Below are 55120 nucleotides of genomic sequence, written 5' to 3'. Positions count from 1 at the left end.
TGTAGAACGGACGCCCGTGCTCACCGAACAGGTTCGGCAGCTGCACATCGATGAACTCGGCCCCGACATCGGATGCCGCGCCGGCGAGGATCTCGGCGGCCCGGGCCTTCGCCTCACCGTAGACCGAGCCGTTCGTCGACTGCGTCGAGTTCGCGTACACGACGACCGGTGGTGGTGTCTTCGCCGCCCGCAGCGCCGACGCGAGCTGTTCGGCGAAGCCGATGTTGCCCGCGGTGACCTCCTCATCGGAGGCACGGTTGACCCCGGCGATGTGAATCGCGCGGTCGCTGCCGTCGACGGCGGCCGTGGCAACGCGCAGATCGAAGGCATCACCGACCGGAACCGCAGAGACGACAGTTCCGGATTCCTGCACCGCGGAGCGCAGGTGCCAGCCGAGGAAGCCACCGGCGCCGGTGACGGCGAATCGAGTCACGAGTTCGTCACCGAGGTCTCGGGGAGCCCGGCCTGGCGCAGTTCGGCACGCACCTCCGGCAGCGTGAGGAGGAGTTCTTCGACTTCTCCGACCGACATCTGCTGCACGGTGTGCGAGTCGTAGTCCTCGAAGCGGCTCTGGGTGACGTCGCCCTCCTCGAAGTACACGCTGTAGTTCAGGTCGCGGTTGTCGGCCTGCACTCGGAAGTAGTCGCCCATGTCGCGAGCGCGGGAGAGCTCCTCCCGGGTGGCGAGCGCCTCCGACAGCTTCTCCGCGTGACGGGTGCCGATGACCTCGAGCTTCGCATCCGAGCGGAACAGGTTGAGCACTGCCTGGGCGAGCGTGCCGATCGAGGTCGCCTTCGCCTTGCGCACGAAGAGGTCGCCCTGCTGCGCGTTGCGGAACGCGAACTCGACGAGGTCGACCGAGTGCGCAAGCGACATCATGAACCGCGTCATCTCGGGGTTGGTGATCGTGATGTCGTTGCCCGCCTTGATCTGACGGATGAACAGCGGGATGACGGAGCCACGGGAGTACATCACGTTGCCGTATCGCACGCACGACACCGTGGTGTCGGTGTTCGGGTTGTTGAGCCCGTGCGACTGCGCCACCTTCTCCATCAGGGCCTTCGACATGCCCATCGCGTTCACCGGATAGACGGCCTTGTCGGTGCTGAGCGCGACGACCGAGCGCACGCCGTTGCGGTCGGCCGCGCGGACGACGTTCTCGCTGCCGTGCACGTTCGTGCGGACCGCTTCCATCGGGAAGAACTCGCACGAGGGGACCTGCTTGAGGGCCGCCGCGTGGAAGATGAAATCGACGTCGCGCGTCGCGCGATCGACGCTGTCGTAGTCGCGGACGTCACCGACGTAGAACCGCAGACGCGAGTCCTTGATCTCGTGACGCATCAGATCCTGCTTCGCCTCGTCACGACTGAAGATGCGGATCTCGGCGACGTCGCGCTCCAGCAGCTTCTTGGCGACCGTGTGCCCGAACGACCCGGTGCCGCCGGTGACCAGCACGCGCGCTCCGCCGTATGACTCGCTCATCGTCCTCTACTCGTTCCCTTCGCGGCTGCAGACAGCAGCTCCTCGATACTGGAGATCCCCGACTCGCGGGAGAAGTGTGTGTCGTACATCGCCCTGCCCTTGCGGGCCATCGCCGCACGCTCGTCGGGGGCGAGCGTCGCGGCACGCCGGAATGCAGCCGTCAGCGAAGCGACGTCTTCGGCATCCGCCGTCAGCCCGACGCCGTCTGCCTCGACGAGGCCTCGCACATCGCCCTGGACCGTGGTGATCACCGGCACGCCGGCCGACAGCACCGCCTGGAACTTCGACGGGATCGTGCCGCGGAACACGGGCATGTCCTTCAGCGAGACGAGCGCGAAGTCCGTGCGTGCATAGATCTCGGGCATCCGCTCGCGCTGTACCGGCTCCTCGAAGCGCACGTTGGTCGCCCCGAGTTCGGCGACGAGGGCCTGCAGCTCCGTCCGCGCGACGCCGTCGCCGACGATCGTGAGCACAACGCCGTCGTCAGCGGCGGCATGCGCTGCCCGCACTGCAGTGCCGAGATCCTGCATGTCCCCGACGTTGCCGGCATAGACGATCTCGGCACGGGGCGCATCGACAGACGGCAGGGCGGAGGTGACAGGCTCGCCGGCATCCGCCCAGTTGTAGACGAGGTGCGCTCGTTCCTGAGCGACGCCGCGCGAGACGAGGGTGCGCACCATGGTCGGTGCGATTCCGATGACGGCGGATGCGCGACCGTATGCGCTGCGCAACCACGGCCCGAGCACGCCCGAGATGATCCGTTCCTTCACGCCGCCCGCCATCATGGACGAGCCGATGATCGAGTCTGGCCACAGATCCTGCACGTGCAGGACATAGGGACGTCCGCCGGTCACACGCCAGAGCCACGGGCCGAACCCGGCCGTCATCTGCGTGGCGTAGACGTAGACGACATCCGCACCACTGGACAGTCGGCGCGCGGTCGCCGAGCTGAGCGCGAATGAGAAGTAGTTGAGCATCCGCTTGAGGGCGTTCTGCGAGTGGTCCGCGAACAGCGGCACGCGGTGCAGTTCGACCGCTCCGTCCTTCTCGACGGAGCGCCAGCGCTGGCGGTAGCCGGGAAAGACCCGGCCGGTCGGATAGTTCGGGAAGCCGGTGAGCACCTTCACCTGGTGTCCGCGCGCCGCGAGACCGCGTGCCAGGTCAGCTGGGAGCGGCACAGCCTCCGGCGGGTAGTACTGCGAGACGATGAGCACCTTCACGACGATGCACCCGTGCCCAGGACGCGCGCCGGCACACCGACCACGACGGTCCCCGAGTCGACGTCCTTCGTCACACACGCAGCAGCACCGACCGTCGCACCTGCGCCGACCGAGAGCCCCTGCAGCACGACCGACCCGGCGCCGAGCAGCGTTCCGGTCTCGATCACGACGTTGCCGGAGACGATGGCGCCGGGGTTCACCGAGACGAAGTCGGCGAGCGTCGCATCATGCCCGATGATGCATGCCGGGTTCAGGTGCACGTGATCGCCGATCGACACGTTCGTCGACACCTGCACGCCCGAGGTGATCACGACGCCGTCGCCGATGCTCGGCTGCGAGCCGATCACAGCACTGGGGTGGATGAGGGTCTTCGCCCGCAGACCTGCGGCGGCGAACCGCTCGGCGACCTTCGAGCGGATGCCGGGAGACCCGATCGCCACGACGAAGCGCTCGTCGCCGGTCGCGGTGGGCAACCATTCCTCGTCCGTGCCGAGATACGCGATGCCGCGTGCGCCCAGGCGTCCGAGGTCGTCCTGACGCGGACCCGCATCGACGACGCCGACGAGGTGCAATGGCTCCCCAGCGGCGATGAGCGCCTCGACCACGTCGAGCGTCTCACGGCCGAAGCCGCCCGCGCCGATGACGACGATCCGTTCAGGCATCCGCTTCTCCGAACTTCCGCATCGTGACGTGTCCTTCTGCGCTGATCCCCTCGCGTGCCACGACCGATCGGACCGTGTCGACCAGGATCCGCGCGTCGAGCGCGAAGCTGCGCTGGTCGACGTACTGCACGTCGAGCGCGAACCGCTGCTCCCACTCAACCGTATTGCGACCATTGACCTGCGCGAGCCCGGTGATCCCCGGACGCACCTCGTGTCGACGCGACTGCTCCGGCGTGTAGCGCGGCAGGTATTCGACCAGCAGCGGGCGCGGACCGACGACGCTCATGTCGCCGTGCAGCACATTCCAGAGGGAGGGCAGCTCGTCGAGACTCGTCGAACGCAGGATGCGGCCGAAGCGCGTGAGTCGCTGCTCGTCGGTCACCAGGCCCCTGGACTCATCGACGTTGCGCATCGACCGGAACTTGTAGAGACGGAACACCCGCCCACCGCGCCCCGGGCGGGGCTGCGTGAACAGCACGGGGCTGCCGAGGTTGAGGCGGACGACGAGGGCGGTGATCAGGATGACGGGACTCAGGACGACGAGCCCGACGGCGGATGCCGCGGCATCGAGCGCGCGCTTGGCGACGTCGTACGGCCGGCGTGTGCGACGAGCCACCTCAGCGCCCATCGAGGAAGGCGGCGATCGCGGAGCGCACGCGCTCCCGCTGCTCGGCCGTCAGCGCCGAACCGCTCGGCAGGGTGAGGCCCCGTTCGAACAGCGCCTCGGAGGCCCCGGTGATCACTCCCCGCGAACCTGCGAACACGGGCTGCAGGTGCATCGGCTTCCACAGCGGACGGCTCTCGATGTCGTCGGCGCCGAGCACCGCGGCGAGTTCGTGCGGCTGCCAGCCGGTGACGTCCGAGTCCACGATGATCGAGGTCAACCAGACGTTGTCGTCCTGGTCGCCCGCAGTGCCGAACACCTCGACGCCGGCGACATCGGCGAACAGCTCCTTGTACAGCTCGCGCACCTCACGGCGCCGAGCGATCATCGCGTCGAGGCGCTGCAGCTGTGCGCGCCCGAGGGCAGCGAGCAGGTTGCTCATGCGGTAGTTGTAGCCGATGTCCGTGTGCTCGTAGTGGACGACCGGCTGCCGGGCCTGCGTCGCGAGGTACCGCACGTGCTGTGCGATCTCCGGCTCATCGGTCAGCAGCATCCCGCCGCCGGACGTGGTCATGATCTTGTTGCCGTTGAACGACACGATCGATGCGCGACCGAAGCTGCCTGCTGCGGTGCCGCGGTGGCTCGCGCCGAGCGACTCCGCCGCATCCGAGAGCACAGGCACGTCGTACTCGGCAGCAGCGGCGAGGATCGCGGTGTAGTCGACCGCTTTGCCGAGCAGGTCGACCGGCACGATCGCGGCGACCCGCTCGCCCGCGGCGTGCAGCTGCTGCAGCGCCTGGCGGAGCAGCGCCGGGTCCATGTTGCCGGTCTCGGGGTCGGCGTCGATGAAGTACGGCTCGGCGCCGGTGTAGACGATCGCGTTGGTCGTCGCGGCGAACGTCATCGTCGAGGTGAGCACGATGTCGCCCGGCTCGATGCCGAGGGTCAGCAGCCCGAGGTGCAGCGCGGCGGTGCCGGAGCTGAGCGCGACGCCGTGCGCCACGCCGACCCGCTCCGCGAGCTCGCGCTCGAAGGCGTCGACGTCGGGGCCGAGCGGCGCGATCCATCCGGAGCGCATCGCCGCGAGGACCGCATTCTCCTCGAGCTCGCCGACGTCGGGCGAGGACATGTAGATCCGTGCGGTCACTTCTTGAACTCCGTGCTGTCGAGTCTGATGGGCTCGATGATGGCGGTGTCGTTGTTGCGCGGCACTGCCAGCATCCGCGCCTCCCAGCCTGCCTTGTCGAGGCGGTCAGGCGAGATCGAATCGGCCTTGGTGTGCGACACCTTCGGGTGGAACGGACGCTCGAGGTCTTCGGTCGACCCGACGAGCACCTCGTGCAGCTTCTCGCCGTGACGGAGCCCCGTGAACACGATCTCGATCTTCTTGCCCGACATCGCGATCATGCGCTTGGCGACCTCGAGGATCGATACCGGCTCGCCCATGTCGAGGATCAGCACCTCGCCGGCGCGGCCGATGCCGCCGGCCTGGATCACGAGCTGGCACGCCTCGGGGATGGTCATGAAGTAGCGCGTGACATCGGGGTGCGTGACCGTGATCGGTCCGCCGGCTTCGATCAGCGTCTGGAACGTCGGCAGCATCGAACCGCGGCTGCCGATCACGTTGCCGAAGCGCACCGAGAGGTACCGCATGCCCGATTCCTCGCCAGCCCATGCGGTGAGCTTCTCGGCGACGCGCTTGGAGTGCCCGAGCACACTGGTCGGGTTGGCCGCCTTGTCGGTGGAGATGTTGACGAAGGTGTCGACGCCGACGGCCTGCGCGGCGGTGAGCACGTTCAGCGTGCCGAGCACGTTCGTCTTCCAAGCTTCGTCCGGGTACTGCTCGAGCATCGGCAGGTGCTTGAGCGCTGCCGCGTGGAACACGACCTCTGGGCGGCGGTCGGCGAAGATGCCGTTCAGCGTCTCGGTCTCACGGATGTCGGCGAGCACCACATCCCTCGAGTCGAGGAGGCCGTGCCCCGACGTCCCGAGCTGTGCGAGCTGCAGGCCGGTCTCGTCACGATCGAGCATGATGAGCTCGCTCGGCCCGTACTTCGACAGCTGCCGGCAGAGCTCCGACCCGATCGATCCGCCGGCGCCCGTGACGAGCACTCGACGCCCGGTCACGTAGCCGGCGATGAGCTCGACGTTGGTGTCGACCGGATGCCGGCCGATGAGGTCTTCGATGCTGATGTCGCGCAGATCGCTCGCCGACTGCTCGCCGGACATCATGTTGGCGAGCGTCGGCGTGATGGTGACGCGGAGTCCGGCCTGCTCGGCGTCGTCGGCGAGGCGGCGCAGCAGCATGCTGTCGGCTCCGCCGATCGCGATGACCAGGGTGGTGGCGCCGGTGTCCTCGGCGGCGGCGGCGATCTCGGTCGTGCGGCCGATCACCGGCACACCGCGCAGACGCAGGTTCTTCTTCGCCGGGTCGTCGTCGAGGATGCCGACGGCGCGCAACGGCGACGTGGGGTCGGTCATCATCTGGTGCAGCAGCATGTCGCCGACGTAGCCGCCGCCGACGATGAGTGCCGGCTCCGCCTCGGCTCCGGGCTTGCGATGGCGCTCGATCACGAGGCGCGCGCTGTAGCGGACCCCGAACATGAGCAGCAGCACGAAGGGGAAGGCGAGGATGACGGTGCCGCGAGGCAGCCCGACGAACGGTCCCACGATCATCACGACGGCAGACAGCACGGCGGCCTGCACGAGGACGGCGATGCCGAGCGCGCGCACCTCATCGAAGGAGCCGTAGGTGAAGCGGCCGCGGTAGAGGGCGAGGTAGTAACCGACGACGACCTGGCTCGCTGCGGCGATGACCGCGAGCACGGCCATGGAGACCCAGCCACGCGGCGTGGGCTCGAACTCGAATCGCAGCACGACGGCGATGACGATGCCGAAGATCCACGCGGCGCTGTCGACGACGGCAGCGGTGATCCTCCTCCGTCGCTGCCAGACCGACACTTGCTCGTTCCGCTCAGAACCCGATGGCACATTACCCCCTGCACGCGCAGCAGCGCGTGGTCCTCTCGTCAGGGCTGGGGACCCGCGAGAGGTTTCGATGTCTCAGTCGCACCACATGTACTGGTTCCATCGTGACACACCGATCATCCAGCGGAATGCTGGAATGCCGGTTTCGCGCAGACTGCGACGAAGAATGACGAACGCTGGATCAATTCACGAATACGAGCAAAACAGCGCGCGCAGGTCGGATGCTGCGTCAGCCGTCGTGCTCAGGGCACGGTATCGGGCTCGGTCTGCTCCGGCGGGTTCGTCGGATCGGTCGGCGGCGTCGTCTCCGTGCCGGGGTCTGACGGCGTCTGGGTCTGCGTCCGGTTGCCCGTGCTCCGGTTCGCGTTCGCCTCCCGCTGCCGCTCGGCTTCCTCGACCGCGAGGCTCTGATTCGCGCGGAGGGCGCGCACCGCATCGCGGTATGCGACCAGCGTCGCGACGCCGGCCTCGGTGGTGAGGTCCGCGGCTTCGACATTCGCTGCGGCGAGCGTCACGGCATCCCGCAGCGTTTGCCGCGCGCCCGATACATCGTCGAGTTCGCGCTGCGCACTCGCGCCGACCGCTGCACGGAGGGCATCGACACCCGCGGTGAATCCCGCGGTAGCGTTCTCGATGTTCTGCCTGATCGATCGCAGCTCGCTGTTCTGCCCGTCGACGAGACCTGCGCGTGCCTGCACCTCATCGATCGCGGTCGCGACACTCGAGAGCGACTGCTCGTCGACCGTCGGCTTGATCCACTCGGGGAGTTCCTCGGGCAGGGCGACCGTCTGGAGCGCGGCGATGTACTGGGCAGCGGTCGCATTCGCGGCGTCGACCGTCGCGGCGTCGAAGAACGGGTCCTCGTCGTCAGCGGGTGCGAGCGTCGCGAGCGCTCCCTGGAAGGCCTGAGCGTTCGACAGACCGGTCTGCAACTGGCCCTCCACACGGAGCCGGGATGCCGTGAGGCCCAGTTCGGCGGAGAGCAGGGATTCCGCGTCGGACTGCAGGAGCACCGCGGCATCACCCGCGGGGCTCGCATTCGCGATCTGCACAGCGGTGAACGTCGATGCGACAGCCACGGCGACGACGGCAGCAGCACCGGTGAGCACGCTCAGCCAGTCGACGCGCCGCGGCGGACGACGGGTGGACGACGGCGCCGGGACCAGCGGCATCGGCGCTCGATCAGCTGCAGCGGCCTCGACCATCGCGACGAGCCGCGGCAGGTCGTGTCCTGCCCCGTCGGCGATGCGCGTGGTCCGCCGACGCCCGACGAGGGCATCGAGTCCGCCGATGGATGCCGCGGCATCCGCTTCCTGGAGCCGAGCACGGTCGCGCGTCTTGTCGAGGTCGAAGATCTCGTCGTCCGACATGCGCTCCCCTGGTTCCATTGCGCCACGCGTGGCCTCCGGCAATATATCGGAGGCTCGACAGGTAGTGTCTTGAAAGGATACGGCGACCGCCGAAGGATCTGAAGTCATGGGGGGTCATGAACATCCAGCTGGCGCTGCGCGCGCTTCGGCACAACCTCGTGCTGATCGTGTCATTGACGCTGATCGGTCTCTCCGCCGGCGTCCTCATCGCCATCACGACTCCGACTCGGTACACGACGACGGCCGATGTCTTCGTGATCGGGCAGGCCCAGGGCGCCGCCGGCACACCGACCACCGCCGAGCTGAACCTCGCCCGCACGTACGCGTTGCAAGCAGTGACCAGCTACGTCACGATCATCCCGAGCGCGATCGTGCTGCAGCCCGTCATCGACGATCTCGGACTCAACGACACTCCCGCACAGCTCGCCGGTCGCGTCTCCGCCTCGGCGGCGGTGGCCGCGACGACCATCTCGATCACCGTCACCGATGCCATGCCCGGGCGGGCCGCACGGATCGCGAACGCCGTGGCCGACAGCTTCTCGACCGTGGTGGCCGAACAGCTCGAGCGACCCTCCGATGGCCGCGCCAGCATCGTCCGAGTCGATGTGATCCAGCCGGCCACGGTGCCGACGGCAGCGTCCGCGCCCAATCGCCCGCTGTCCATCGCGGGCGGCGGACTTCTCGGCCTCGCCGCCGGCATCCTCCTCACCGTGCTGCGGACCACCCTCGACGCACGCGTCCGCAGCATCGAGGATGCAGCCGAGGCGACCGGCGCACCAGTGCTCGGCACGACGATCTTCGACGCCTCCGTCGGTGCGCGCCCGCTCGTCGTCTCGGCCGGCGGCAGCGATCCGCGCGCCGAGGCGTACCGCTCGCTCAGGACCAGCGTGCAGTTCCTGCGTCCAGCAGGCGAGACGCCGTCGTACGTCGTGACGAGCGCGGGCCCGGGCGAGGGGAAGTCGACCACGATCGCCAACCTCGCGATCGCCTTCGCGGAGACCGGCGCGAAGGTCGCCCTGGTCGACGGAGATCTGCGACTCCCCCGCATCGCCGAGTACTTCAGCATCGAGGGTGGGGTCGGCCTCACCGAGGTGCTGGCCGGGCGCCTCTCCGCCGCCGACGCGATGCAGCGCTGGGGCCGAGGGACGCTGTTCGTCCTCCCCTCGGGGACTGTCCCCCCGAATCCCGCGGAGCTCCTGGGGTCGACCGAGATGGGACGCCTGCTCGACGACCTCCGCGAGGCGTTCGACATCGTCCTGATCGATGCCCCGCCGGTGGTGCTCGTCACGGACGCCGCCGTGATCGCCCGGCGCACCTCGGGCGCGATCCTCGTCACGGCCGCAGGCAAGTCGGTCATCCCGCGCGTGCGCGACGCCGTCACCAACATCGAGAACGTCGGCGCACGGGTCCTCGGCACCGTCGTGACGATGCTGCCGACCCGCGGACCCGACCGTGCGCTCGCAGGTTCCTACGGGTACGGCGCCGACGCGGGATAGACCAGGGCGCCACCGAGCGCCCGACATACACTGATCCGAATCGCGTCCGATCGCGACGACAACCAGAGGGAAAGACCACGTGGAGCTCCGCGACTACATCCGCATCCTGCAGAAGAACTGGATCGTCATCCTGGTTCTCCTCATCGTCGGCCTCGCCGGCGGCGGCGCGTACGCCTACCTGCAGGCGCCGAAGTACGTCACGTCGACACAGCTGTACGTCTCCGTGCGCACAGAAGGAGCCGCCACCGGTGACCTGGTGCAGGGCACGACCTTCGCGAGGCAGATGGTCACGAGCTACGTCGACACCATCGGAACCGCACTCGTGCTCGACCCCGTGATCGAAGAACTCGGCCTCGACCTCACCGCGCGTCAGCTCGCGGGCAAGGTGTCGGCGAGCACGCCCCTGAACACCGTCATGATCAACATCACCGTCACCGACACCGATCCGGAACGCGCGGCGAAGATCGCCAACCAGACCGCGGTGAGCTTCACCGACGCGGTGCAGAACACGCTCGAGCGTCCGGCCGTCGAGGGAGGGGTGAGCCCGGTGCACGTCACGGTGACGAACCCCGCCGCGGTTCCGACCGGCCCGTCCAGCCCGAACGTCCCGCTCCTGGTGATCATCGGAGGGCTGCTCGGCCTCGCCGTCGGCATCGCCTTCGCGGTCCTGCGCACGGTGCTCGACACCCGCATCCACACGCTGCACGACCTCGAGATGATCACCGATCGTCCGCTCCTCGGCGGAATCGCGTTCGACCCCGATGCGCCCAAGCGACCGTTGATCGTGCACGCCGACCCGCGCAGCCCGCGCGCCGAGTCGTTCCGCGCGCTGCGCACGAACCTGCAGTTCCTCGACGTCGATGCCGAGTCGCGCACCTTCGTCATCTCGAGCTCGGGCCCCGGCGAGGGCAAATCGACCACCACCGCGAACCTCGCGATCGCGCTCGCCGAGACTGGCGCGCGCGTCGCGCTGATCGACGGCGATCTGCGCCTCCCCCGAATCGCCGACTATATGGCGATGGAGGGCGGCGTCGGCCTCACCAACGTGCTGATCGGACAGGTGCCCCTGTCGGAGGCGCTGCGCAAGTGGGGCACGAACGAGCTCTACGTGCTGCCCAGCGGTGCGGTACCACCGAACCCGAGCGAGCTGCTCGGGTCGAGCGCCATGGACACGGTGCTGTCGACGCTGTCCGAGTACTTCGACTACATCCTGATCGACGCGCCGCCGCTGCTGCTGGTGACGGATGCCGCCGTGATCGGCAAGAAGACGCGGGGGCTCATCCTCGCCGCCGCCTCCGGCAAGACCCGCAAGCCGGAGTTGCAGGGTGCGATCCGCACGCTCACGACCGCCGGGGTCGACCTGCTCGGTCTCGTCGTCACGATGCTGCCGACGAAGGGGCCGGACAGCTACGGCTACGGCGCCTACACGTATGGTGCGACGCACGAGTTGGGCGGCGATACGAGTCCGCGGACTGCGCGCAGAGTGGCCAGGCGTCGCGCTGCAGCTCGACGCGATGGCTGACGAGACCACCTGATGCGGCGTCAGCGCTTCGCAGGCGAGCGGAACACGATGAAGTGGTAGAGCACGAACCGCAGAGCGACGACGATCACGATGCTCACGAGGTTGACGGCGTTGACGGCGATCGCGCCCGGTGCCTTCCCGAGGATGCTCGCCGCCATCTCGACGCCGAGCCAGACGAGGCCGGCGCCGATCGCCGTGCAGGCGGCGTTCGTCAGCACGAACAGGACGAGTTCCGAGGTCCGGCTGCGGCGATCACGATGACGGAAGGTCCATTCGCGGTTGCCGAGGTACGCGTTCACCAGCGCGACGAGCGAGGCCACGATCTTGGCCGTGACGACGTCCCATCCCCACACGAACACGAGCAGGTTGAAGACGCCGATCTCGATCAGGGTGCTGAGCCCCCCGACGATCAGGAAACGGCCGCCGAGGCCTGCGATGCGCCGCAATCGAGAGGTCTGATTCATGTCTCGACTAGGCTACTTGCTGCGCGTACCCATTCCGCACGCGCTGCTTTCTGAGGAAAACGTGACGATCTCCCATCTCGCCATCGTGATGCCCGCCTTCAACGAAGTCGAGGGCATCAGCGGTTTCGTCGACGAGATCCGCGACGCGGTCGACCCGCTGGCCGATCGTGTGACCTTCCACATCGCCGATGATCGCTCGACCGATGCGACGGCATCCGCCTTCGACGGCATCGTCGACGCGACCGTCGAGGTGCAGCCGCACAACCGCGGACACGGCCCGACCGCTCTCGCCGCGTATCGCGCCGGTCTCGCGGCCGATCCCACCGTGCTCGTCCACGTCGACGGAGACGGCCAGTTCCTGGGGTCGGACTTCCCGCGGCTGATCTCGGCGCTCGTGTCTGAGGAAGCGGACGTCGTGCACGGTGTGCGCGACGGCCGCACCGACCCCTGGTACCGCAAGGTCCTCACGGGTGCAGTCGGCCTGCTCGTCGCCGTGCCGGCCGGACGCCGCATCCCCGACGTCAACACCCCGCTGCGGGCATACCGCCCTGCGGCACTCCGCGCATTGATCGAGGCGATCCCCGCCGACGCGAGCGTGCCGCATGTGCACTTCTCGCTCGCGGAAGCGCGTGGCGGCTTCGTCGTCCGTTATGTCCGCGTGGCCAGCATCCCGCGTCGCGGCGCGTCTGCCACCGGAACCATGTGGGGCCGTGGCACTCGCGTCGCCCTCCCGCCGAAGCGCCTGCGCCGGTTCGCGCTCTCGGCGCTCGGCGAGGCATGGCGGCTCTCGCTGCGCCCGTCAGCGCCGCTCCGCAGTGTCCGCCGACCGGAGCCGGTCTCGCGATGACCCGCGCGCGCGCCATCCTGTTCTGGGTGCTCGCAGCCGCCCTCGTGATCGGTCACGCGATCGTCGCCTGGCACAGTCTCGTCGTCTGGCGCGTCTGGGAGGACGAGGCGTTCAACCTCACCGTCCCGCGCAATCTGCTGGCGGGCCTCGGCTATGCGAGCGACGGCGCGCTCTCCGGTTCGACGATCACACTCTTCGATGCCCGGATCTCGACCGGCCCTGTCGTGCTGCTGCCGATCGCAGCCGTGCTCGCCACCGGCGCCGATCTCGTCGTCGGCGCCCGTCTCGTCCCGCTCGCGTACTGGGTGCTGCTCCTCGCGGGCCTCGCAGTCCTCGGGCGACGCATCGGCGGCCGCTGGGCTGCGCTGCTCGCCGTCGCCCTGCCGCTCGCGTTCACCGCTGCCGCCAACCAGTCGCCGATCCAAGGGCCGGCCGACATCCTCGGCGAGATCCCGGCGGCAGCGCTGCTGGTGTGGGCACTCATCGTCCTCCCCCGCCGCGCCTGGCTCGCGGGACTCCTGGTCGGGCTGGCCGTGCAGGCGAAACTCATCGCGTTGCTCGCACTCCCCGCCTTCGCCATCGCCCTGTGGCTGCTTTCCGACGGGCAGGGCTGGGCGCGTGTGCGAAACGCCCTCCGTCGCTCGTGGCTGCCACTGGCATTCGTGGCGCTGCCGACGTTCCTGTTCGAGCTCGCCGCCCTGTTCACGTTCGGCGTGACCGGATTCATCGAGCACCTTCGCGAGCTGGTCCGCTTCGTCCGCAGCGGTGGCCAAGTGGCCGCGACGACCGTGCCGGAGAAGCTCGCGACACTCGCGGGCTCGTGGTCCCTGCCAGGACTCTTCGCCGTACTGGCACTCGTCCTGCTCGCCGCACTCGTGATCACGGGCATCGTGATCGCGCGCCGCGACCCTCGTCCGGCCGACCGCCTGGTGTTCGTGTACGCGACCACGGCCGCTGTCGGCGCGCTCACCTTCATCGTCTGGTGGTCGACGGCCTCACACCTCCCGCTCTGGATCCGGCACCCGGCTGCCGGCATCCTCGCCTTCGTGCCTGTCCTCGCGGCCGTCGCGTTCTGGGCTGTGCGACGACTGCCGAAGGGGACCATGGCCCGGATCGCTGCAGGCGCCGGCGCCGTGCTGCTCGCGATCGTCGCCGTCGGCGGTGCCATGCACGTCACCACGACGTTGCAGGCCGACGGTGAGACCCTTGACGACCAGCGAGCTGCGGCGGCCCCGCTGGCCGAATGGGCGAGCGCGAACGACGAGCATTGGCTCGCAGCCGACCCCTGGGGGTCCGCGGTGTCGATCATCGTGCTCACCGGCGCGCACGCCGGTCTGTTCGATGCGCCCTCGATGCAGGACACACCGCGGCTCACTGCCGGCGAGTGCGGCACCGAGACTCTGGCAGAGGGCGTCAGCCCCGCATTGGCACAGAGCCACAACGGGTACCGCATCTGCGCCGCACCCTGATCGGGTCCGAGACATGACACCGGCCGGCCGCTGAATCAGCGACCGGCCGGTGTCATGTGTACGACGGGGTTCAGAGCGCGAGTCGCTCCGACACGACGTCCGCGAGGCGTTCGGCGTAGGTCTGCACCGACTCGGCGTCGGCGGCTTCGACCATGACGCGGACGAGCGGCTCGGTGCCGGACTTGCGCAGCAGCACGCGTCCGGTGTCGCCGAGCTCGGCCTCGATCGAACGCACGGCGTCCTGCACGACCTCATCGTCCGCGACGCGGTCCTTGTCGACACCGCGAACGTTGATCAGCACCTGCGGGTAGACGGTCATGACTGCTGCGAGCTCAGCTGCCGTCTTGTTCTGACGTGCCATCTCGGCGACCAGGTGCAGACCGGTGAGCAGACCGTCGCCAGTGGTCGCGTACTCGCTCATGATGACGTGACCGGACTGCTCGCCGCCGAGCGCGTAGCCACCCGCGTTCATGTCCTCGAGCACATAGCGGTCGCCGACTGCGGTCTGCCGCACGGTGATGCCATGCTCGCGCATCGCGACGTGCAGACCGAGGTTGCTCATCACGGTCGCGACGAGGGTGTCGTCGGTCAGGCGACCGCGCTCCTTCATCGAGACGGCGATGATCGCCATGATCTGGTCACCGTCGATGATCTTGCCCTGCGCATCGACGGCGAGGCAGCGGTCGGCATCGCCATCGTGCGCGATACCGATGTCGGCTCCCAGACGCACGACCGCCTCGGCGAGGTTGTCGAGGTGCGTCGAGCCGACGCCGTCGTTGATGTTCCAGCCATCCGGCTCGGCCCCGATGACGGTGACCTCGGCTCCGGCGTCGCGGAACGTCTCGGGAGACACACCGGATGCCGCACCGTGGGCGCAGTCGAGCACCACGTGGATGCCCGCGAGGCGATTCGGCAGTGAGCCGAGCAGATGAACGACGTAACGGTCCTCGGCATCGGAGAACCGGTCGATACGACCGACGCCGGCACCCGTCGGGCGCAGCATCTCGCCGGACATGGCCTCTTCGATGCGCTGCTCGACGACGTCGGGGAGCTTGCGTCCCCCACGAGCGAAGATCTTGATGCCGTTGTCGGAGGCGGCGTTGTGCGATGCCGAGATCATGACGCCGAAGTCGGCATCCCGATCCGCGACGAGGAACGCCAGCGCCGGCGTGGGGATGACCCCGGCCTCGAGGACGTCGACCCCGGACGAGGCGAGACCTGCAGCCACGGCTGCGGTCAGGAAGTGCCCCGAGACGCGAGGGTCACGGGCGACGACTGCGGTGAGACGCTTGCCTTCGGCTTTGCGAGACTCCGCAGTACGGCCCTGGCCCAGGACGACAGCAGTCGCCTGGGCCAGGGTGAGCGCGAGGTCGGCGGTGAGGATGCCATTGGCAAGTCCTCGCACGCCGTCCGTGCCAAAGATCGGCATCGGAGCAGTTGACCTTAACGCTTCGAGTACTGAGGCGCCTTACGGGCCTTCTTGAGTCCAGCCTTCTTGCGCTCCTTGACGCGAGCGTCACGGGAGAGGAAGCCGGCCTTCTTCAGGGTCGCGCGGTTGTTCTCCTCGTCGATGCCGTTCAGCGAACGAGCGATGCCGAGACGGAGCGCACCGGCCTGGCCCGAGGGGCCACCACCGGAGATGCGCGCGATGACGTCGTAGCCGCCGGCGAGGTTGAGAACCGTGAACGGGTCGTTGATCAGCTGCTGGTGCAGCTTGTTCGGGAAGTAGTCCTCGATCGTACGGCCGTTGACCGTGATCGTGCCCGAGCCGGGGATCAGACGCACGCGGGCGATCGCCTGCTTGCGACGACCGACTGCGGCGCCCGGGACGCTCAGCACGGGGCGGGGAGCCGCCTCGACTGCTTCGGTCTCGGGAGTCGAGGTCGAGAAGCTCTGGGGGGTTTCGGTGGTGTCCTGGATGTCAGCCACGAGTATGTCCTTAAGTCTTTACGGCGCTTACTGGGCGACCTGGTCGAGGGTGTACGTCTGCGGCTGCTGCGCGGCGTGCGGGTGCTCGGCACCGACGTACACCTTGAGCTTCGACAGCTGTGCGCGGCCGATGCTGTTCTTGGGGAGCATGCCACGGATGGCCTTCTCCACAGCGCGGACCGGGTTCTTCTCGAGCAGCTCGGCGTAGGTGACCGACTTCAGTCCACCCGGGTAACCGGAGTGGCGGTAGGCCAGCTTCTTCTGGAGCTTCTGACCGGTGAGCGCGACCTTCTCTGCGTTCACGATGATGACGAAGTCACCCGAGTCGATGTGGTTGGCGAAGGTCGGCTTGTGCTTGCCACGCAGGAGCGTCGCCGCGTGCGATGCCAGACGGCCGAGAACGACGTCGGTGGCGTCGATGACGACCCAATCGCGCTGGACTTCGCCAGCCTTGGGGGTGTAAGTGCGCGTCACGATAGTGCTGCTTTCTTGTGTCGAACGGAGAAGTTCGTGAATCCCACTCCGGGGTGGTTCTTCGCCTCCTGCTCATCGAGCTGGTGGAGACGGGAACACGCCAGTGGAGGGCTCACGTTCGGACGGAGACCGATTCCCACAAAAGGGAACGGCACCAAAGAGACAGCATACGCCACCGGGACCCGATCCTCAAAAACGGCGGGTGCGCGGCATCCTCCCGCTCGCCCTCCCGGGCGAAGGTGTCGCAGATGGGCGCCTCCGAGAGCGCGATGCGGCCGTTCCAGCCACCCGCGTTCGCGCAGGTGGCTGGAAGGGCCGCGTGAACAGAGAGGAAGCGGCCAAATGAGCCCCCTCCCACTCGTCCTGCACAAGACGCCCGGGAACGCAGACGTCACGAGGGCACCGGACACACGGCCGAGGGAGCGGCCCACGGCTCGCGACCGTTCACGAGGGTGGACGGATGCCGATAGCTCCGCGACCACTCCCCGCAGCACTCGGACCTCACTTCTCGGTGGCGCAGGCCGCTCGCGTCGACGTCTCACGCCGCCGACTTCGGGCGAAGGACCTCGAGGCTCCGTTCCACGGTGCCAGGCGGGCGATTCCCGACCACGCCGGAGCCGAGGATGCCGAAGGGGAACCACTCGCGATCGACCGCGCCCTCCGCGCACGCGTCGTCGAGGATGCACGCTCGTACTCGACGGTCATGCCGGCGGGCAGCTTCTTCTGCGGACGCACCGCGGCGGTCCTCTTCGGAGCTCCCATCGACCATGAGCGCGAACTGGAGGTCGCCGTGATCGCACCCCGGCGAGCGCCGCGCGGACGTGGGATCCGGGGGAGCAAGGTCGCGGCGAACCTGGTGTCGGTGCGCGTGCATGATGGGCTGCCGGTCGCCAGCCCCGCATCGACCTGGGCGATGCTCTGTCGCGAGCTCACGACGCGGCAGCTCGTCGTGCTCGGTGACGCCCTCGTGCGCATCCCGCGTGATCGCTTCGGGCGGCAGCATCCCGAGTCGGTCATCGCCATCAAAGCCGAGCTGCGCGCCGCGCTGGAAGCCGGGCCGCGTCCGCCCGGAACGACACGGCTGTCGGCCGCCCTCGACCGAGTCCGCATCGGAAGTTCATCGCCGCTGGAGACGGAGTTCCGGCTGGACGCCGAAGACCAAGGCCTCCCGACCCCGCGTCTGGACTCGGAGATCCGCGCGCGGCACGGACAGCTCCTCGGCATCTCGGAGTTCGCGTACCCGCGGTTCCGCACAGTCGTCGAGGTCGAGGGAGATCACCACCGCACATCGAGGAAGCAGTGGGATCGCGACCTCGCGAAGTACCGCGACTACGCGGATGCCGGGTGGGAGGTCGTGCGCCTCGCCTCGCGGAACATCCGGGGTGTCGCGCCGGATGCCGTCTCCATCGTGCGGCGGGTGCTCCTGCGTCGGGGCTGGGACGGTGCGTGACTGATCCCGCCTGTCGGAGGTGTCACGAACGGCCGCGTCGATCGCCAGGAGGCGGCCGTTCGCGACACCTCCCGCCCTGCGCGAGCCAGGGCGACGCGAGCAGGGGACGATGCTCAATCCGGGTGCGCCGTCACCAGGATCGGACGGTGGTCGCTCGACGCCTGCGGCAGCGTCGTGATCCCGTCGATCTGGAACCCGACCGAGGTCGCGAAGTCGTAGTGGCCGCGGAACACGCGGTAGCGCGTGTAGGTGTGGTCGTCGCTGAGCGTGAGGGCGTAGCCGTGGTCACGGACCGCCTGCCCGAGGTTCTCCTTGAACACCGGATAGTTGTAGTCGCCGACCATGAGCTGCGGCAGGTCTCCGCCGAGCTCGGCCAGCGCGGTCAGCGCCGCACGGATCTGGTGTCGTCGCAGGGAGTTGAGAGCCGTGAGCGGAGCGGCATGGAACGACGCGACGACGATCTCGCGGCCGTCGTCGATGTCGCGCAGACGCGCTCCGAGCACCCGTTCGTGCGCCGGCTTCAGCATCCGATCATGCAGGGACTTCTTCAGCTCGATCGCCCGGATGTGCTGCAGCTGGAACGTGTTCGTCCGGTAATACAGGGCGAGGCCGAGCCGATTTCCCTGCGTCGCGTCCGCGAGCACGAGCTCGCCGATGCGCTCGGGGAGACTCTGCACGTCGCACTCCTGCAGACACAGGATGTCGGGGTCGTGCTGTCCCACCAGTGCCACGAGTTCGGTGGCTGCCCGGTGCTTGCGCAGGTTGTACGAGATGACCTTCATGACCAGTCATACGCTACCCGGTACAGCTGTGGACCGGCTCAGCATCACCGTGCGTCTCCCCAACGGATGCCGAGGATGCCGGGGCCGAAGCCGTGCCTGAACGCATGCACCGACCCTGCTCTCACCGTGCGCGGGACGACGGTCTCACCAGCCTCGCTCTCGACGTACTCCTCGCACCATCGCGGCGCATGGTCGAGAGCGAACCGCACCCAGATCACGACCTCTCGAGCCGCGCGCGACGTGGCATGCCACACCGACTGACGAGGAGGACACCCCGGCGGGAACGTCTCCGCGTACTCGATCATCGCGGTCTCGCCCGTCGAGATCGGCTCGTCGAGCACGATCACAGCGCCCGAGAGCAGTCCGCCGGGATGCAGATATTCGCGATCGATCCTCCCGCCGATGACATCGGAGATGATCGGCACGACGTCGGCCTCCACCGGGGACATGTCGATCAGCGGCAGTTCCGAGATCGTCCCCTTGGTCGACTGGATGAGCGATCGTGTCACCACCCGCTCGACCGCACCGCCCTCCCCGACGCTGACCATCATCTGGGTGCAGAGATCACGCAGCGAATCCTGCGGCGCCGACTGAAGCGCCTCGATCGTCTCGTGCAGCTCTCGCTGCTCGCGTTCCCCCTCGAACGGCAGCCTCGGGGGCGCGACCGGTCCGAGCCTTGTCGATGGACCGAGCTGGCTCGCAAGGTGCCCACGGGCGAGGCCGAGACGATCTTCGAGTCCTTCGACGACCCCGAGCGAGAGTGCTCCTTCGGGTTGCCTGTCGCCCGAGCGCCAGTAGCTCAGCGTCGCGACCGAGACCGGGTTTCCGTCTGCCACGAGCTGCGACTGCAGACGGGCCAACGTGATCCCCCGCGCGGCGATCGCCGCTCGCAGTGCAGCAGCGAATGCGCTGCCCTTCCCCTCCAGCGGTTCCATCGCACAGCCCCCCGGTTCCTCAGTGAAGACGGTCGCCGTGGGTCCAGCATACGGTCTCGTCAGTCGCGGGGGTCGTCTCGGCGAGCGCGCGTCTGCTCGGCTCGTGCCGCGAGCAGCTCGTCAGCGGGGTAGCCGACCTCGGTGAGGATGAGTCCGCGCGCGGCCAGCACCTTGAACTCGCTCGTGCGGGTCAGGGCGTCGCGGAGCACGGCGAGGTCGCCGATGTCGAGGCGTCCCTCCCCCACTGCGACGCACGCGCCGACGAGTGCGCGCACCATGCTGTGGCAGAACGCGTCGGCCTTGACCTCGGCGACGAGCACGTCGTCTGCGTCACGCGTCCACCGGTAGTCGAGCAGGGTGCGGATTGTCGTCGCCCCCTCGCGGGGCTTGCAGTACGCCGCGAAGTCGTGGAGGCCGATCAGCGTGCGGGCTGCGGCGTCCATCGCGTCGACGTCGAGTGTGCCGCGCACCGTGGTCGTGTCGGCGCGGCGAAGCGGGTCATACCCGGAGCGCTGGTCGGCGAGTCGATACCGATACCGCCGCCAGACCGCTGAGAACCGAGCGTCGAAGCCATCCGGCGCGATCGATGTGCGCGTGACCGTGACGTCGGAGTAGGCGCCGAGCACGCCTCGGATGCGAGCCGCGAGCGTCGCAGCCGGATCCTGTGCGACACGCCCGTTTCGCGCCTCGACGCGCGCCCGCTGCGCCTCGTCGAGGTCGACGTGGGCGACCTGCCCGCTGGCGTGCACCCCGGCGTCGGTCCGCCCGGCCACCACCAGTTGCACCGATGAACCGACGATGCGGGCGAGTGCATCCTCGATCGACCCCTGCACGGTTCGGAGCGCCGGCTGTCTGGCCCACCCGCGGAAGTGGGTGCCGTCGTAGGCGATGTCGAGCCGGATGCGCACGAAGCAAGCTTAGGACGCGAGTGCAACGCTCAGATTCCTCCGTCGATCGAGCGGATCGTGACGCTCGGCTCGTCCGGCACCATGACCTCGGTGTCGCGGTTGAGGCTCTCACCCCGGAAGAAGCGCTTGCTGCGCGGGAACGCGTACCAGGCGAACATCAGCACGAGCCCGAACGCCAGCGAGCCGATGCCGATCACGAAGGTGCCGCCGATGCCGAACAGCACGGTGTAGCCGTAGTCCACGTCCCACATGTCGATCGCGGACTGCACGAAGGCGTAGCTGAGCATGAGCGCTCCCAGCACCGGGAACAGCCCCTTGAAGAAGAAGTCCCGTGCGGAGCGGAAGATGTCGGCGCGGAAGTACCAGACGCAGGCGAAGCCGGTGATCGCGTAGTAGAACGCGATCGCGAGCCCGAGCGACAGGATCGAATCCTGCAGGATGTTGTCGCTGATCAGGGTCATGCCCACGTAGTAGACGGAGGCGACCACCCCCATCACGATCGTCGAGAACGACGGCGTCTTGTACGTCGGGTGCACATCCTTGAACTTCGCCGGCAGAGCGCGGTAGACCCCCATCGCGAGCGTGCCGCGAGCGGTCGGCAGGATCGTCGTCTGCGTCGACGAGATCGCCGAGATGATGACGGCCACCACGAGCACCCACCCGAACGGTCCGAGCAGACCGTCCTTGATGGCGAGGAAGAAGTCGTCGGCGTTGGCCTCGTTGCCGAGCCCGGTGCCGGTCTCACCGAGGCCCGCGTACATCATGGCCGCGATCGTGACGGTGACGTATGTGAAGAGCAGGATGACCGTGGTCAGCAGCGCTGCGCGACCCGGGATGCGCTTCGGGTCCTTCGTCTCCTCGTTGAGGGCGAGGCAGGTGTCCCACCCCCAGTAGATGAAGAGGGCGAGCAGGATCGCTTCGATGAACCCGGAGTAATCGGTGAAGGCGAAGGGGTTCAGCCACTCCCAGTCGAAGGGCGTGGGGTTCGGGGCGTCGCCGGTGGCGAACTGCCAGATCGCCGCGACGACGAAGATCGCCAGAGCGAGGTACTGGATGCCGAGGAGGATGTTCTGGATGCGCTCGCCGATCTCGACGCCGCGCCAGCTGACCCAGGTCATCGAGGCGATGAAGAGCACCGCGACGACGATGATGCGCCAGTCGTTGTTCTCCAGGTCGAAGCCGATCAGCGACCAGAAGTACACGGAGGCGATCTGCGCGAGGTTCGCGAGCACCACCATGCCGGCGACCGCGACGCCCCAGCCGCCCATCCAACCGACCCAGGGTCCGAACGCCTTCGTGCCCCACGTGAACGTCGTGCCGCAGTCGGGCACTGCGTTGTTGAGCTCGCGGTAGGCGAAGGCGATGAGAAGCATCGGGACGAAGGCGATGATGAAGGCGATCGGCGCCTGCGCACCGACCGCGAGCACGACGAATCCGAGCGTCGCGACCAGTGAGTACACGGGTGCGGTGGAGGCGAGTCCGATGACGGTCGATCCCCAGAGGCCCAGTGTGCCGGCCGCCAGCCCCTTGCCGTCGGGTCGTTCCAAGTGGATTGGCGTCGTTGCTGACATGTTCAGAACAGTAGGGCCACTGCGGTTTCGAGTCAATCGTTTTCTCCAAACGACTGATTCCGTTTTCCACATCAATCAGAACAACGGAATTCGCAAGTCAGTCGCGTCCGAGCATCCCATCGGCATGGTCCGCGACCCAGGCCATCAGCGGCAGCATCCGCTCCATCAGGTCGCGACCGAGCGGCGTCAGGCTGTACTCGACGTGCGGCGGCACCGCCGGGAAGGACTCCCGGTGCACGAGGCCGTCCTCGGCGAGCGTGCGCAGGGTCGACGCGAGCATCTTCTCGCTGATGCCGTCGACCTCACGGCGCAGCTCGCCCCAGCGCCGCGTGCCGTCGGAGAGCGCAGAGAGCACCAGGACGCCCCATTTGCTCATGATGTGGTCGAGGACGACCCGGGTGCCGCAGCCCTGTTCGAAGACCAGGGGCGTCGACGCCTTTATCTGCGCATAACTCACCGTCATGTAGGTACCTTACTTCAAAGTGGGTACCGGTGGATCGGAAGGTTTTGCAGAACGGGGCGGTTGTCGGAGGTGTCACTTACGAAAGGACCCTCATGACCATCCTCGTCACCGGCGCCACCGGACACCTCGGCCGCCTCGTCATCGAACGCCTGCTCGAGCGCGGCGCATCCCCGGAGTCGATCGTCGCCGGCGTGCGCGACATCGCGAAGGCCACGGACCTGAGTGCCCTCGGCGTGACGGTCGCCGTCGTCGACTACGACCGCCCCGAGACCATCCCCGCCGCCCTGGAGGGCGTGGACTCGGTCCTCCTCGTCTCCGGCTCCGAGGTCGGACGCCGGGTCGCCCAGCACCAGGCCGTGATCGATGCGGCCGCGGCCGCCGGCGTCACCAAGTTCGTCTACACGAGCGCCTCGAAGGCGCCGACCAGCGACCTGGTGCTCGCACCGGAGCACAAGGCGACCGAAGAGCTCATCGCGGCATCCGGACTGCCCTCCGTGATCCTGCGCAACAACTGGTACACCGAGAACTACGCGGCCGACCTCGCCCGCGCCGCAGAGACCGGCGTGCTGGCTGCCGGTGCAGGCGACGGCCGTGTCGCATCGGCCAGCCGGAAGGACTTCGCGGATGCCGCGGCAGTCGTGCTGCTCGAGGACGGCCACATCGGCGAGGCCTACGAGCTCGGAGGCGACGTCGCATGGACCTACACCGATCTGGCCGCAGCGATCGCGGAGATCACCGGTCGTCCGGTCGAGTACCAGCCGCTCTCCGCCGAGGAGCAGACCGCTGCACTCGAGGCCGCGGGACTCGACGCCGGCACCGTCGGCTTCGTCGTCGCTCTCGATGGGGGCATCCGCAACGGCGCCCTGGCCGAGACCGACGGCACCCTGGCACGCCTGATCGGTCGTCCGACCACGCCGCTCATCGACGGGCTGCGCCAGGCTTCCTGAGTCACGCCGCACGCCGCACGATCGCAGACAGAAGGTGCCGTCTCCTCCCGCGGAGACGGCACCTTCTGCGTTCAGTGGCCGCGCGGCTCAGGAAGCCTCTCGAGACTGGACGTACACGACGGTGAGCCTGATGCGCTCACGCGGCGTGGCCTGGGCGGCGAGCAGTGCATCGATCGCCTGGTGCACCGCCCGCAGGGTGTCGGCGGCGGCGGCGGTGAAGTCGATCCCGATCGATGCCTCCACCGAGACGCCCAGGTCACCCTGGGCGACAGCGACGAGCGGCTCGTCACTGCGGCTCACGCCGAGCGCGACCGCGCCGGTGCCGATCACGTTCGACACCAACGACCCGGACCGGTACACGGTGCGCACCCCCACGGTCGCCCGCACGATCGCCTCGATCTCGGCGGCGAGCGCCGCATTCGACTCGGCCGACCTCAGCGCTGTTCCGTCCATGACGACACCTCCCGGATGTCCGTGATCCTGATGTCGATCGCGTCGATGTGCAGGTTCGAATGTGCCCGCAAGCGGGCATCGACCTCGGTGCGAAGCCGGTCGGCGACGCGCAGGATGGGCTCGCCGTAGAGCGCGCTCGCATCGATCTCGATTCGGATGGGCGCGCCGGGCTCCGTCACGTCGCCGTCGAGACGGCAGCGACCGACCAGCAGACCCGGCACCGCGTTCTCGGCCGAGCGGATCAGGCCTCGCACCGCACCCTCGGTGATCCCGAGGTCGATTCCCGCATCCGGGGATTCGAAGGGGATCCGGCGACCGGCGCGTGCATCGAGCGCGATCCCGTCGAGGATCCGGTCGACCCAGCTCGCGTCGACCTCCGGCTCTGCTGCGGCATCCGCTTCGATCAGCTGGTCGCCGAGACCACGCAGGCGTTCGAGGGCGTCCAGTGCCAGCTGACAGCCCGGCGACTCCTCGATCGAGGGATCGACCGGTTCGCGGCCGGATTCGAGGTAGTCCATGAGCTCTTCGAGCGTGTGCCCGTCGAGGTCGGTGGGGTCGAGACTCAGTCGGTGCGGCTCGGGGATATCGTGCTCATCGGTCATCGCCACTCCTCCATCCGTACGATCATGTATCTCCGGGCTCGAGCCAGCAGGCCACGAGCGGTGGTGGCGGGAATGCCGAGTTCCTCGGCGATCTCCTCATACGAGTAGCCGCCGATCTCGCGCAGCACCCAGCATTCGCGCTGCGCGTCGGGAAGCTCTTTCAAGGCGGCGCCGAGCGCCGCGACTCCCGCACGCGTCTCGACCACCTGCGAGGGCGACGAGTGCAGCGGGGCCGGGCGATCGATGTCGTCCACATCGAGCAGCGGGCGGATGCTCCGGATCCGGTCGACGGCCTTGCGGCTCACGATCCGCATCAGCCAGCTCTTGACCTTCGACGGGTCGTCGAGCTCCCCGAACCGCTGCCACGCGGTCACGAAGGATTCCTGCACGATGTCGTCGACATCGGATGACGCGTTCAGCATCCGCTGCGTGTACGCGCGCATCATCGGCGTGTACCTGCGCACGAGCACCGCGAATGCGTCGACGTCGCCGTCCATCGCGCGGCCGGCGACGATCCGATCGTCCGCCTGCTCGAGTGCGCTGCGAAAGCGTTCGCTCACGTTCCGACTCCTTCGCTTGATTCCCTCTCAGGTTCGGAGCGGACACGCCGCCGGATTGGGCCGGGGCGCATCTGCTCCAGCTTGTTCCGACGGCGCGCATCCACGACCGACTCTGTTCGTTTCCTCACGCTTTGGAGCGGCGACCGGTGATCAATCCGTAGATGAGCAACACCAGGATCGAGCCGCCGATCGCGAGCAGCCAGGAGGAGAGCGAGAAGAACTCGTCGACGCGGGCATTGAACAGGAGCCCGCCGAGCCAGCCGCCGAGCATGGCTCCGACCACACCCAGCAGCAGGGTAATGAACCAGCCACCGCCCTGCTTGCCGGGGAGGATGGCCTTGGCGATCGCTCCGGCGATCAGTCCGAGGAGGAGGAAGGCGAAGAAGCCCATTGCAGTGTCCTTGCGATGCGGGGTGGAGCGGGGAGGGGCTCAGCCCCTCCCCCGGCATCCGTTACTTCTTGAAGGCGTCTTTGACGTTCTCGGCAGCGTCACGGACGTTGCCCTTCGCCTGCTCGGCCTTGCCCTCGGCGACGAGCTTGTCGTCGTTCGTGACCTTGCCGACGGTCTCCTTGACCTTGCCGACAGCCTTCTCAGCAGCAGCCTTGATCTTGTCTTCAGCACTCATGAGTTCTCTTCCTCTCTCAGCTCGTCCTCGGATCTCGAGGGCGAATCCTCTCGCGGAGGGGCCTCCGCGAGTTCGTTCCGTCAAGCGACCGCGGCCTCAGAGGACGCGGGCCTCCATGGTGTCGTCGGCGCTGTCGTCCGTCGGGACGTGTACGTCGTCGATCGTTACGTTGACCTCGGTGACCTCCATGCCGACGAGTTCGACCATCGCGCGGTGCACGGCGCTGCGAACGCCGTCTGCGACCTGCTGCAGCGAGACGGGGTAGTCGGCGACGATCGTCACGTCGACCGCGATCTGCGTCTCGCCGACCTCGACGCGCACGCCCTGCGAGAGATCCGTCGTGTTGAGCGCATCGCGGATCGCTCCGACCATGCGGGCGGCCCCGCCGCCGAGCGCGTAGACCCCGTTGACCTCGCGGGCGGCGATGCCGGCGATCTTCGCGACCACGCCGTCCTCGATCGTCGTCTTGCCTGTGGCGCTCCCCTGCTGCGGGGTGAGAACCTGAGCCTCGGGCTGGGTGCCACCGGTCACATTCGCCATCGTGAGCTCCTTCATCCGTGTGTCCGCCTCCGGTTCGGAGTGCGGGTCGCAGAGCAGCGACACCACTAAGACGGATGAACGCGGCAGAACGTCACGAATTCGTCGGAACTTTTTTCTCCGATGCGCTCATCGGCGCCCGTTCAGGGGAACGGCAGGCTGATCGGCGAGGCCATCCGATGCGCGATGAGATGGATCAGCACGACTGTGCCGCCGGCGCGCGATTCGACATCGGCGAGCAGCTCTCGGCCGATCACGGTGCCTGGCGGCAACGCCTCCGTCCCCACCATCACATCGCCGCGGAGCACGACCGCGACGTCGACGCCCTCCTCGGTGATCGCCCCGTCGACTCTGCGGACGCGCCACCGCATGCGTCCGCTCTCCCGGCGGGTCATGAACGTCACGACGGAGCCGCTGCCGCGACCGGTGTCGGCGAAGACGAGGTCCTCCCCGCGGAACACCGCCCCTGCGTGCTGCGGAACGAACCGCTCCTCCTCACCGATCGCGAGGGTCACCCCCTCGACACCGAGTGGGATCAGCACCCGATCGGCTCCGGGGAACGGCGAGAAGGGCATACGCCCCTCGATCTCGGCGATGCTGATGCGCCACGCGGGTCGGGCCGCCAGCACCCGGGTGACGCCGACACCGTTGGCCCACGGTGTGGGAGCGACGTCCGATGGGCGGACGATCCCGAGGTCGGCGCGGGCGCGATGCGTCATTTCGGTCCTTCAGATCGGGGTGTTGCGTCATCAGAGAATACGTTCAGACAACCCCAGTTCAAAGGCGATTTCCAAGCTGGATTCATTGCGTTTCGCTCGCAATCCGCGCGTAACAGCGCGGTAACACGAAGCACGTATCGTGCCCTCATGGAGCTTCGTCAACTGCGTTATTTCATGGCCGTCGCCGATGAGCTCCACTTCGGTCGCGCGGCGCGGCGACTGCACATGTCACAGCCTCCGCTCAGCGTGCAGATCGGACGACTCGAGCAGGAGATCGGCATGTCGCTGTTCACCCGCAGCACGCGTCGAGTGGAGCTCACACCGGCCGGTCGGCACCTGCAGGAGCGCGCGCGGCAGATCCTCGACGAGGTCGACTCGGTGCGCGCCGAGATGCGCCACTACGTCGATCAGATACCCGCCTGATCCCGCGAGGCTGCAGTCGCCGCGCAGGCGCCTCTCCCGCGCTCGTCATGCTCGTCGGTCCGCACCCGCTCGGTGGGATGATGGATCCAGCTCTGGAGCACGACGACAGCGAGGCCGCATGATGGGACACCCCGAAGAGTTCTCCCGCTCCGGATACTGGTACCCGGATTCGGAGGCGGCGAGCACGGTCGACGTGCTCAACATGCTGCGTCGCTATCGCGGAGCCGAGACCGCCATGCGCGCACGGACGCGTGCGTCCATGCGGATGAACGAGACCGACCTGATGGCATTGCGGTTCCTGCTCAGGGAGCAGCGTGCCCAGCGGATCGTGCGGCCGATCGACATCGCGCGCATGCTCGACATCTCCACGGCATCCACCACGACCCTGATCGACCGTCTCGAGAGGGGCGGTCATGCGCGGCGGGAACCGCATCCGACCGATCGCCGAGCCGGCATGGTGGTGCCGACGGTCAGCAGTGACGAAGAGGTGAAGGACACGCTGGGAGCGATGCACCGGCGGATGCTGGCGCTCGTCGACGAGTTCTCGGATCAGGAGCGCGCGGTGGTCACGCGCTTCCTCGCCGGGATGACCTCGGCGATCGAGGAGGCGTCAGACCACGACGAGGAGCCGAGCGACGGGGTCAGCGCAGACGGCGAGACCTTCGGTTCCGCAGGCGACTGAGCCGCACGCACTCAGCTCGTCTCTGTGCGCTCGGGGAACAGCTCGTCGAGGTCGAGATCGGGATTGTCGTCCTGCCCCTCGACGAGTTCGACGGCCTCCTCCTCGGTCTGCACACTGGGCATCGCGCCGGGAAGCGGGCGCCGAGCCGACTCCTTGAGCACGACCACGGCGATGAACCCGGCAATCGAGGTGCCGATCACGTAGAACGCCGGCGCGAGCGACGAGCCGGTCAGCTGCACGAGCGCCTCCATCACGACCGGCGCGGTGCCGGCGAACAGCGCCACGGCAAGGTTGTACGAGATGCCCATGCCGCCGTACCGCGACGAGGTCGGGAAGAGTGCCGGCAGCGACGAGGCGAGGTTGGCGACGTAGAACGTGACGGGGAAAGCGAGCAGCACGAGCCCCAGCACGGTCGACCAGATCTCCCCGTGCATCATGAACAGGAATGCCGGCACCGCCAGCACGATCGCCGAGATCGAGCCGATGAACAGCACCTTCCGGCGACCGATTCGGTCGGAGAGCCGGCCGGTGAGCGGGATGCAGAGCGCCATCGCGACGAGCACCGGCAGCGTGAGCAGCGTGCCGTGCACCTCGTCGTAGCCGAGCGTGCCCGTCAGGTACGTCGGCATGTACGAGGTGAGGGCATAGCCGACGGTGTTGGCTGCGGCGACGAGCACGAACGCCGTGAGCAGCTCACGCCAGTAGGCGCGGATCAGGGCGAGCACGCCCTTCGGAGCATCCGCCTGCGCCTCGTCGGACGCCCGAGCCGCGGCGTCCTGTGCCTCCTGGAATGCTGGGGTGTCCTCGATCTTCAGACGGAAGTAGATCGCGATCAGGCCGAGCGGCAGTGCGACCAGGAACGGGATGCGCCAGGCGAAGCCCTGCATGACCTCGGCGGACAGCGTGAGCTGCAGGATGGAGACGAACGCGGCGCCGATCGCGAAGCCCATGTACGAGCCGAGGTCGAGAAGCGAGGCGTAGAAGCCGCGGCGGCGGTCCGGAGCGTACTCGGTGATGAACGTGGTGGCTCCGGCGTACTCGCCGCCGGTCGAGAACCCCTGTGCGAGCTTGAGCACGATGAGCAGGATCGGGGCCCAGATGCCGATCACCGAGAAGTCGGGCAGCACGCCGATCAGGAAGGTCGCGGCAGCCATCATGATGAGCGTGAAGGCCAGCACGCGCTGACGGCCCATCCGGTCGCCGAGCTGGCCGAGCACGATGCCGCCGAGCGGGCGGGCGACGAAGGTCACGGCGAAGACACCGAGCGAGAAGAGCGACTGCGCGCCGGCCGAAGCATCCGGCAGGAATGCCCGCCCGATGATGACCGCGAGGTAGCCGTAGACACCGATGTCGTACCACTCCATCAGGTTGCCGACCACGGTGCCGGCGACCGCGCGACGCAGCATCGGCCGGTCGACCACCGTGACGTCTTCGACGGTGAGGCGCCTCGGCTCGTCCGGTGCAGGACGGAAGCGCCTGACCAGCCGTCGCCACAGGGATTCGGTGGTCCTGGATTCCGACATGCTCTTCTCCTCTGACTGATACTGCGCCAAGACGGACTTCGGGGAGGCGGTGATGTTCCGCCTCCCCGAAATGCTCCGACCGGATATTACTTGAGTGCGTCCTTGACGTTCTCGCCGGCCTTCTTGACGTCGGACTTGGCCTGCTCGGCCTTGCCCTCGGCCTCGAGCTTCTCGTTGCCGGTCAGCTTGCCCGCAGCTTCCTTCGCCTTCCCGGCGATGTCTTCTGCAGCGTTCTTGATCTTGTCATCGAGTCCCATGGGGCTCCTTTCATCTTGCGGTGGTCGAAGATCGGCGGAGGATGCCGATGGTGCGCAGGGTCGACACTCGCGGCGTCCCGCTCGTGAGGCCGTCGGCTGCGCGGAGGGCGGGGATGATGGGGCGGCTCACGGAACCGGTCTCTGCCATCATCGTCATGTCGTCGCCCTCCCTCGCGAGAGATTTTACTAGCCGGTCTAGCTAAATGACAAACGGTGCGCAGACGTGCGCGACGTTCATGACCTCGCCGGCCGATCGACCTGGACTCAGTCAGGCATCCACGACGAGCGTCGGCGAGATCGACCGCGACACGCACGGATAGATCGTCGTCGAGGCGTCATCGCCGGTGAGCGAGTCACGATGCTCCGGGGTGCCGTCGAGCACGTGCAGGGCGCACGACCCGCAGATGCCTCGGAGACACGACCCCTCGACGGGCACGCCTGCTCCCTGCAGCGCCTCGAGCATCGACCGTTGCGCCGGGATCTCGACCGTGACAGCGGAGCGCGTGCACACCACTGTGAACACCTCGTCGGGCAGGTGCTCGCGCAGCTTCGGCTCGAAGCGCTCGACGTGGATGCTGCTGCCGGCCGGGAGCGCACTGCCGAGCTCTGTCAGCGCGTCGATGAAGCCCTGTGGTCCGCAGGCGTAGACCGCGGTGCCAGGGGCGATATCGACGAGGAGCGCTGCGAGGTCGAGGCGCCCTGCCTGCGTGCTGATGTGCGTCGTCGCTCGATCGCCGAGTGCCGCGAGCTCATCCGAGAATGCGAGGTCCTCGCCTCGACGGGCGAGATACATCATCCGCCAGTCCGCGCCCTCGGCGGCGAGATGGCGCGCCATCGACAGGATCGGCGTGATGCCGATGCCGGCGGCGAGCAGCAGGTACGAGGGCGCAGCGGCGAGCTGGAACAGGTTCCGCGGTGGACGCACCCAGACGCGGCTGCCGACACGGAGGAACCCATGGATGTAGTGCGAGCCGCCTCGCGAGAACGGTTCGCGGAGCACGGCGATCCGGTACCCGGTGATGTCGGCGGGGTCACCGCACAGCGAGTACTGACGCTCGTGTCGGGTGACGAGCTGCACGTCGATGTGGGCGCCGGGTTGCCACGGCGGCAGCGCCGAGCCGTCTGCGGCTTCGAGCCGGATGCTGACGATCGACGGTGTCTCGGTGATGATCTCGCGCACGACGAGCGGGAGCATCCCTGTCCGGGAGCGCATTCAGTAGAGCGCCCGGTAGGAGCCGGCCATGGCGTCGTCGATCACGTCGCCGACGCTCGGGTCGTAGCCGGACATGCTCGCCCAGATCGCGCCGGAGGTGGGCACCTCGTCGGCGAGGTCCTGCATATCGGCATCCCACAGCCCTGCCCGCAGCAACGCGCGTCCGCAGTGCAGATAGACCTGCTCGGTGCGGACCACGATCGCGAGGTCCGGCACGGAGTGGTCCTGTTCGAGCATCGCCAGCAATGACGGGTCGTTCGTCACCGTCGCCGTGCCGTTGATCCGCAGCGTCTCGGTCATGCCAGGCACGAAGCACAGCAGCCCGACATGACCGTTGTCGAGGATGTTGGTCATCGAATCGGCGATCTTGTTACCGAGGCGATCGGGGATCACGACGGTACGGGAATCGATCGCGCGGACGAACCCCGGGTAGTCGCCGCGCGGCGAGCAGTCGCAGTTGCCGGCGGCATCCGAGGTCGAGAGGCAGCAGAACGGCGAGTGCGCGAGGAACGTCAGGCAGTTGTCGTCGAGGAAGTCGGTGATCTTCTGCGTCGTCGGCCCCTCGGGTTCGCCGAGGATCGACCGGAGGTACGCCAGATCGACGGCGGGGAACGCGGCGGTGTCCATGCTTCGACGGTATCCCGAGGTCGGGACCGAGTCAGCGTCGCCGCGGCACAGCATCCACCGTGCACAGTGTGCTGCCGCCACATCCGGCCGCGCGTGCTGCGCTGCGTCAGCGGAGACGCGATGTAGATTCGGCGGCATGCTCCCGGAGACGACTCGCCCCTCGAGGCCGGATGACGTCGACACACGTCCCCCTGGCCTGGCGATCGGCCTCTGGGTGCTCATCCCGGTGATGCTGTTCTTCATCTTCTGGGTGCAGCTCTTCGAGTCGTTCTCCGCGGTCGGGTGCGAGGGCGACTGCGATCTGGATCTCAGTCTCGGCGCCAGAGCGGTGTATCCGTGGGCGGTCGGTGGCTCCATCGCTGTCGCGATCATCACTGCCGTGGTGCTTCGGATGAGACGGAGGCCCACACACTGGGGTCCGCTCGTCGGCATCATCCTCATCCTGGTGTCGAGGATCGCGACGAGCGTCGCGTTCGAGGTCGGGCTGGCCGGGATGTACGAGCGCAACAACCGGATCGCGAACGGCGAGGAGCCGGCTGAGACACCGCAACCGCTCCCCGACCCGGTCGGCGAATGGGAGGCGAGCGTCGACGGCACCCCGTTCCTGCAGTTCTCAGCGGACGGGACGGTCGCGGGCAGTGACGGATGCAATGACCTGAGCGGCCGTTGGACGCAGGATTCCGCGGGCCGGATCGATCTCGGGACGCTGGCCCCGCTGACGACGAACGTGTGCGAGGGCATCGATTCGTGGTTGAGCAGAGGGCGCTCGGCCGACATCATCGAGGGCTACATGTACGTCAACGGAGAGGCCGGTTCGGCGATCGGCGGCCTCCAGCCGGCACGCTGAACTCGATACCACCCGTGGATTGCGGTGTCCATGAGGGTTGACTCCGTGGCGATGCGTCCTACTCTTCTCGTATCGGACCGAAGCCTCGGTCTCCAGAGAGGGTTGGACACATGGGTATCGGAAGCGGCATCGCGCTCTTCGTCATCGGAGCGATCCTGGCCTTCGCAGTGAACATCGACACCGGCGGGTACGTGAACCTCGACCTGATCGGCTACATCCTCATGGGTGCCGGCGTGGTCGTGTTCCTGATCAGCCTCATCCTGGTGATGCGGAGCCGTCGGACCGACAGCGTCGCGCGGACTTCGGTCGACCCGGCGACCGGCGAGCGTGTGACGCGGCGGAGCGTCCGCAACGACGACACCATCGCCTGAAATGCAGAAAAGCCCCGGCTCGGCCGGGGCTTTCTCTGTAGCAGGAGCGGGGCTTGAACCCGCGACCTCACGATTATGAGTCGTGCGCTCTAACCAGCTGAGCTACCCTGCCGCGAGGCATCCGTCCGCGTGTGAGAAGAATGCTTGCGAGCCCCGAGTCAGGATTGAACTGACGACCCCTTCCTTACCATGGAAGTGCTCTGCCACTGAGCTATCGGGGCGTGCTGCCCCTCGCGGGGCAACCGTACGAGAATACCATTACTGTGGCGTCCTCATGAAATCGAGCCGATCAGTACGAGTACCGACCCGCGTTCTCGCGGAGCCACGGCAGCGGGTCGATGGTCGATCCGTTGACGATGAGCTCGAAGTGCATGTGGGCTCCGTAGGAGCGTCCGGTGTTGCCGGTCTTGCCGACGACGGTTCCGACCGTCACGGTGTCGCCTGCGGCGACCTGCAGCGAGCCGTACTGCATGTGCGAGTAGTGGCTCGTGATGACCTGCCCGTCGATCACGTGATCGATGTACACAGTGACGCCGTAGGCCCCGCCCTGCTCGGTCGCGATGCGGACCGTGCCGTCGGCGATCGCCTGCACCGGAGCGCCGTTGCCGGGCACGAAGTCGATGCCCTCGTGGAGGCGACCGCTGCGCATGCCGTAGCCGTAGCTCATGCCGACACCGACCATGAACGGCCACTGGATCGCGGCCTCGGGGTCGTTCGTGAAGATCTCGTTGGAGTAGTTGATGCCCTGCTCCGACGCGACGTCGACGAGCGAGACCGTGCTGAAGTCGTCGCCGCGCGTGAGTGACTCGGTCTGGACGCCCGACGGTGCGACGAATGCCTGGATCTCGTCGTCGCCTGCGGCGGTCTTCTCGGAGCCGGATGCCGTGACCAGCGAGGTCGCGGCGACCGAGGTACCCTGCGACGCCGCAACGGCCTCAGCCGGCAAGGTCATCGAGACGGCCAGGAGGCCCGCGAGGCTCATCACGCCGATGGTGGCGCCGATGGTGAGGAACTTGCGCGATCCGCGGCGACGCGGGACCACGTGGGCGACGACCGCTTCGGCAGCGATGTCTTCGGCGGGAACGAATGCACTGCCGGTGCGGAGCGGTCCGGTCACCGTGCGGAACGCGCGGGATGCCTGCTCGAACGCGTCGGCGTCGTCCTCGGTCGCGGTCGACTCGAATGCGGCTGCGTCTGCCTCGAGCGGAGGCGCGGGCGTCTCGGCGTTCGCAGTCAGCAGCTCTGCGGGAGTGGCGATGCGGGGGGCTGCCGGAGCGGACTCGTCGGCGGCCGGAACGGTCGGCAGGTCGAGGGTCATCCGCTCTCGGACTGCCCGACGTGAAAGCGGGGCGGACGCTGCGGTTGGAGCCGCAGCAGCGTCGGCGGAGTCGGATGCCGTCGTTCCCGCCGCGGGGGCCGTGAAGGCCGCAGTGCGGTTCCGGCCGGAGCGTCGCGTGAACGCAGCATCGGCCTGCGGGTTTTCGAAGGGCAAAAGTGATTCTCTCGGGTCGCGCGTCAAACTCGGGGGACTTCTGGAGTTCTCCGCCTTCGGGGGACGGAGATAACGATCGGATAAACCCTACCCGGTTGAGGCTGGGAAAGCCATGTACCGATCACCTGGGACCGTTGATCACTGCGAGCAGACGGTCGTGCACCGCTGGTCCGGCGGCGATCAGCATGGGGCGCGGCGAGTCGACGTCGAGCCGTGTGACGACTCCCCCTGCTTCCTGGACGAGCAGCGCACCGGCTGCGTGATCCCACGGCTTGAGCCCCCGCTCGAAGTAGCCGTCGAAGCGGCCGGCCGCGACATAGGCGAGGTCGAGTGCGGCCGCTCCCATCCGTCGCACGTCGCGTGCGATCGGCATCACGCGGCGGACGGTCTCGATGTCTCCGTCGTGCGTCGACGGGTCGTAGCCGAATCCGGTGGCGAGCAGCGCGCCGGCCGGCGACTCACTCGTCACGGAGAGACGGATGCCGTCGAACCACGCACCGTGTCCGCGCACGGCGGTGAACAGTTCGTCGAGGGCCGGCGCGTAGACCGCGCCGGCCAGAGCCTCCCACGATTCCGGCTCCGGCGTTCCGCGGACGGCGGCGATGCTGACGTTGTACGCCGGGATGCCGTAGGCGTAGTTGACCGTGCCGTCGATCGGATCGACGACCCAGGTGATCCCACTCGCACCGGGTTCCGCACCTGATTCCTCACCGAGGAATCCGTCTTCGGGGCGTGCTTCACGTAGCGCGGCCCTGATGACGTCTTCGACCTCGCGATCGGCTTCGGTGACGATGTCGGCGAGAGTGGTCTTGGTCGCCGCGAGCTGCACGCCCTCACGGCGCCTCCGCAACGCGAGCGCACCGGCCTCGCGGGCGATCGCCGCCGCAAGCTCGCCGAGCTCGATCTCGATCTCGGCGGTCACTGCGGCGGCTGCGGGGCCGCGGGCGGAGCGGGCGGGAACGTCGGCGCACCGCCCTGCGTCGGCGCGGGAGGCTGGGTCGGGGCAGGAGGCTGCGGCAGGTCAGGAGCGGGCGGGACCGGGGGCGCTGTCTGTGCGGGCGCGCCGGTGTGGCCACCGCCGAAGGAACCCGGCGCCGGCGGCACCGGAGGGCTCGCGACCGGGAACGACGAGGGCGGGGCGCTCGGCAGCGCCTGCTGCGGCACCGTGGGGTATCCCGTGTAATACGCGTTCCAATCGGGCGACGCATCAGGGAGCGCCGGCAGCGGCGTGACCCCGTCAGCGAAGGTGGGCCATGCCGGAGCCGCAGTGGCCCGTGCAGCAGCGGCGCGGGCCGACGACGACTCCCTCTTCGGTGCGAACAGTGCGTTCAGCAGCGGGATCAGCGTGGTGCCGACCGCCGCGAGGATCGTCAGGGCGACCACGATCCGCCAGTACAGCTCGCTGTAGTCGAAGGTGTGCGGGAACGTGAGGAAGAAGACGAGCAGCGCGACGAGGCCGCCCAGGAACACGATCGTCGCGATGTAGATGATGCGCGTGAACGTGGTGACGTGCCGCTGCGCGGCCGGTGTGAACAAGCGGACGTGCAGGAGCGCGAGCTGCAGGATTCCGACGACGACGAGGAGCTGGAAGAACCGTTCGGCTCCCCCGAAGTAGTCGCCGTCCTCGGGCAGCCAGATCTTCACCGCGCCGACCAGCAGCGCGAGGATCCAGGTGACCATGCTGGCGAGTGCGAGCCAATCAGGGCGATTCGGCGCGAGCCCGGCCTCGAGGATGGCGATCCCCGCGAACGCGGCGAGCAGCAGGATCGTGAGGAATGCACGGCCGATCAACCCGTCCTGGTCGCCGATGAGCACCCACACCACGCACACGAGCGCTGCCGCGATGAGCGCGCCGATCGCGATCCAGATGGCCCCTCGGATCAGCAGGGATGTGTTGGTCTTGCCGGTGTTCGCGATCTGCGGCTGAGACATAGCGGTCCTCTCGTCGAGCTGCGGTGTCTTCATCCTGCCACGCGGGCCTCCGGAAGCCACGGACGCTGACGCACTCTGTGCAGAGCGCACACGGATCGCGTGCCTGTGCAGACCGAGTCAGGCGGCGCCCTTCTTCGCGGACGCTGCGGCGAAGGCCGCGATGCGCGCCTGCGCCTCGGGAGTCGCCATGGCCGCGCCGATCGAGCGCGCCTCCTCGCTCAGCTGCTCGGCGAAGGTGCGTTCAGGCTGCGATCGGACGAGGCGCTTGGCCTGACCATAGGCGTCTGCTGCTCCGGCGAGCCAGAACCGGGCGATCTCCTCGCCCCTGGCACGCACGAGCGCTGCCTCGTCTGCGGCATCCGCCCCCTCCACCGACTCCGCGACCAGACCCCAATCCTGCGCCTCCTGGGCGCTCAGCAAGCGGTCCTGCAGCACGAGCTGCAGGGCACGGCGCTGACCGACGGCTCGCGCGAGCTGCGCCGAGACCGACAGGTCGGGCGTGAGACCGATGTTCGCGTACAGGCTCCCCAGACGTGAGCGAGATCCGACGACGGCGTAGTCGCTGGAGAGCAGGATGCCGAGTCCCCCGCCTGCCGTCGTGCCGTGTGCGGCAGCGACGACGGGAACCGACGACTCCGTGAGCGAGCGGATCCCCGCGTTGATCACCTCGGCGAGCGCAGTGATGTCTTCGGGCCCGCCGAATGAGGTCGCCATGTCGATCACATCGCCGCCTGCGCAGAACGCCGGGCCTGTTGCATCGATGAGGATCGCCCGCACATCATCCCGAGACGTGGCCTCCGCTGTCGCATCCCGCCAGGCGTGAGCGAGATCGGCGTTGAACGCGTTGAGCCGTGTCGGACGATTCAGCGTGAGCCGAGCCAGCCCCTCATCGACGGCGAACAGGATGGCATCGTTCATGGCGTCTCCTTCGAGCACAGGACGGTTGCGTCCAGCGTAACCGCGATCGCATCACTCCCAGACGCGCGCGATGAAGCGCTCCATACGACGACGAGTACCGTCGAGACGGAAGTCGACCTGTCCAGCGGTCCGCACCTCGTTCGGCGCCAACGGGTGCGCGAGCCGCACGTTCTCGTGGCACGACAGATCGGCGCACACGTACGTGCCGACCGAGTCGCCTCGTCTGCCGGCGTCCCCGGCGCGACGTGCCGAGAACAGCGTCACCTGATTGCCGGGCTGCATCGTGTGGCAGATGTTGCACATGCCCGAACGGCCGCGCCCCGGACCCGAGGCCCGGACGACCACACCGACCACAGCTCCCTCGTGCTGGACGAGGATGTAACCGCGGCCGCCGACACTGGGATCCCGCCAGGCGAAGAAGTCCAGATAGTCCCAGTCGGTCAGGATGAAGTCATGGGGCATCTCCATCACGCGCAGCTCGTCGGGGGCCGCGTTCACGAACGAAGCCCGCACATCTGTCTCGGTGAGCGCTCGCATCCGTCCAGTCTATGAAGCCAGCATCGTCACACGCATCAGCGCCGCCTGCCAGAGCCTCCGAAAGGCAGACCCGCCGCAGTAACGTCAGGGCTCAGGCGCTGACACCGGCGCCACGAACGCCAGCGGAGATCCCCACGTTCTTACTGGAGGTGATGCCCTCGGCGAGGAGTCATTCGGATCTGCGCAAGAGCAGTCAGTCGCGCGATGGCCTAGAGAAGGTTTCTCACGGAGCTCTGACGATGGGGCCGAGGGTGGAGCGTCATCCCCCCGGTGACATCCAGCGTTGCGCCAGTCGTCCGCGATGCTCTTTCCGAGACAAGGAACGTCACCGCATCCGCGACTGCAGACGGGTCCGCCACACCACCCAGCATCGACAAACTCCCCATGTAGGCGACCGCGGACTCGTTCCGGAACGCGGCGTGCCCGTTGTTGGTGAAGCCCGGGATCACCGCATTGACCCGTATCCCCCGCGGGGCGAGCGCCTCGGCCATGTTGCGCGTCACCGATTCCAGGGCGGCCTTGGTCATGGCATAGACAATGTCGCCGGCGCTCGCGATGTGGGCGCTCGCGGACGAGATGTTCACGACGCTCGCACCACTTCTCATGTCCTGCGACAGCGTCTGGGTCAGAAAGAATGGCGCCTTCACGTTGATGTCGACATACTCGTCAAAGGCCTCAGGGGTCGCCTCGGAGAACGACGGTCCGAGCATCTTCGCCGCGTTGTTGACGAGTGCCGACACCTGAAGACCAGACCGCGACGCCCGCTGGCGAACAGCATCGACCAGCACCGACCTTCCGTAGGCGGTAGCCAAATCAGCCTTCACCAGCTCGCAGGCCGAGACTTCGCTCGCCAGCACTGCCGCCTTTGCTTCGTTACTCCGATACTGCGCAACGACGTAGTGCCCATCCGCCGCCAAGGCACTGACGATCTCTGCGCCTATACCGCCGGACGCGCCAGTGACAACCGCCAACTTACCGCGCATCGACCGGCCTCCTCATAACTAGAGCGCCGGCGAGTTTGGCGCGACGCACGCCATGCTGCACGATCTCCGCGGCTAGGCGCCCCGATCCCGAGACCTTGAGCCGTAGCGTGGGCGTCGGATTCGCCTCGGCATACCGCTGGAAGGTCAACTTCAGTGCTCTGAGATTCGACCCGGGCGCAGCTATCTGCGCGACTCTCTCGACGTCCGCGATGGCTTGGACCGCTGTCAGGTGGTCGGATGGGTGATCTGAGAGCAATGGGTCCTGCTCATCAACCTGGAGGAGCTCCTCATAGGTGAAACCAGATCTCTTCGATCCAGGGGCCGATATGTTGGATTGCGTGGGCTGTTTACGAACCCGCTGGTACACAGCGGCAGGGATCAAAGAAGACTTTGCGCGCCCGACGACTATGAGCCCGTCCGACGTCTCCAGCGCAAAGTGCTGGACGAGTGAGCGCGCCCTGCCTCTCAACCCCGTTGCCACAATCTGTGAGCGAACGCGGCCTTTCCGATGAGAGTCAGCCCACTCGTGTGTGGCAGTCACTCTCTTCAACGACATCTGGTCCAGGACGAAGACTTCGTTATGGGGTACACCGAACTGGCGGTGAGCCTGAAAGATGCCGGCTTGTCTCTGGATCTCGATGAGATCGACGAGTCGGAGCGCCTCGCCCTCGGCAGGAACCTCGAAGCGCGCAGACAGGGAATGAGGCGACTCCTCACTCGGCGCTTGAATCCACACATTCTCGGATTTCGCCTTGTGTACGTCCTCGGGGCGAAGCTGCACGTCCGAGGTGAGAGCCGAGGCGGCCGCGCCGTCCACGTCGAGTGGCGGTAGTCGTTTCGAGTTCATGCTGGTGATGCAGTCGCGACCAGCACATCACAAAGAACACCTGCACCAGTTGCTCGCTGTCGTCGATTCAGATCACGCACAGTCATCCCGCCCCCTCCGACCGTCGAGTACGCGCTCGACCGCCTTCATTCTAATCCGGGCGCGCGCAACGATTCTCGATTCTGTGACACGGTTGCCAGTCGCGTTGAGCGCACACTAGATCGATTCGCGCCTGATTCAGATTTTCAAGGTGCACACATTGTTTTTGGATTGTGTGCAAATACTCAAGAAGATTCCACTCCGATCTATATCCTGAACATTGATCTACTTACCCCAAAGCACAGATTCCCACATCGGAGGAGGATCGACATGTCGAAGCGAGTAGTTGTTGAGCTCATCGACGACCTGGACGGAAAGCCCATTGAGCACGGCGACGGCGGCACCGTCCAGTTCGCTATCGAGGGCCGTCAGTATGAGCTGGATCTCAGTGCGGCGAACCTTGTCAAGCTGAAGGAGGCAGTCGCTCCGTTCGTTGAAGTGGCTCGCACCGCGAAGACGACGAGCCCTACGGCAACCAGTCCGCGCCGCCGGAAGTCGACCACTGAGCTCGCCGAGATCCGTGAGTGGGCACGCTCGCAAGGGATCGAGGTTAGCGGCTACGGTCGCGTGCCTGCTGAAGTTCGCAGTGCCTTCATCGCAGCGAAGGCGTAGATCACGTCGCGGCTAGTAGCGCTTCCATCGTGGGCATGAGGCGCTGCATACGCCGGGGCAATGACGCCCAGCCGTCCTCCAGTCCGGACAGCACCTGAGAACCGACGAACACGGTGTTGAAGAGTTCGGCGAAGAGATCGATGTCCAAACCTGCTCGGACGGATCCATCCTGGACGCCCCGTTCGAGGAATGTCCGCGTGACGCGAACCCACTTCAGGTACGGCTCGCTCGCCTCGGTCGTCACCTCCGAAGACGGTTGACCCGCGAGCTTGATCCCGGCTTGGACGATCTCGTCCCCCGCGATGAGATCTCCGAGGTCTCTCATCAGCCGGAGAAGCTGCTCGCGTCCGGTCCCAGGCCATTCTTCAACGCGCACAAGCACGGACGTCATGCGCTCCTGTTGCTCATCGAGGACAGCACGTGCAAGGTCCGCTTTGCTGCGGAAGTGGAAGTAAAGCGCACCTTCACTCACTCCGGACTCCACGGCGACGTCGCGGTAGCGCGCTTCCGCGTACGTCACACGGGCGAACACACGCGCGGCACCGGTGAGGAGAGCGTCCCGAGTGTCAATTGAGCGCTGCTGCTTGAGTTGCGGCATTTTGCGTTCAGTCATGGGAATCTTCCTCTGGCCGACCTACGTGGCTGAGCCCCACGCTCGTATCGGGGTATTCAACTTATGTTGCCTCACTCAGCGGCCCTTACCAAGTTCGACAGGCGACACCATCGCCATCTGAACAGACAGCGGGAGGGCTGATGCAACCCACGTCGCGCCCAAGGCGAGAACAGCAATCGCACCCGCAGCGGGCGCTGAAGTGAATGCACTAAGCGCGAGAATCGTGGCCCCTCCACTCGTCACGGCGATGCCGCCGATGAACGCGACTTCCAGCATGACAAGAGTGGCGGCGGCGCGTGGCGATGCGCCCCCGAAAAGATAGGCGGCGAGTTCGCCGCGGCGTGAGCGAACCGCCAGCGACGTCGCTAAACCTCCCAGCAGTCCCAACAGGATCGGCAGCCACCGTTCAGTCCGCTCGAGAAACGCATCTATCACCGACGACGACTCGCGGTACGCCGGGACGGCGGTGATGTTGCCACCCTCAACATGCAACGAGGCGGCCGCAGCGGACACATCCTGTGCTGTTGCGCGCCAGTCCATCTCGACGATGCACTGGGTCCCGCTGTCAGTCGTCACGGGCAACGGCACGGTGAGGGCAGAGTTGGTGTCGATGCCGGCCGGCTGCATCGCGCCAGTACTGGCGGGGAGCACACCATCGGCAGTGTCGACAAACCCCACGAAATCTCTCGGGCTGATCGCACTCCCCACAAGCGCATGACCGTCCTCGAGTTCAGAGATGAGGGTGGCACTCGCTCCCAGAACCGGGATGCTCCCTCCCAGGGGAGCCACCGGGCCGCGTCCGAGGCTCACGATGATGCCGGCACGTTCAACGGTCCCGAGCTCGCCCAGACGCTCACAGGATGACCGCTCGATGGATACCGGGCGCTCGTCCGAGGACGCTTCGATGAGGTAGACGCTTCGCCCTTTCAGCTGAAACTGCGAAACGGAGTCCTCGAAGCTCGCCCATTGTGCAGTGAAAGCAATCGCTGTCAGCACCCCTGCGAGTAGAGCAGAGATCGTGTACGGAAGCATGCGCGAGCGCGTCCCCGTGACGTTCTTCACCGCCTCCCGCACGAGGAACCGAAGCCGCCATCCACGCGCCCTGGTCATCGCGATCCCAGATCGAGAATGATGTCGCACTGCGCCATCAGAAGCGGGTCATGGGTAGCGACGATCACGAGACGCTCCGCTTGCAGCCGTCCGAGCACCTCAGCGACATTCTGTGCCGCATCGCGATCCAAGCTCGCCGTGGGCTCGTCCGCGATGATGATGGGCCGCGACATGCAGATCGCTCTCGCTAATGCGACCCGCTGGGTTTCCCCTCCCGACAGCACCGACGCGGTCGCGGTGCCCCTGTCACGGAGCCCCACCTGGTCCAGCGCTACCTCCGCGCGCGCCATGGCCGTTAATAGGTTCGCCCCCTCAGCGAGGGCTCCAATCGCGACGTTGTCAACCACGCTGCGCTCTGGCAGAAGGTATGCACCTTGTGGCACCCAGGCGACATCATCCCGGGAAGTTTGCCGTGCTTCGTTGCCGTGATGGAACACGACTGTACCGGTGTCCGGCTCTCGGAGTCCTGCGATAACTGATAGGAGCGACGACTTTCCGCTTCCCGACGGACCCACGATGCCACAGATGCCTCCATCGATGAACGTCGCACTCGCGACGTTGAGCACCTCACGTCCTGAGAACGTGACGCTGACGTCGGCGACCACTATTCGCACGCGTCGAGACTTCCTGACGGCGCCTGAGCAACGTCGGACAGCACGCGCATGCCGACAAGGTCAGCCTGAACGAGCATGATTCCCGGTTGCCCTGTCGACTCTCGGGAGTCGACGAGCGGGATGGCTGTCCCGTTCTCGTCCACGGCGCAGCGCACCCCGGTATCTGAGATGTACACCGCGCTGGACGGGACCGTTCCCCATGCTCCCGGTTCGGACAGCTCGATACGAGCGTTGGCGTACCGAACCACCGCCCCGTCCTCCACAGTTGTTCCGCCGGCGCCAGACGTGGCCAGTGCGGTTGCCACCTCCATCGCGGCCGCACCATCGAGAGATGTCCCGTCTACGGAGACGGAGCTGTCGGCTAGTTGGAGCATGAGAGGTGCGCCAGAGAATGGTGGCAGCGGGTTCAGGTCAGGATCCTTGATTTCGACTTTGGTAGCCGGCGCCGTCCCAGACATGATCTGATCATCGACCGCGACTTTGTCCCCCGGCACCACGTCGATGGCGGCGACGGTGAACGCAGTGCCGACATAGGCCACGTAGCTGGGATCGAAGACTCCGTCGACCGTGTAGCCATTGTCTTTCTGAAACGCTCTCACCGCCCTGTCGACCTGTACGCCGTACACATCGTCAATGGTCGCGACGTCGAGGAAGCCGCCATCGCGCAGGAACATCTCGAGAGCTTCCACATCGGGACCTCGATCTCCCCGCACGAGTGGCCGATACAGCGGGAAGTCCTGGGCAAACGCGCGGATCACCGCGTCTCCGATGGCGATAACGGGCACTCCGTTTGTCAGCGCCGACCCTGGTGACGTGAGCACTTGCGTAACGGTTCCCGTCGATTCGCTAGACACAAGGTGCGCGTCACCGAGGTAGACGTCGACGACGGCATCTCTGGCCTCCGCATCGACCCGCTCCCCCACTTGAATGATTTCCGCATCATCGGCGGTCACCGCAGCCCGTTCGACGAGGGCAGATGCCGACCACAAGCCGACAGCGATGCCCGTCGGAACGAGCCATACGGCGACGCACACGACGATGAAGATGGCGACAGATCGTCGACCCGAACGCGATGAAGTCACGAGTAGTCAGAGCAGACGCTGGGGTCTTCTCCGGCGTCGAAGAGCTGCTTGTTCATCTCCTCATACGTGTCTGCTGGCACCAGTCCGAGTCCTTCTAGGCATGCCCGGAGAATACGTGCCGAGTTCGACGTGTCGATCCTCGCCAACTGCCAGGCCGAATCAATGGATGCAAAGTGTTCGTCGTAACACTTCTGATCTGCACCGGAGGCGACGGCTCCGGACGGGACCGAGAACTGCACAGTCTGGTTGTCTTCACCGTCGATGCGCAGCGAGTATCCCGCGTCTTCGAGACATGAGCTGTAAGCGGTGAAAGCCGCTTGATACTCGTCGTACGTGACTTCCTTCACAGGCTGCTCCGCGTCGCTGGCTGCGTCCGGCGCACTGCTCGAGCAACCTGCAAGCAGAAGCACGGACGCGCACGCAGCAACGAAAGCGGTCTTGCCTCGCATCAGGAAGAGAAGTTGATGTCCGAGCTCGCGCCGCGCTTGGCCAAGTGGTTGGCGCCATGCACGATATTGCCGGGGTTGGTGCCATACACGGAGACCTGGCCATAGGTCCAGGACGTGTAGTAGGTCGGCGAGCCCGAGTACAGCGTGTAGAAGATCCGGACGCCGAGCTCGCCACACGTCCCGGAGTTCTGCGTCCACGTCTGGGCGCTCCCCTTTGCCGAACTGTTGCCGTATACGGCGGCGACCGACGAGCATGAGCCCGAAGCGCTGCCCAGCGCCGATGCCGGGCTGGCACTGCCAAGAGCCAGCCCCAGTGCCGCCACGACGGCGAATCCCATGCCCAGCTTGTTGATCTTCATCGGCTTCTCCCTCGTTGAGCGGTTCTCATCAGGACCGTAGCGGCAAAAGTCGGGCGCCCGCAATGTTTCTTCACTGATTGCGCCTCAACCCTCGCTCCGGTCTCGCCGCACCTTCTTCCTGCGCCTGAGCGCTCAACCTTCACCCCTGCCGCGCACCTCAGCGAATGCGCTAGCATCAAAACTCAAGGTGGGTACATTACTTAGAAACCTGGGAGGGTGTTTCATGAAGAAGAAGCGTTCAATCGGTGGAGCAGTTGCTGTCCTCGCTCTTGTGGGCGCGACGTTGCTTGCAACGACGCCTGCACTTGCCGCCGACAGCCGGAATGGTTACACGGAGTGCAACCCGAACCGCACGCTGCGCATCACGAGCACGACATCGGGCTCGGGCAGCACGTTCTCGGTAGGACACGCATTGCTGGGCGGCTCCCCGGTGAGTGTCGGCTGGTCGACGGCTGGATATCACCAGTCTTCGCATGGCGCTTCGGGCGGTAGCTGGGCAATCTCCACGAACGGTTCGATCAAGAGCGGTGGAGCGAGCTGCGCTTCGTGACCCTCGCCTCGGCTCGGAAGGGCGGCATCCTCGTGGGTGCCGCCCTTTGCCTCGTTGGACTCGCTGGCTGTTCCGCGCCAGTCGAACAGCCCGATACCAACGCGACGTCAGATTCAGGGTCCTCTGACTACCTTCACGACCAAGCCGACGAGTGGGCCGAGTACTACGGTGTTGAGGATCCGCCGGACGTCCAGGTGGTGCGCTACGTCGATACCCCAGAACGGGACGCCGCGCTCCGAGACTGCCTCACTGAGGCTGGTTACCCGACAGAATCCAACGGCGGAGTGAATGTCCCCTCCGGCAACGAGGACGCGTTCGCGTTGGCCCAGTACACCTGCGCTGTGCAGTACCCCGTCCCCGAGAGATACACAAAGACTTGGTCTGACAAGGAGATTCAGGCCCAGTATGCGTGGACCGTGGACTTCGTCATCCCCTGCCTCGAAGATCGCGGGCATCCCATTTCGGATCCGCCCAGTGAATCCGTGTTCGTCGACTCCTGGCTTTCCGACCCGTACTTCCCTTTCGCGCAGGTGTCCATGACCGTGGCCGAGGAGAACTTCAACCAGGCGTGGGCCGAGCTTGAGGATGCCTGCCCGCAGCAGGTGCCCGGCGCAGTTCTCTGGGACGGGGCCAGCATCGATGACTGGAAGCTCACGAACGGACGCTGACGACGCATGGAGAACGCCCCCAGCAACGACCGCGCTACGGCAAAGCCTCGACGGAGATCCTTTATCGTCACGACGATCCTTGCCGTCCTCGCTGCAGGCGCCGTCGGGTGGGCAGCTTCGTCCATCCTCACTCCCGCCGATGACCCGCTCGAGGCCGCGGACTTCACTTATGTGACAGTCCAGTCCGGCGAAGTGGGATCGACGATCACACTCAACACAGTCGCGAAATGGACCCCTGTTCCCGCAGGCTCGAACCGCGCGTCAGGGGTCGTGACCGAGGTGTCCATCGAACCCGGTGCAGAGGTCATGCCGGGTGACGTGCTGTTCCGAGTGAATGAACATCCAGTCGTCATCGGCCAGGGCGATGTCCCTGCCTACCGTTCCATCGACGTCGACACCAAGGGTGCTGATGTTGCTCAGCTCCAGAGCATGCTCACAGCTCTGGGACTCTACGGCGGTGCCGTCGACGGCACTGCCGGCCCTCGAACAATCGAGGCGATCCGCGCATGGCAGAAGACGCTCGACGTCGAGCAGACAGGTGTCGTCGACGTTGCCGACATCATCTACGTGCCGCAGCTTCCGACGCGCGTGTCCCTGGACGACGAAGTGATCACTCGCGGGAATCTCGTAGCTGGTGGCGAACCTGTCGTCCGTGCACTCTCGACGTCGCCGGTGTTCCGGGTACCAGTCACAGAGGCTCAGGCAGCGACGATGCCCACCGGAACCCGGGTGGAGATCACCTCTCCTGAAGGCGACGTCTGGATCGCCTCCGCGGGGAAGCAGGTGGTCGACTCACAGTCCGGTTCGATTGACATCTATCTCGACGGTGAGAGCATCTGCGGTGGCGACTGCGCCCAGATCCCCGTCAGCGGCGAAGCGCTCCTGAGCTCCGTCATCGTGACGGCCGAAGAGGTATCGGGGCTGGTCATACCGTCGGCCGCATTGGTGACAAGCGCCGATGGACAGTTCGCTGTCATCGATAGGTCAGGCGACAGGCTCAACGTCACCGTCATCGCTTCGGCGCGCGGCATGAGCGTCGTCGAAGGTGTGGCCGAAGGGATCGACGTCCGCGTTCCCGGCACGGGGCCAGCTCAGTGACGGTGCACCCTCTTGTCGCTCGCGAGATCACCTTCGAGTACGAGCGAAGCGACAGGACGATACTCAACGGATGGTCCGCCGAGTTCCCGGCGGGTTCCATGACAGGAATCACCGGGCCTTCCGGTACCGGAAAGTCCACGCTGCTGTACATCCTCGGTCTGATGCTGAAGCCGGCCGCCGGCGAGATCGCAGTCGAAGGCGTGCCGGTAGCGCATCTTCACGACGCAGGTCGAGCACAGCTACGTGCCGATACTTTCGGCTTCGTGTTCCAGGATGCTGCGCTGGATGCGACACGAACGGTGCTCGACAACGTCACCGAGGTCGCACTCTACCGCGGACAGAAGCGCGCCGATCTCGTCGGCAGAGCTCAAGAGCTGCTCGAACGCTTCGGCGTCGATGTGCCCGCGCATCGCAAGCCTGGCCAAGTATCCGGCGGTCAGGCGCAACGCATCGCGCTCTGCAGAGCGCTCCTCAACGAGCCGCCGATCATCCTCGCCGATGAACCGACGGGCAACCTCGACCCGGCTACGAGCACGATGGTCGTCCGAGCGCTACGAGACCACGCTCATGCCGGTGCGACCGTCATCGTCGTGACGCACGACCCGGCCGTGGCCGACGCATGCGACATCGAGATGAGGCTCGGGTGACTCGCGGTATCGGTATCGCTCGAGAAGCGATGTCGTCGGCGGTATCGCAACCGGTTGCGTCCATCGTCACAATCCTCATGGTCGCGGGCATGGTGCTCACCGTCATGCTGACGACGGGGCGAACCGTCGGCGCTGAACAACGCGTTTTGTCGTCTATCGACTCCGCTGGCACCCGATCCATCGTCGTTCGTGCTGAGTCCGGAGCAGGCATCACCTCTGACGTCCTCGACCGAATCTCGGGCATTTCCGGAATCGAATGGGCGGGCGCCTTCTCTTCCGCAGTCGATGCCACGAACGCGGAAGTTCCCGATGGTACTCGAGTGCCCGTGAGGTACGCGTACGGCAGTCATCTGGACTACCTGGGTGTTCCTCTCGCCGACTCACCGACAGCGTACGGTTCTTCGCAGGCGCTGGAGCAGCTCGGCCTCATTGACGCAGCCGGCGGCATCACCCTCACGACAGGAGCGTCTTACGCCGTGGCGGGACGGTTAACGACGCCGGACTTCCTCGCCGGATTCGAACCGCTTGTCCTGATCTCACAGCCCACGGCGACTGGGAAAGAAGATGTCAGCCTCCTCGTCGTCATCGCTGACGAACCGGATCTCGTAGCGCCTGTGTCCACCGCTGTGCTCTCCGTGCTCGCCGCGGACGATGCAACAAAGGTCAACGTGCAGACCTCAGAAGAACTCGCAGAGCTTCGGGGCCTGATCCAAGGACAGTTGGGGTCGTTCTCCCGAGGGCTCGTCCTCGTCATGGTGGCGGTCACCGGAGCTCTCGTGGCGATCCTCCTCTATGCTCTCGTGATGATGCGACGCAAAGACTTCGGGCGGCGGCGGGCGCTCGGCGCCACCCGTGGACTCATTATCGCGTTGCTCCTCACCCAGACCGCGGGACTAGCGCTAGTCGGGGTTGGGATCGGAGCTGCAGCGGCCAGCACTATCCTCGCTATCGATAAGGACCCACTCCCCGGCTTCGAGTTCACCCTCGCGGTGTGCGTGCTCGCCATCGGGACGGCCACCACCGCCGCGCTTCTCCCAGCTGTCGCGGCCGCACGACGTGAACCTATCCGCGAGCTTCGCGTTCCTTGATCCGCACTCGAGGCACCTAGCTGCTAGCGGAACCTTCCTTAGGTTGAAGGGCTGTTGTCCGCGCTAGCGGCTCCGCTAGGTTGCGTCACGAACTCCTCAATCACGTCAAGGCCGGGAGACGACGCGATCTCCTCGGACATGGTCGCAGCTCGATCCCGAAACGACGGATCGCCGAGCACCAGGTCGATGGCTTTGCGCATCTCCCCGGCGCTCGGAAGTGTCGATCGGACGCGAACACCGACTCGGGACCACTCAACTCGAGCGGCTACTTCTGGCTTGTCTTCGGTGTTGCCAACGACGACAACGGGAACGGCATGTCTAAGCGCTTCGTTCACCCCTCCATAGCCACCGTTGGTGATGAAGAGCTGGATCCTTGGGAAGAGCCACTCGTAGTCCAAGAAGGTCGACACGCGGATATTGTCGGGCAGTTCCCCGAGGTGCTGCCGCAGCTCCGTCAGCACCTCGTCCGCGGGCCGACCGCCTCCGGTGATCACGACGAGAGTTTCGGTTCCTCGTAAAGACTCGACGGTAGGTACCACCAGCTCGCGAAGGTCAGCGTTCGCGACCGTCCCCTGAGTAACATGGACGACCTTTCTCCCTTCGATGTCCTCCGCCCAGTCAGGCACCTCGCCGCCGACGTTCCGCGAGCTGAGTGGACCCGCGAAGATCAGTCGAGTTCGAGGTCTGGGTCTCGGATACTCAAAGCCTTGTGTCCCCAGGTGAATCAGGGCATCACCCAGACCAGGCATCTCGAAGAAGGGGACAGAAAGTGTTGTGTCGGTAAGTCGTCTCATGGCCTGAGCCAAGTACTTCTGTGCGGGTCGGAGAACGACTCTGTTCGCTGCTTGGTACAAGATCCAGTTTCGAAGAGAGCCAATGGGTCCAGTAGCGGGAAGCAGTCCCATCCCGTAGGGCGGAAGCCCCGGAGCACCGAGTGTCATTGGGCTAATCCCCAGGATCCCGATCCTTGGCCGCTCGCTTTTCGGAAGAAGAGCGAGCGGATACACGCCAGCGAAGAGCATCTCGGACAGAACAACGTCGGTCGGTACGTCGCCCAGAGCTCGCTCTACGGAAGCAAACTGCGCATCGACAGGCTTCGAAAACACCTCGAGCACCCCGGCGCTCAATCCTCGGATTCCGGTCAGGTCCGCCACTTGAGGGAAGGCAGATCGCATGTCGCGATCATCAAAATCGGCAGCAACGTCAAGCGGGACGAACTCCAATCCCGCTCGCTCCACTCTTTCGCGGTGCCGCGCACCGGTGAGGACACGGACGCGATGTCCTCTGCGCGCAAGCTCCGCTCCGATGAGGACTCCCGGCGTGAGATGTCCGAGCAGTGGCGAGCTAGTAATGAGGACGGACTTTTCGGTCATCGATGCACTTCCGCTTCTTCGAGCTTTCGTTCGTCTGGGACCAGCGCAGCGGTTATGACGCTGATCAGCTGAAGCGCCGCCGCCACGGCAAGCACTGCAGGTGTGGCTTGAGCGAACTCTTCGGGCCTGACTCCGCCACCCACCACCGCGAAGACTACTGACACGGTCGCAATGCCGACCAGGACGCCGAGCTCTCGGGACGAGTTGCTCAGTCCTGATGCGTCAGCATCGTCTTTGCGTGCGACAAGTGCCATGGCTTGTCCTGTGACGAGCGCGAAGAAGACTCCCATCCCGATGCCCGCAAGAACCATGCCTGGCACAAGCAGCACGTACGGGACGTCAGGTGAAATCACGAACGCGAACCACACGAGGGCGGTGAACTGCAAGACTGCACCAATCACGAGGGGCGCCTTCATTCCTACTTTGCTCGCCACAAGACCCGCCAAGGGCGCCGCGACGAGTGGTACAAGGGTCCACGGCAGGGTCGCGATGCCGGTTTCTGATGCTCCGAAGCCAAGAACAAGCTGAAGGTATTGCATCAGCAAGAAGACCGCTCCGAAGATGCCCGCAGTGCCGAAGAACGCAGTTGCCACCGACAGCGTCAATCCACGAGACCTCATCAGTCGTCTAGAAAACAGCGGGGAAGCTGACCGGCTCTGAAGCCAAACGAAGCCACAGACTATTCCTATGCCACCGAGGACAAACGTGATGGAGAGCGCGGCGCCCAACTGATGCTGAGACAGGGAGAGCACCCCCAGCACGACAAGAAACATGCCCGTGGCGAGTGTGACAAACCCCACGTAGTCGACGCGCGCCGAGGCACGAGAGTCTCTCGGAACAACCGAAATGGTTCCCACGGCCAAAACGATTCCGATAGGCACATTTACCCAGAAGATCGCCTGCCAGGACCATGCAACAACAATCAGACCACCGATGAACGGCCCAAGCGCCACAGCAAGACCGCTAATCCCTCCCAGCACACCGAGGTAGATAGGCGTTCGTTGTGGGATCGAGTACATGCTTACGAGCGTGAAGGCGAGGGGGACCATCAGTGCAGCGCCAAGTCCTTGCGCCGCGCGCGCCACGCCGAACATCACAAGATCTCCCGAGACAGCGACCAGCGCCGAGGACAGCGTAAACAGCAACACTCCGAATATGAAGCTATTCCGCCGCCCGAAGCGGTTGCCAACGCTGGCGGCTCCCAACATGAAGACGGCGAACGTCATCGTGTAGGCATTGACGGTCCAGGATAGGTCACTGACGCTGACTTCCAAGGTCTCGCGAATAGTCGGTAGCGCTACTGTCACGACGAGATTGTCAAGGCCGGTCATGAAGAGCGCGACGCCCGTAATCACAAGAATGAGGGCCACACGCGGTCCAGACTCACTGAACGTCGATGACCGTTGGGGTGGAGCTGAGGATGCTGAAGAGGCCAAGAGATCACCCATTGATCGGCGGAGCGGCTGCTTCGGGGTTCCCCGCGTCTGCAACCTTTTTCAGCGCACGCTCAAGGATCTGAAGATCCTCAACGGTTTCGACGGCCGTGACTTTGCCCCACGTCAACGTCATGAATTGGAACACGGTGTTTTCATATCTTTCACCGTCAGGGAGCGGACCGCTGACAAGAGAGCGCACTGCAATTCGGGTTTTCCAAGGACCTCCATTGACGAGAACCTCCTGAACATCGAACTTAGCGCCGGGGAGCACGCTTAGCGTTCGCTCCCACCAGCGGTTCATGGCCTCCTTGGTGACCCTTCGACCCCCAAGAGCGTGTTCTCCGCGGAACACGTACTCGAACTCGTCACTGAGCCCGGCGACCATTGCGGCGTAATTGCCCAAGTTGATCTGCTCGAAAGTGTTTCGAACCTTGTTTCGTACGATTATTGCGTAGACCATTGAGGGTCCCTTCTCTTACTGAGTTCTTGCCGATTGGGAGTGGCGTGCTGTGATAGATACCGCCCAAGTTCGCCCAGGCGTGGATAGAGCATCGACGATGCCAGCGCTAGCCGCCATGGGTGTGCCCGATTCCCAGCGACGGCTGTCAACGTCCGTAGACGCCAGTCCCGTACCGGACGTTGCGCCTCACGGAGAATGTCCACCACTTGTTCGACGGCAAAGAACTCGAGGGGATCTGTGGTCTGCGCGAACAATCCTGTGAGCGCAGATGCATGCTCGGAGGAATCGACAGCGTGTGAAAGGAACTCCCGGACATCCGGCGGGTAGGGCTCGAGGCTGGCGAAGTCGCACGTGTACTCGTAAAACGGTCGCGAGATCGCATTGCGGCGGGCTTCGTAAGCCGCCAGCGCTTCGCTTTCGCTGGTGCGACCGCAGAACGCATGAGCCGCAGTTGGGGCACCGCTGCCACAGCATCCTGAAACGCTGCTCGTGCGCCCCAGAGCTGCGGATTATGGAATGCATAGGGAGACGCGATCCGCGCAGTAGCAATGTCGAGGACGGCAGCCAACGATTCTGCCTTCGACAGCAGATTCACCGGGCCAGAGACCACGATCTGGTCGGTGCTGTTCGTCCCAGCAATCACAAGCGAATCTGAACCAACGGCATCCAAAAGTGCGGCTACTTGGCCGCGCACGGCTTTGAATACGGCCATCGCTCCATCTCGTGCTGCATGGGCGTCGAGTGCTAGGACTCGATGAGCAACGATGCGGGCGCCGTCGGCGGGGGTAAACGCCCCGCCGACGGTCCACGCCGCGATCTCGCCGAAGCTGTGGCCGATGAGGCTTTGAGGAGACGAGGCGCCAAGTGCCCTGTTTCCCGCCACAACGGCGGCGAGAAAGATGGAAAGCTGGATAGCTTTCGAGGCGTCCTGTACGAGAGCGCTGAGCGGACGAGGGTCATGGCGCAACTCCTCGATGTCGACGGAGAGTAGCTCGACACCGACAGCGCGAACAGCCTCATAAGTCTGCGGGTCGATAACCGCGGCTTCGTCAATGCATCCTGGAGCATATGCTCCTTGGCCCGGAAACAGAAGGATCGTCTGGTCAGTCGTCATGATGGCCCCCATGGTTGTTGACGTGGTCGTTCGGATCACTCGGGATCCGCCTCGTGATCGTGGCGATGCTCAGATGGTCAACGTGCAGTCGTACGCTTCCCATCGCGACAGTGTTGGCGATGAAAGGCCTGTGTTCTCCGCTGGGCTCCGCGCTCAGAACCACGGAGAGGACATGATCGGCTGAGTGTTGGATCGTAACCCCAGACCACTGGTCTTGTAGCGGCGAGCTCACCAAGACTGCACCGGCGAAGTCCGATGCCTTAGCGCTGACCTCCCAGTTACGAAACGGGAGCAGGCTGCCCTCGCCACTAGCCTTCGAAGCCGCCTCCTTTGACGTCCATATTCGCGCGGCAACAGTCTGTCGGTTCGAAGGATCTGATCGCTGGAGCGCCAGCTGTTCGCCGCGGGTGAAGGCCAAGGATATGGCTGGTGGCGTCACCCCTGCGACGGAATCGATGTCAACACCGACGCGGTGAGGAGAGAGAGCGACGGCGACAAGGCCACCGGTGTGGCTTACCGACGCTGACAGACCGGCACGCCGAAGGAAGGTATTGATTGGTGCGCCGTGCGCAACGCCGCATCGCCGGCAGGCTGACGATTCAAACGGCGTATCTGGCACTGTTTCCAGACAAGCCCCGAGAATCAGGCGCAGGACGGCTCGCCGCTTCGCAAAGTCGGCGCGGTGTCGTTTGTCGAGACGGTGCATGCGATGCCGCTCAGTATCGTCCATCAAACTCAGCGCAAGGCTTGAAGCCACACCGTTCGAATCAGTGACGTACACATTTGTCTCTCGCAGAATATTGGTGGAGCGCAGAAGTCGCGGGATGACGTGAGAACTCTTAGGCTCACCGGTGGCCACAGATGCGCTCAGTGTGCTCGACATCGTGCAGCCCCCCAGCTCCTTTAGCCTGTCGCTCTTTCGGAGACTACTTGTCACAGATCCTGACGGTCAAGCCAACCGAAATGTGAAACATCACGTCACCAGACCAGACGTTTGACGCCGACTGCACGCGTCGATCCGCCATCTCAGACGACGACAGGCTCGCAGATTGACAGCAGCGTGCACTCCATCGAGCCAAGCATTTCATCCCCGGAACTGGGATATTTCCCGGTTCTAACCCGAGCCCCAGGCGCCCTCAAGCGGTCGGACAATCGCTGCACGGTCTCACTTTCACATTAGAGACGCACATGCTACTCATAGGCCTAGCCCCCTTCTCGAATGACATTCCCGTTGAGGACACTTGATTTTTTGGGGGTCAGAAACTGCGCGCAGCGCTCCGGCCTTCGAGACACTCAGGTACGGGAATCTGTCCCCGAATGGGGGACACAATTCCGCCATACCCTCCGAAAAGCTCACGCGGGAGCGAAGAGCATCGACCTCTCGCCACCCGCCTCCAGGACATCATGGCAACCTGGAGCAACGACAACCAGAGCGAGGCAGTCCGGGCGCGCGTAGACGAGGTCGGCGTCGATGGGCAGTGGGTCGTCAGTCACGACGAGAACACTGACGGGTGGGCTCCCGACGGGAACGCGGCGGTCATCTAGATGAAGCGAGCGGACCTCGAGACGGCGGAGCGACTCATCGCCATCCTGGCCGCAAGCCTTCGCGCGGAGGCCAACACCTTCGCCCGCGAAGGACGAGACCTGAGCCCGGAAGCCCGCATCATCTTCCGGCTCGAGTTCATCGACGCCGACTGCTACGACGGCGACGAAGACGATGTGTGGGCGCCGGCTACCGGTGGGAGCGCCCTCCTGTGGGCGCTGTTGCCGAGCCCACGTCGTGGTCGATCTCGTACGTCACGTCACCTCGGGACGCCGTGTTGTCTGTGCCGTGGCAGGGTCTACGGTCTTTGGCGTTCGTGGCTACAACGCAGACGAGCTGGGTGAAGAACGTGGCTTCCCTGGTCTCGCTCGCGTTAGGCTATGGCCTCACGACCACGTCGGACATCGCCATGGCGGAGAGCGGCCACGCAATTGACGAGACCAGCCACGCAGCACGAGAGCAAGCACACAACTTCTTACTGCACAGGCTGCCCG

Annotated in this window: 63 protein-coding genes and 2 tRNA genes (1 of these 65 cut by a window edge); 16 read left to right on the top strand and 49 right to left on the bottom strand. The window is 66.1% G+C overall.

Annotated features, from left to right (window positions below):
• The 8 genes from RS83_RS09570 to RS83_RS09535 form a co-directional block, all read right to left on the bottom strand.
• Window positions 1–433, bottom strand: the 5' portion of a protein-coding gene (locus RS83_RS09570; protein ID WP_045279271.1) for an NAD-dependent epimerase/dehydratase family protein. It extends 662 nt beyond the left edge of the window; the window shows 433 of its 1095 coding nt (coding positions 1–433); the start codon lies at window positions 431–433; the stop codon falls past the left edge of the window.
• Entirely contained in the window at window positions 430–1482 is a 1053-nt protein-coding gene (locus tag RS83_RS09565) for an SDR family NAD(P)-dependent oxidoreductase (protein ID WP_045279270.1), read from the bottom strand. Before RS83_RS09565 ends, RS83_RS09570 begins: the two co-directional genes overlap by 4 nt.
• Entirely contained in the window at window positions 1479–2702 is a 1224-nt protein-coding gene (locus RS83_RS09560; RefSeq protein WP_045279269.1) for a glycosyltransferase family 4 protein, read from the bottom strand. The genes RS83_RS09565 and RS83_RS09560 overlap by 4 nt, the downstream gene beginning before the upstream one ends.
• On the bottom strand, window positions 2699–3364 hold the full coding sequence (locus tag RS83_RS09555) for a NeuD/PglB/VioB family sugar acetyltransferase (protein ID WP_045279268.1): 666 nt from the start codon (window positions 3362–3364) through the stop codon (window positions 2699–2701). The genes RS83_RS09560 and RS83_RS09555 overlap by 4 nt, the downstream gene beginning before the upstream one ends.
• Window positions 3357–3980, bottom strand: a complete 624-nt coding sequence (locus RS83_RS09550) for a sugar transferase (RefSeq protein ID WP_269429886.1) — start codon at window positions 3978–3980, stop codon at window positions 3357–3359. The genes RS83_RS09555 and RS83_RS09550 overlap by 8 nt, the downstream gene beginning before the upstream one ends.
• A 1-nt stretch (window position 3981) precedes the next feature.
• Window positions 3982–5115, bottom strand: a complete 1134-nt coding sequence (locus RS83_RS09545) for a DegT/DnrJ/EryC1/StrS family aminotransferase (RefSeq protein WP_231587760.1) — start codon at window positions 5113–5115, stop codon at window positions 3982–3984.
• On the bottom strand, window positions 5112–6929 hold the full coding sequence (locus RS83_RS09540; protein WP_045279266.1) for a nucleoside-diphosphate sugar epimerase/dehydratase: 1818 nt from the start codon (window positions 6927–6929) through the stop codon (window positions 5112–5114). Before RS83_RS09540 ends, RS83_RS09545 begins: the two co-directional genes overlap by 4 nt.
• A gap of 269 nt (window positions 6930–7198) precedes the next feature.
• Window positions 7199–8326 (bottom strand): hypothetical protein, encoded by a 1128-nt coding sequence (locus tag RS83_RS09535; protein WP_045279265.1) that lies wholly within the window; start codon window positions 8324–8326, stop codon window positions 7199–7201.
• 116 nt (window positions 8327–8442) lie between these two features.
• On the opposite strand from RS83_RS09535, the gene RS83_RS09530 reads away from it, so the two are divergent.
• Together RS83_RS09530 and RS83_RS09525 are read left to right on the top strand one after the other, a co-directional pair.
• Window positions 8443–9822 (top strand): polysaccharide biosynthesis tyrosine autokinase, encoded by a 1380-nt coding sequence (locus tag RS83_RS09530; protein ID WP_045279264.1) that lies wholly within the window; start codon window positions 8443–8445, stop codon window positions 9820–9822.
• A 79-nt stretch (window positions 9823–9901) separates the two neighbouring features.
• Window positions 9902–11344, top strand: a complete 1443-nt coding sequence (locus tag RS83_RS09525) for a polysaccharide biosynthesis tyrosine autokinase (protein ID WP_045279263.1) — start codon at window positions 9902–9904, stop codon at window positions 11342–11344.
• A 20-nt stretch (window positions 11345–11364) separates the two neighbouring features.
• Here RS83_RS09525 and RS83_RS09520 read toward each other — a convergent pair whose 3' ends face one another.
• Entirely contained in the window at window positions 11365–11808 is a 444-nt protein-coding gene (locus RS83_RS09520; RefSeq protein ID WP_045279262.1) for a GtrA family protein, read from the bottom strand.
• Between the two features lie 61 nt (window positions 11809–11869).
• Between RS83_RS09520 and RS83_RS18295 the strand changes: the two genes are divergently transcribed.
• On the top strand, window positions 11870–12655 hold the full coding sequence (locus RS83_RS18295; RefSeq protein WP_052679040.1) for a glycosyltransferase family 2 protein: 786 nt from the start codon (window positions 11870–11872) through the stop codon (window positions 12653–12655).
• Entirely contained in the window at window positions 12652–14124 is a 1473-nt protein-coding gene (locus RS83_RS09510; protein ID WP_156153169.1) for a hypothetical protein, read from the top strand. The genes RS83_RS18295 and RS83_RS09510 overlap by 4 nt, the downstream gene beginning before the upstream one ends.
• A 70-nt stretch (window positions 14125–14194) precedes the next feature.
• On the opposite strand, the gene glmM is transcribed toward RS83_RS09510, so the two are convergent.
• The 3 genes from glmM to rplM are packed head-to-tail and all read right to left on the bottom strand — an operon-like array spanning window position 14195 to window position 16527.
• Window positions 14195–15553 carry a phosphoglucosamine mutase gene (glmM, locus tag RS83_RS09505; RefSeq protein ID WP_045279260.1) on the bottom strand — a complete coding sequence of 453 codons (1359 nt, stop codon included), beginning with the start codon at window positions 15551–15553 and terminating at the stop codon, window positions 14195–14197.
• A gap of 14 nt (window positions 15554–15567) precedes the next feature.
• Window positions 15568–16053, bottom strand: coding sequence for a 30S ribosomal protein S9 (gene rpsI, locus RS83_RS09500; RefSeq protein ID WP_045279259.1), 486 nt, complete (start codon window positions 16051–16053; stop codon window positions 15568–15570).
• A 27-nt stretch (window positions 16054–16080) separates the two neighbouring features.
• Window positions 16081–16527, bottom strand: coding sequence for a 50S ribosomal protein L13 (rplM, locus tag RS83_RS09495; protein WP_045279258.1), 447 nt, complete (start codon window positions 16525–16527; stop codon window positions 16081–16083).
• Window positions 16528–16987: 460 nt separating this feature from the next.
• Here rplM and RS83_RS09485 point away from each other — a divergent pair, with 460 nt between their 5' ends.
• The gene (locus RS83_RS09485) at window positions 16988–17977 is read left to right on the top strand and encodes a hypothetical protein (RefSeq protein WP_045279256.1); all 990 of its coding nucleotides are present in this window, start codon (window positions 16988–16990) and stop codon (window positions 17975–17977) included.
• A gap of 113 nt (window positions 17978–18090) precedes the next feature.
• Here RS83_RS09485 and RS83_RS09480 read toward each other — a convergent pair whose 3' ends face one another.
• The 5 genes from RS83_RS09480 to RS83_RS09460 all read right to left on the bottom strand — a co-directional run bounded on the left by RS83_RS09480 (window position 18091) and on the right by RS83_RS09460 (window position 22636).
• Complete coding sequence (locus RS83_RS09480; RefSeq protein ID WP_045279255.1) at window positions 18091–18759, bottom strand: endonuclease/exonuclease/phosphatase family protein; 669 nt, start codon at window positions 18757–18759, stop codon at window positions 18091–18093.
• A 44-nt stretch (window positions 18760–18803) separates the two neighbouring features.
• Complete coding sequence (locus RS83_RS09475) at window positions 18804–19694, bottom strand: hypothetical protein (protein ID WP_045279254.1); 891 nt, start codon at window positions 19692–19694, stop codon at window positions 18804–18806.
• A 59-nt stretch (window positions 19695–19753) separates the two neighbouring features.
• The gene (truA, locus tag RS83_RS09470) at window positions 19754–20602 is read right to left on the bottom strand and encodes a tRNA pseudouridine(38-40) synthase TruA (protein WP_045279253.1); all 849 of its coding nucleotides are present in this window, start codon (window positions 20600–20602) and stop codon (window positions 19754–19756) included.
• A gap of 29 nt (window positions 20603–20631) precedes the next feature.
• The gene (locus tag RS83_RS09465) at window positions 20632–22173 is read right to left on the bottom strand and encodes an APC family permease (RefSeq protein WP_045279252.1); all 1542 of its coding nucleotides are present in this window, start codon (window positions 22171–22173) and stop codon (window positions 20632–20634) included.
• 97 nt (window positions 22174–22270) lie between these two features.
• Window positions 22271–22636 carry a winged helix-turn-helix transcriptional regulator gene (locus RS83_RS09460; protein ID WP_045279251.1) on the bottom strand — a complete coding sequence of 122 codons (366 nt, stop codon included), beginning with the start codon at window positions 22634–22636 and terminating at the stop codon, window positions 22271–22273.
• Window positions 22637–22728: 92 nt separating this feature from the next.
• Here RS83_RS09460 and RS83_RS09455 point away from each other — a divergent pair, with 92 nt between their 5' ends.
• Window positions 22729–23583, top strand: a complete 855-nt coding sequence (locus RS83_RS09455) for an SDR family oxidoreductase (RefSeq protein WP_045279250.1) — start codon at window positions 22729–22731, stop codon at window positions 23581–23583.
• Window positions 23584–23670: 87 nt separating this feature from the next.
• Here RS83_RS09455 and RS83_RS09450 read toward each other — a convergent pair whose 3' ends face one another.
• The 7 genes from RS83_RS09450 to RS83_RS18290 all read right to left on the bottom strand — a co-directional run bounded on the left by RS83_RS09450 (window position 23671) and on the right by RS83_RS18290 (window position 27080).
• Window positions 23671–24036, bottom strand: coding sequence for a hypothetical protein (locus tag RS83_RS09450; protein ID WP_045279249.1), 366 nt, complete (start codon window positions 24034–24036; stop codon window positions 23671–23673).
• The gene (locus RS83_RS09445; protein WP_052679066.1) at window positions 24018–24638 is read right to left on the bottom strand and encodes a hypothetical protein; all 621 of its coding nucleotides are present in this window, start codon (window positions 24636–24638) and stop codon (window positions 24018–24020) included. Before RS83_RS09445 ends, RS83_RS09450 begins: the two co-directional genes overlap by 19 nt.
• On the bottom strand, window positions 24635–25135 hold the full coding sequence (locus RS83_RS09440; protein WP_082071636.1) for an RNA polymerase sigma factor: 501 nt from the start codon (window positions 25133–25135) through the stop codon (window positions 24635–24637). The genes RS83_RS09445 and RS83_RS09440 overlap by 4 nt, the downstream gene beginning before the upstream one ends.
• Window positions 25136–25322: 187 nt before the next feature.
• Window positions 25323–25589 carry a GlsB/YeaQ/YmgE family stress response membrane protein gene (locus RS83_RS09435; protein WP_045279247.1) on the bottom strand — a complete coding sequence of 89 codons (267 nt, stop codon included), beginning with the start codon at window positions 25587–25589 and terminating at the stop codon, window positions 25323–25325.
• A gap of 61 nt (window positions 25590–25650) precedes the next feature.
• Window positions 25651–25824, bottom strand: coding sequence for a CsbD family protein (locus RS83_RS09430; RefSeq protein WP_045279246.1), 174 nt, complete (start codon window positions 25822–25824; stop codon window positions 25651–25653).
• Window positions 25825–25920: 96 nt separating this feature from the next.
• Complete coding sequence (locus RS83_RS09425; RefSeq protein ID WP_082071635.1) at window positions 25921–26364, bottom strand: Asp23/Gls24 family envelope stress response protein; 444 nt, start codon at window positions 26362–26364, stop codon at window positions 25921–25923.
• A gap of 140 nt (window positions 26365–26504) precedes the next feature.
• A complete protein-coding gene (locus tag RS83_RS18290; protein ID WP_052679037.1) occupies window positions 26505–27080 on the bottom strand; it encodes a HutD family protein in 576 nt (191 codons plus the stop codon).
• Window positions 27081–27227: 147 nt separating this feature from the next.
• Here RS83_RS18290 and RS83_RS09415 point away from each other — a divergent pair, with 147 nt between their 5' ends.
• Both RS83_RS09415 and RS83_RS09410 read left to right on the top strand, forming a co-directional pair.
• Entirely contained in the window at window positions 27228–27503 is a 276-nt protein-coding gene (locus RS83_RS09415) for a LysR family transcriptional regulator (protein ID WP_082071612.1), read from the top strand.
• 121 nt (window positions 27504–27624) lie between these two features.
• Window positions 27625–28185, top strand: a complete 561-nt coding sequence (locus RS83_RS09410; RefSeq protein ID WP_045279428.1) for a MarR family winged helix-turn-helix transcriptional regulator — start codon at window positions 27625–27627, stop codon at window positions 28183–28185.
• An 11-nt stretch (window positions 28186–28196) separates the two neighbouring features.
• Here RS83_RS09410 and RS83_RS09405 read toward each other — a convergent pair whose 3' ends face one another.
• The 5 genes from RS83_RS09405 to RS83_RS09395 all read right to left on the bottom strand — a co-directional run bounded on the left by RS83_RS09405 (window position 28197) and on the right by RS83_RS09395 (window position 31805).
• On the bottom strand, window positions 28197–29708 hold the full coding sequence (locus RS83_RS09405) for an MFS transporter (protein ID WP_082071611.1): 1512 nt from the start codon (window positions 29706–29708) through the stop codon (window positions 28197–28199).
• A gap of 86 nt (window positions 29709–29794) precedes the next feature.
• A complete protein-coding gene (locus RS83_RS18570) occupies window positions 29795–29965 on the bottom strand; it encodes a CsbD family protein (protein WP_082071610.1) in 171 nt (56 codons plus the stop codon).
• 10 nt (window positions 29966–29975) lie between these two features.
• A complete protein-coding gene (locus RS83_RS18780) occupies window positions 29976–30122 on the bottom strand; it encodes a hypothetical protein (RefSeq protein WP_156153168.1) in 147 nt (48 codons plus the stop codon).
• 111 nt (window positions 30123–30233) lie between these two features.
• Entirely contained in the window at window positions 30234–31178 is a 945-nt protein-coding gene (locus tag RS83_RS09400) for a PDR/VanB family oxidoreductase (RefSeq protein WP_231587759.1), read from the bottom strand.
• The gene (locus RS83_RS09395) at window positions 31179–31805 is read right to left on the bottom strand and encodes an MSMEG_1061 family FMN-dependent PPOX-type flavoprotein (RefSeq protein ID WP_045279243.1); all 627 of its coding nucleotides are present in this window, start codon (window positions 31803–31805) and stop codon (window positions 31179–31181) included. It abuts the gene before it with no gap.
• Between the two features lie 136 nt (window positions 31806–31941).
• Between RS83_RS09395 and RS83_RS18285 the strand changes: the two genes are divergently transcribed.
• Together RS83_RS18285 and RS83_RS09385 are read left to right on the top strand one after the other, a co-directional pair.
• Entirely contained in the window at window positions 31942–32652 is a 711-nt protein-coding gene (locus RS83_RS18285; protein ID WP_052679035.1) for an META domain-containing protein, read from the top strand.
• A gap of 110 nt (window positions 32653–32762) precedes the next feature.
• Window positions 32763–33023: a DUF6458 family protein gene (locus RS83_RS09385; RefSeq protein WP_045279242.1), complete on the top strand. Its 261-nt coding sequence runs from the start codon at window positions 32763–32765 to the stop codon at window positions 33021–33023.
• A gap of 38 nt (window positions 33024–33061) precedes the next feature.
• On the opposite strand, the gene RS83_RS09380 is transcribed toward RS83_RS09385, so the two are convergent.
• The 9 genes from RS83_RS09380 to RS83_RS09335 all read right to left on the bottom strand — a co-directional run bounded on the left by RS83_RS09380 (window position 33062) and on the right by RS83_RS09335 (window position 39732).
• Window positions 33062–33135 (bottom strand) — tRNA-Met (locus RS83_RS09380).
• 37 nt (window positions 33136–33172) lie between these two features.
• Window positions 33173–33244, bottom strand: a tRNA-Thr gene (locus RS83_RS09375).
• A 68-nt stretch (window positions 33245–33312) separates the two neighbouring features.
• Complete coding sequence (locus RS83_RS09370) at window positions 33313–34341, bottom strand: M23 family metallopeptidase (protein ID WP_231587758.1); 1029 nt, start codon at window positions 34339–34341, stop codon at window positions 33313–33315.
• 295 nt (window positions 34342–34636) lie between these two features.
• Window positions 34637–35437 carry an inositol monophosphatase family protein gene (locus tag RS83_RS09365; protein ID WP_231587757.1) on the bottom strand — a complete coding sequence of 267 codons (801 nt, stop codon included), beginning with the start codon at window positions 35435–35437 and terminating at the stop codon, window positions 34637–34639.
• Window positions 35434–36447 (bottom strand): hypothetical protein, encoded by a 1014-nt coding sequence (locus tag RS83_RS09355; RefSeq protein WP_052679033.1) that lies wholly within the window; start codon window positions 36445–36447, stop codon window positions 35434–35436. The genes RS83_RS09365 and RS83_RS09355 overlap by 4 nt, the downstream gene beginning before the upstream one ends.
• A gap of 117 nt (window positions 36448–36564) precedes the next feature.
• Window positions 36565–37365: an enoyl-CoA hydratase/isomerase family protein gene (locus RS83_RS09350; protein ID WP_045279240.1), complete on the bottom strand. Its 801-nt coding sequence runs from the start codon at window positions 37363–37365 to the stop codon at window positions 36565–36567.
• Window positions 37366–37416: 51 nt separating this feature from the next.
• On the bottom strand, window positions 37417–37902 hold the full coding sequence (locus tag RS83_RS09345) for an FBP domain-containing protein (protein WP_045279239.1): 486 nt from the start codon (window positions 37900–37902) through the stop codon (window positions 37417–37419).
• Between the two features lie 209 nt (window positions 37903–38111).
• A complete protein-coding gene (locus RS83_RS09340; protein ID WP_045279238.1) occupies window positions 38112–38885 on the bottom strand; it encodes an SDR family NAD(P)-dependent oxidoreductase in 774 nt (257 codons plus the stop codon).
• Window positions 38875–39732, bottom strand: coding sequence for an AfsA-related hotdog domain-containing protein (locus RS83_RS09335; protein ID WP_082071608.1), 858 nt, complete (start codon window positions 39730–39732; stop codon window positions 38875–38877). The genes RS83_RS09340 and RS83_RS09335 overlap by 11 nt, the downstream gene beginning before the upstream one ends.
• Window positions 39733–40080: 348 nt before the next feature.
• On the opposite strand from RS83_RS09335, the gene RS83_RS09330 reads away from it, so the two are divergent.
• Window positions 40081–40422 (top strand): histone-like nucleoid-structuring protein Lsr2, encoded by a 342-nt coding sequence (locus RS83_RS09330; protein ID WP_045279236.1) that lies wholly within the window; start codon window positions 40081–40083, stop codon window positions 40420–40422.
• 1 nt (window position 40423) lies between these two features.
• Here RS83_RS09330 and RS83_RS09325 read toward each other — a convergent pair whose 3' ends face one another.
• The 6 genes from RS83_RS09325 to RS83_RS09300 form a co-directional block, all read right to left on the bottom strand.
• Window positions 40424–41035, bottom strand: coding sequence for a TetR/AcrR family transcriptional regulator (locus tag RS83_RS09325; RefSeq protein ID WP_045279235.1), 612 nt, complete (start codon window positions 41033–41035; stop codon window positions 40424–40426).
• 75 nt (window positions 41036–41110) lie between these two features.
• Window positions 41111–42145: a hypothetical protein gene (locus RS83_RS09320; RefSeq protein ID WP_045279234.1), complete on the bottom strand. Its 1035-nt coding sequence runs from the start codon at window positions 42143–42145 to the stop codon at window positions 41111–41113.
• Window positions 42142–42759, bottom strand: coding sequence for an ATP-binding cassette domain-containing protein (locus tag RS83_RS09315; protein WP_082071607.1), 618 nt, complete (start codon window positions 42757–42759; stop codon window positions 42142–42144). The genes RS83_RS09320 and RS83_RS09315 overlap by 4 nt, the downstream gene beginning before the upstream one ends.
• The gene (locus RS83_RS09310) at window positions 42750–43712 is read right to left on the bottom strand and encodes a peptidoglycan-binding domain-containing protein (protein WP_156153167.1); all 963 of its coding nucleotides are present in this window, start codon (window positions 43710–43712) and stop codon (window positions 42750–42752) included. The genes RS83_RS09315 and RS83_RS09310 overlap by 10 nt, the downstream gene beginning before the upstream one ends.
• 125 nt (window positions 43713–43837) lie before the next feature.
• Entirely contained in the window at window positions 43838–44188 is a 351-nt protein-coding gene (locus RS83_RS09305) for a hypothetical protein (protein WP_045279232.1), read from the bottom strand.
• 101 nt (window positions 44189–44289) lie between these two features.
• Window positions 44290–44649 carry a hypothetical protein gene (locus tag RS83_RS09300; RefSeq protein ID WP_045279231.1) on the bottom strand — a complete coding sequence of 120 codons (360 nt, stop codon included), beginning with the start codon at window positions 44647–44649 and terminating at the stop codon, window positions 44290–44292.
• A gap of 223 nt (window positions 44650–44872) precedes the next feature.
• Here RS83_RS09300 and RS83_RS18775 point away from each other — a divergent pair, with 223 nt between their 5' ends.
• Genes RS83_RS18775 through RS83_RS09280 form a run of 5 tightly spaced genes read left to right on the top strand, consistent with a single transcriptional unit; the run spans window position 44873 to window position 48700 of the window.
• On the top strand, window positions 44873–45199 hold the full coding sequence (locus RS83_RS18775) for a hypothetical protein (RefSeq protein ID WP_156153166.1): 327 nt from the start codon (window positions 44873–44875) through the stop codon (window positions 45197–45199).
• Entirely contained in the window at window positions 45196–45867 is a 672-nt protein-coding gene (locus RS83_RS09295) for a hypothetical protein (protein ID WP_045279230.1), read from the top strand. Before RS83_RS18775 ends, RS83_RS09295 begins: the two co-directional genes overlap by 4 nt.
• Before the next feature lie 6 nt (window positions 45868–45873).
• Window positions 45874–46965 carry a peptidoglycan-binding domain-containing protein gene (locus tag RS83_RS09290; protein WP_045279229.1) on the top strand — a complete coding sequence of 364 codons (1092 nt, stop codon included), beginning with the start codon at window positions 45874–45876 and terminating at the stop codon, window positions 46963–46965.
• Window positions 46962–47612, top strand: coding sequence for an ABC transporter ATP-binding protein (locus RS83_RS09285; protein WP_082071606.1), 651 nt, complete (start codon window positions 46962–46964; stop codon window positions 47610–47612). Before RS83_RS09290 ends, RS83_RS09285 begins: the two co-directional genes overlap by 4 nt.
• Window positions 47609–48700, top strand: coding sequence for an ABC transporter permease (locus RS83_RS09280; RefSeq protein ID WP_231587755.1), 1092 nt, complete (start codon window positions 47609–47611; stop codon window positions 48698–48700). Before RS83_RS09285 ends, RS83_RS09280 begins: the two co-directional genes overlap by 4 nt.
• 38 nt (window positions 48701–48738) lie before the next feature.
• Here RS83_RS09280 and RS83_RS18770 read toward each other — a convergent pair whose 3' ends face one another.
• The 5 genes from RS83_RS18770 to RS83_RS19255 form a co-directional block, all read right to left on the bottom strand.
• Window positions 48739–50073 (bottom strand): glycosyltransferase, encoded by a 1335-nt coding sequence (locus RS83_RS18770; protein ID WP_045279227.1) that lies wholly within the window; start codon window positions 50071–50073, stop codon window positions 48739–48741.
• Window positions 50070–51443 carry an MFS transporter gene (locus RS83_RS09270; protein WP_052679027.1) on the bottom strand — a complete coding sequence of 458 codons (1374 nt, stop codon included), beginning with the start codon at window positions 51441–51443 and terminating at the stop codon, window positions 50070–50072. Before RS83_RS09270 ends, RS83_RS18770 begins: the two co-directional genes overlap by 4 nt.
• 70 nt (window positions 51444–51513) lie before the next feature.
• Window positions 51514–51969 carry a nuclear transport factor 2 family protein gene (locus tag RS83_RS09265; RefSeq protein WP_045279225.1) on the bottom strand — a complete coding sequence of 152 codons (456 nt, stop codon included), beginning with the start codon at window positions 51967–51969 and terminating at the stop codon, window positions 51514–51516.
• A gap of 145 nt (window positions 51970–52114) precedes the next feature.
• Entirely contained in the window at window positions 52115–53083 is a 969-nt protein-coding gene (locus RS83_RS18565) for an acyltransferase domain-containing protein (protein ID WP_197072098.1), read from the bottom strand.
• The gene (locus RS83_RS19255) at window positions 53073–53789 is read right to left on the bottom strand and encodes a 4'-phosphopantetheinyl transferase family protein (protein ID WP_419760978.1); all 717 of its coding nucleotides are present in this window, start codon (window positions 53787–53789) and stop codon (window positions 53073–53075) included. Before RS83_RS19255 ends, RS83_RS18565 begins: the two co-directional genes overlap by 11 nt.
• Window positions 53790–55120: the final 1331 nt, after the last annotated feature.

Source organism: Microbacterium oxydans (genome assembly GCF_000956525.1).
Lineage (GTDB): Bacteria > Actinomycetota > Actinomycetes > Actinomycetales > Microbacteriaceae > Microbacterium > Microbacterium oxydans_A.
This window is presented reverse-complemented; position numbering and strand designations above follow the sequence as displayed.

Excerpts from the sequence above, each read along its gene's own strand:
- RS83_RS09565 (WP_045279270.1), bottom strand. The coding sequence starts at position 1,482 with ATGAGCGAGTCATACGGCGGAGCGCGCGTGCTGGTCACCGGCGGCACC.
- RS83_RS09555 (WP_045279268.1), bottom strand. The coding sequence starts at position 3,364 with ATGCCTGAACGGATCGTCGTCATCGGCGCGGGCGGCTTCGGCCGTGAG.
- RS83_RS09535 (WP_045279265.1), bottom strand. The coding sequence starts at position 8,326 with ATGTCGGACGACGAGATCTTCGACCTCGACAAGACGCGCGACCGTGCT.
- RS83_RS09530 (WP_045279264.1), top strand. The coding sequence starts at position 8,443 with ATGAACATCCAGCTGGCGCTGCGCGCGCTTCGGCACAACCTCGTGCTG.
- RS83_RS09520 (WP_045279262.1), bottom strand. The coding sequence starts at position 11,808 with ATGAATCAGACCTCTCGATTGCGGCGCATCGCAGGCCTCGGCGGCCGT.
- RS83_RS09510 (WP_156153169.1), top strand. The coding sequence starts at position 12,652 with ATGACCCGCGCGCGCGCCATCCTGTTCTGGGTGCTCGCAGCCGCCCTC.
- glmM (WP_045279260.1), bottom strand. The coding sequence starts at position 15,553 with ATGCCGATCTTTGGCACGGACGGCGTGCGAGGACTTGCCAATGGCATC.
- RS83_RS09485 (WP_045279256.1), top strand. The coding sequence starts at position 16,988 with ATGCCGATAGCTCCGCGACCACTCCCCGCAGCACTCGGACCTCACTTC.
- RS83_RS09480 (WP_045279255.1), bottom strand. The coding sequence starts at position 18,759 with ATGAAGGTCATCTCGTACAACCTGCGCAAGCACCGGGCAGCCACCGAA.
- RS83_RS09475 (WP_045279254.1), bottom strand. The coding sequence starts at position 19,694 with ATGGAACCGCTGGAGGGGAAGGGCAGCGCATTCGCTGCTGCACTGCGA.
- RS83_RS09465 (WP_045279252.1), bottom strand. The coding sequence starts at position 22,173 with ATGTCAGCAACGACGCCAATCCACTTGGAACGACCCGACGGCAAGGGG.
- RS83_RS09460 (WP_045279251.1), bottom strand. The coding sequence starts at position 22,636 with ATGACGGTGAGTTATGCGCAGATAAAGGCGTCGACGCCCCTGGTCTTC.
- RS83_RS09455 (WP_045279250.1), top strand. The coding sequence starts at position 22,729 with ATGACCATCCTCGTCACCGGCGCCACCGGACACCTCGGCCGCCTCGTC.
- RS83_RS09450 (WP_045279249.1), bottom strand. The coding sequence starts at position 24,036 with ATGGACGGAACAGCGCTGAGGTCGGCCGAGTCGAATGCGGCGCTCGCC.
- RS83_RS09445 (WP_052679066.1), bottom strand. The coding sequence starts at position 24,638 with ATGACCGATGAGCACGATATCCCCGAGCCGCACCGACTGAGTCTCGAC.
- RS83_RS09440 (WP_082071636.1), bottom strand. The coding sequence starts at position 25,135 with ATGGACGGCGACGTCGACGCATTCGCGGTGCTCGTGCGCAGGTACACG.
- RS83_RS09435 (WP_045279247.1), bottom strand. The coding sequence starts at position 25,589 with ATGGGCTTCTTCGCCTTCCTCCTCCTCGGACTGATCGCCGGAGCGATC.
- RS83_RS09430 (WP_045279246.1), bottom strand. The coding sequence starts at position 25,824 with ATGAGTGCTGAAGACAAGATCAAGGCTGCTGCTGAGAAGGCTGTCGGC.
- RS83_RS09425 (WP_082071635.1), bottom strand. The coding sequence starts at position 26,364 with ATGGCGAATGTGACCGGTGGCACCCAGCCCGAGGCTCAGGTTCTCACC.
- RS83_RS18290 (WP_052679037.1), bottom strand. The coding sequence starts at position 27,080 with ATGACGCATCGCGCCCGCGCCGACCTCGGGATCGTCCGCCCATCGGAC.
- RS83_RS09415 (WP_082071612.1), top strand. The coding sequence starts at position 27,228 with ATGGAGCTTCGTCAACTGCGTTATTTCATGGCCGTCGCCGATGAGCTC.
- RS83_RS09410 (WP_045279428.1), top strand. The coding sequence starts at position 27,625 with ATGGGACACCCCGAAGAGTTCTCCCGCTCCGGATACTGGTACCCGGAT.
- RS83_RS09405 (WP_082071611.1), bottom strand. The coding sequence starts at position 29,708 with ATGTCGGAATCCAGGACCACCGAATCCCTGTGGCGACGGCTGGTCAGG.
- RS83_RS18570 (WP_082071610.1), bottom strand. The coding sequence starts at position 29,965 with ATGGGACTCGATGACAAGATCAAGAACGCTGCAGAAGACATCGCCGGG.
- RS83_RS18780 (WP_156153168.1), bottom strand. The coding sequence starts at position 30,122 with ATGACGATGATGGCAGAGACCGGTTCCGTGAGCCGCCCCATCATCCCC.
- RS83_RS09400 (WP_231587759.1), bottom strand. The coding sequence starts at position 31,178 with ATGCGCTCCCGGACAGGGATGCTCCCGCTCGTCGTGCGCGAGATCATC.
- RS83_RS09395 (WP_045279243.1), bottom strand. The coding sequence starts at position 31,805 with ATGGACACCGCCGCGTTCCCCGCCGTCGATCTGGCGTACCTCCGGTCG.
- RS83_RS18285 (WP_052679035.1), top strand. The coding sequence starts at position 31,942 with ATGCTCCCGGAGACGACTCGCCCCTCGAGGCCGGATGACGTCGACACA.
- RS83_RS09385 (WP_045279242.1), top strand. The coding sequence starts at position 32,763 with ATGGGTATCGGAAGCGGCATCGCGCTCTTCGTCATCGGAGCGATCCTG.
- RS83_RS09370 (WP_231587758.1), bottom strand. The coding sequence starts at position 34,341 with ATGACCCTCGACCTGCCGACCGTTCCGGCCGCCGACGAGTCCGCTCCG.
- RS83_RS09355 (WP_052679033.1), bottom strand. The coding sequence starts at position 36,447 with ATGTCTCAGCCGCAGATCGCGAACACCGGCAAGACCAACACATCCCTG.
- RS83_RS09350 (WP_045279240.1), bottom strand. The coding sequence starts at position 37,365 with ATGAACGATGCCATCCTGTTCGCCGTCGATGAGGGGCTGGCTCGGCTC.
- RS83_RS09345 (WP_045279239.1), bottom strand. The coding sequence starts at position 37,902 with ATGCGAGCGCTCACCGAGACAGATGTGCGGGCTTCGTTCGTGAACGCG.
- RS83_RS09340 (WP_045279238.1), bottom strand. The coding sequence starts at position 38,885 with ATGCGCGGTAAGTTGGCGGTTGTCACTGGCGCGTCCGGCGGTATAGGC.
- RS83_RS09335 (WP_082071608.1), bottom strand. The coding sequence starts at position 39,732 with ATGAACTCGAAACGACTACCGCCACTCGACGTGGACGGCGCGGCCGCC.
- RS83_RS09330 (WP_045279236.1), top strand. The coding sequence starts at position 40,081 with ATGTCGAAGCGAGTAGTTGTTGAGCTCATCGACGACCTGGACGGAAAG.
- RS83_RS09325 (WP_045279235.1), bottom strand. The coding sequence starts at position 41,035 with ATGACTGAACGCAAAATGCCGCAACTCAAGCAGCAGCGCTCAATTGAC.
- RS83_RS09320 (WP_045279234.1), bottom strand. The coding sequence starts at position 42,145 with ATGACCAGGGCGCGTGGATGGCGGCTTCGGTTCCTCGTGCGGGAGGCG.
- RS83_RS09300 (WP_045279231.1), bottom strand. The coding sequence starts at position 44,649 with ATGAAGATCAACAAGCTGGGCATGGGATTCGCCGTCGTGGCGGCACTG.
- RS83_RS18775 (WP_156153166.1), top strand. The coding sequence starts at position 44,873 with ATGAAGAAGAAGCGTTCAATCGGTGGAGCAGTTGCTGTCCTCGCTCTT.
- RS83_RS09290 (WP_045279229.1), top strand. The coding sequence starts at position 45,874 with ATGGAGAACGCCCCCAGCAACGACCGCGCTACGGCAAAGCCTCGACGG.
- RS83_RS18770 (WP_045279227.1), bottom strand. The coding sequence starts at position 50,073 with ATGACCGAAAAGTCCGTCCTCATTACTAGCTCGCCACTGCTCGGACAT.
- RS83_RS09265 (WP_045279225.1), bottom strand. The coding sequence starts at position 51,969 with ATGGTCTACGCAATAATCGTACGAAACAAGGTTCGAAACACTTTCGAG.
- RS83_RS18565 (WP_197072098.1), bottom strand. The coding sequence starts at position 53,083 with ATGACGACTGACCAGACGATCCTTCTGTTTCCGGGCCAAGGAGCATAT.
- RS83_RS19255 (WP_419760978.1), bottom strand. The coding sequence starts at position 53,789 with ATGCACCGTCTCGACAAACGACACCGCGCCGACTTTGCGAAGCGGCGA.